Origin of the sequence: Algoriphagus chordae (genome assembly GCF_003254055.1) — a bacterium.
Lineage (GTDB): Bacteria > Bacteroidota > Bacteroidia > Cytophagales > Cyclobacteriaceae > Algoriphagus > Algoriphagus chordae.
This window is the reverse complement of sequence record NZ_QKZT01000012.1, coordinates 57,672-115,342: the sequence shown is the minus strand read 5'-3', so window position 1 is coordinate 115,342 and position 57,671 is coordinate 57,672. Positions and strand designations below refer to the sequence as shown.

The following is a 57,671-nucleotide window of genomic DNA, read 5'->3' as shown; positions in this document are numbered from 1 at the left end:
AACAGAAGATACGCTCAGAAGAAGTAATTCTTCCTTATCTCAGGCTAAAAAGTCTCCCGGAGCATGGATTCCGGGAGACTTTTTTATTTTTGCCTCATGGACTCTATTTTGTTGTTTGATGATCCCGCGATTCGTGGCTCATTGCTCCCCTTTACTTTTACAAGACCTGTGGCGGATCTCCGTGTCGGAATCCTGAAGATTTCTGAAAAATGGGAGAAGTTGACAGGTACTTCAGTTTCTTTTCTTAGCCAAGATTACCTTCAAAAGAAATTTCCCCGCAAATCAGGAAATGCTCTTGCTATAAACGGAGCCTGGCTACCAGATAGCAAAAGTCTTGAGCTTTTGAAGTCCCTTACTGCTAATCAGGCAGTGTTTTTCGGCAAAATACTCATCGCTACTTATATCGGGGAGACTGAGAAAAACCTAAGTGCTGTAAGGGACAAAGAAATCATCCAGATGAGTTCTGAGCCAAGGCTTCTCTTGAAGACCTGGAATATCTTCCAGTTCAATGGGGCAGAAATCAGAAAGGATTTTGATTTAATTACCCAAGGAAGAAAATCTGCTGAAATCAACGATCCTTATACCAAGCTATATTCTCCCGAAAACATTTTCATAGAAGAAGGTGCAGTAATCCGCGCAGCAGTTTTGAATGCTGACGGTGGACCTATCTACATCGGGAAAAACACAGAGATCCAAGAAGGGACATTAGTTCGTGGGCCCTTTGCACTTTGCGAAAGCTCTACGCTAAATATGGGAGCGAAAATAAAAGGCGATACCACTGTGGGTCCACATTGTAAAATAGGTGGAGAGGTGTCCAACTCCGTGATCTTTGGCTTTAGCAATAAAGGCCATGAGGGTTTCTTGGGCAATTCTGTGATTGGCGAATGGTGTAATATGGGCGCTGATACCAATACCAGTAACCTGAAAAACAATTATTCTCAAGTGAAGCTTTGGGATTATACCGTAGGAAATTATGCCAACACAGGCTTGCAGTTTTGTGGCTTGATGCTGGGAGATCACTCCAAATGCGGTATCAACACCATGTTCAACACCGGAACTGTAGTAGGAATTGGCTCCAATGTTTTTGGACCTGGATTTCCTCGTAAATTTATTCCTTCCTTTGCTTGGGGTGGAGAGGAAGGATTCTCTACCTTTTTGTTTCCAAAGTTTCTAGAGACAGCAAAAGCCGTGGTAGCAAGAAGAGGACTGGAATTGAATGCAGAGGATCAAGAGATCTTGCGCACGATTTTCGAAATGTCCAAAAACTATAGAATTTGGGAAACTTCATTCTGATCAATTAATACATGCAATTCGCAGATATACCGGGGCTTCCCGAAACCAAAGAGAACCTGATCAATGCTGTCAAACATAATCATTTGGCGCATGCATTGCTATTTCATGGGCCTGAAGGCTCAGCCAATCTAACTATGGCCTTGGCGCTGTGCACCTATTTGTACTGCGAAAAACCCAGTGATACTGACTCCTGTGGGGTATGCTCCTCATGCCAACGAATGAGTCGATTGCTTATGCCGGATTTGAATTTCGCTATGCCTGCCATTACAACGACCAAAGACGACGAGGAGGATAAGCCGGATCTATTGGCCAACTGGAGGAAATTTGTGATAGAACAACCTTATGGCAACGTTCATGATTTTATCTATTTCAATAATTTTGAAAAGAAGCAATTAAATATATCCAAGGGAGCGGCACGCAGAATCATTCAATCACTGTCCTTGATGTCTTTCGAAGGAGGCTACAAAATAATGATGATTTGGGCACCGGAATTCCTGCATCCAGCTGCGGCAAATGCCCTGCTGAAAATTCTCGAAGAGCCACAGCCCAAAACTCTGTTTATTTTGGTTACTAGCCATGCGGATCAGTTACTGACTACGATTCTTTCCAGAACGCAGAAAGTGACAATTCGTGGCTTCTCTGATGAGGAGGTTAAAAACCATCTGGTTGCCGAAGATCTTTGTATTGAAGCATCTGCGGAGCAAATAGCGATGTTGGCAGATGGAAATCTCCGTGAAGCCTACCGGCTAGTGGATCAGGTAGAAGATCTTCAGGTGAAGAAAATCAGAGAATGGTTTTTGTCTTGTTACAAAGCAGATTTCAAAAGTATTTTTGGCTTGGCAGATGATTTTCACAAATCGGATAAGGAAGCCCAAAAGTCACTGGTGCTGACTGGTTTGAATGTCCTTCGAGAGATACTTCTCAAAAATGCTGGTTTGGATGATCTACTACGTACACATGATGAGGATCGTGATTTTGTAAATAAAATCTCTGGGAATATATTGAAGGAAGAGCATGTGGGTAAGCTGTATGGGGATTTCAACATGGCACATTATCATTTGGAAAGAAATGGGAATGCGAAGTTTATCTTCACTGACCTCTCGATGAATGTGACCAGATTGATGGCTAAAATCAGCTGATATGGAACATAAAATAATCGGTCGAAAAGAAAAGATTTCTTTACCCGATATGGGGCTGAACTTAGTCTGGGCCAAAGTGGATACGGGTGCCTACACCAGTAGCATTCATGCTGAGAATTTGGAAGTAGTAGAAGTGAATGGCAAGCGAGTCTTGCAATTTCAAGCTCTTCTTCCAGGGCACAAATCCTATACTGGCGAGTTTATTAGGGTTGAGCATTTCAGAGAGAAAAAAGTAAAAAACTCCTTCGGACAGGCTGAGCTACGTTATTTGATTGAGACTAGCTTTGAACTTGCTGATGAGACCTACACGGCCGAGTTTACCCTATCGGATCGCTCCAAGATGAAGAATGCGATTCTCCTCGGGCGAAAGATCCTGAAAAATCGTTTTCTTGTGGATGTGTCCAAGGTCAATTTGGCCAGACAATACAGGAAGAAATAAGCAAATACTGATTTATCTTACGAGTCAAGAAATAGACTCAAACTCTAAAAATTTTCTTATGAAGATTGCAATCCTATCCAGGAACCCAAATTTGTATTCTACCAGAAGGCTTTTTGAAGCAATTCAGCAGGCTGGGCACGAAGCACTAATAGTGAATCATAGTGTGTGTGACCTGATTATCGAGCAAGATGGGCCTTCTATTATTTACAAAGGCGAAAAACTTACGGACATAGATGCAATCATCCCGAGAGTTGGGGCATCAGTTACTTTTTACGGCACAGCGGTAGTTCGTCAATTCGAGTTGATGGGGGCATTTTCAGCAGTTCATTCTCAAGCGATAGTTCGGAGCAGAGACAAGCTGAGAAGTTTACAGATCCTTTCCAGTGCTGGATTGGGTATGCCGAAGACTGCCTTTACCAATTTTTCCAAAGGTGGAGAAAAGCATATTATTGAACATGTGGGCGGAGCACCACTGATCATCAAATTGCTTGAAGGAACTCAAGGATTAGGAGTCGTTTTGGCAGAAACTAGAAAAGCCAGTCAGTCAGTGATTGAAGCCTTTCACGGCTTGAAAGCGAGAATAATTGTGCAGGAATTTATTAAGGAAGCCAAAGGGGCAGATATACGTGCATTTATTGTAAACGGCAAAGTAGTTGGAGCGATGAAGCGTCAAGGTGCAGAGGGTGAATTCAGATCCAACCTGCATCGAGGAGGAAGGGCGACAATCATTAAATTGAGCCGAGCGGAGAAGCAAGCGGCATTAAGTGCGGCGAAGGCATTAGGCTTGGATGTGGCTGGAGTGGATATGCTTCAGTCTGCAAGAGGCCCATTGATATTGGAAGTGAACAGCTCACCAGGACTCGAAGGCATAGAGAAAGCAACAGGGATAAATATCGCTGGCGCAATCATTAAATTTATAGAAGAGGGGGTCAATAAGCGCCCCATGAAAATATCAAGTCAATGAGTCAGGTAGTAAAAATAGGTACACGCGGAAGCAAATTAGCGCTTTGGCAGGCCTATCATGTGGAGGAACTTCTGCAAAAAGCAGGCTTGAAAGCTGAGATTGTCATCATCGATACCAAAGGTGATCAGATCCTAGATGTGTCGATTGCCAAGATCGGCAGCAAGGGTGTTTTCACACAGGAATTGGAAGATCAGTTGCTGGACGGGCGAATTGACATCGCTGTTCATAGCGCAAAGGATATGCAGTCCAATTTGCCAGAAGGCTTTGAGATTATTGCCTTTACCGAGCGTGAAAAAGAAAATGATGTGCTGGTCTCTCATGACAAGTCTGTTTCGCTCAAGAAGAACGTCGTTTTAGGAACGTCATCCACACGTCGGGTTTCTACCCTGAAGTATTTTTATCCCCATGTGAAGACAGTGGAGGTTCGCGGGAATCTGCAAACCAGAATCCGCAAAATGGAAGAGGGGCTTTGCGATGCCTTGTTGCTGGCATATGCTGGAGCACATCGCATGGAATACGATCATATGATAGTCGCAGAATTGGATTTGGATGAATTCACTCCTGCTGTAGGGCAAGGTTCTGTCGCGATAGAAGTGGCAGAGAAATTGGATCCTGTATTGAAGACTAAAATAGCTGCAGCTTGTAATCATTTGGAGACTTCCTTGAGGTTGCGTGCTGAGCGAGCATATTTGAGAGTGCTTGAAGGAGGTTGTAGTATCCCTGTTTTTGCGCTAGCAAATCTTGTCGGCGATCAGCTTACACTCAAAGGTGGAATTGTGAGTTTGGATGGGAAAGAGCGGATTTCTATCCTAGTAGAAGGAAATGCAGGTCAGCCAGAAAAGATAGGAGAAGAATTAGCTGATCGAGTTTTTGCCGCAGGCGGAAAAGTAATATTGGATCAAATTAAAAGTACTTTGAATAAATGAGTTATCTAAGAAACCTACTTATTGTCTTCTTGCTAGCGAGTACCGCTGCCTGTGGAGGAGAGAAAGATTACGTAATCACCATAGAGACTAGTCATGGAAATATCGTGGCGGTACTTTTTGACGATACGCCAGAGCACAAATCCAATTTTATCAAATTGGCAGAAGCCGGAAGATTTGATTCTACCGAGTTCCAGCGGGTGATGAAGAATTTTATGATCCAGGGCGGGGACGTCTTCACCAAAGAGAACCTTCCGCCTCAGGAATGGCCAACTTTGCCTGCGGAAATCCGGCCCAAATATTACCACAAAAAAGGTATGATCGCGGCTGCGCGACAACCAGATGGTATCAACCCAGAGCGAAGATCAAATGGATCTCAATTTTACATCACTATCGGAAAGGTCTACGATGAACTTGAACTCACGACTGATATGAAGGAACTTCAGAAATCGCTGATGAAGTATATGGAGTTGGGAAGTCAGGCAGAATTGAAGAATGAATACATCCGTCTTTATAATGAGGAGAAATACGATAGCCTGACAAATCTGATTCTTTCTAAAAGAGATGAGTTGGAAGAATCCCTCAATGTGAATTTGACTAAGGAATTTACCCCTGAGCAAATTGAAGCCTACACCACTGTGGGAGGAGTTCCGCATTTGGACAAGGAGTACACGGTTTTTGGTGAAGTGATCCAAGGCTTAGAAGTAGCAGACGAAATATCAAATGTCCCTACTGGCTACCGAGATAGGCCAAATGAGCCTGTTTATATGACTGTGAAAGTGGATAAAATGTCTCGCAAAAAAATCGAAAAAGAATATGGCTACAGCTACCCCGATGACAAGTAAGAAGAAAATATTTATCACTGGAGCCAATGGTTTGCTTGGACAAAAGCTTGTTTCACAATTGGTGGGAAAAGGTGAATTCCAAGTGATCGCTAGCGGTAAAGGTGAATGCAGATTACCAGGCGAAGGTTTCGAATACGTTTCACTGGAAATCACAGATGCTGCACAGGTAGCCCAAACCTTGGGAGATATCAATCCAGATGTCATTATCCATGGGGCAGCTATGACACATGTGGATCAGTGTGAGCAGAATCAGGAGGCTTGTTACGATGCCAATGTAAATGCCACTGCCTATTTGATCAAAGCTGCCGAGGCTGCAAATGCTCACTTTATATTCGTTTCTACGGACTTTATTTTCTCTGGTGAGGAGGGACCTTTGGATGAAAATGCCATTCCTGCCCCGGTAAATTATTATGGGGAGACCAAGCTGATCGGCGAAGAGATGGTTATGAAGTCAAAAGCAAAGTGGGCAATTGCTCGAACTGTATTAGTATTCGGAATAGCCCATGATATGAGTCGTACGAATATTGTCCTTTGGGTGAAGTCTTCTCTAGAAGCTGGAAAAGAAATCCAAGTAGTGGATGATCAATTCCGTACTCCTACGCTCGCCGAAGACTTGGCGGCAGGTTGTATTTTGATCGCGGAGAAAGAAGCAGAAGGGGTTTTTAATATTTCAGGCCCAGACTTTTTGACCCCCTATGAAATGGCAAACACAACAGCCGACTTCTTTGGTCTGAATAAGGACTTAATCAAAAGAGCTGATTCGAGCACTTTTACTCAGCCAGCAAAAAGACCCTTAAAAACAGGTTTTGTCATTACCAAAGCTCGCGAACAGCTTGGTTTTGAGCCGAAAACTTTCCGAACGGCAATTGGTATTTTGGCAAAACAAATTATCTTAGCCCGCGCTTAAAAGCAGTTTATACACCCTTAATTTAATTTTATAATAGTTTATGGCACTTAAAAACGATACCGAAGAAAGAGGCGAATTTGGTTCTAGTTTGGGATTCATCATGGCCGCAGCGGGATCTGCCGTAGGTCTTGGGAATATTTGGAGATTCCCGTATTTGGTCGGTGAAAATGGAGGAGGAGCCTTCGTATTTGTATATATTATTTGTGTGCTATTTATAGCATTGCCATTACTATTGAATGAAATAGCATTAGGTAGAAAATCAGGTAAAAACCCAATCGGAGCTGTCCGTGAAACAGGTGGAAATGGCTTCTGGCAACTTGCAGGTGTACTTTGCGTCCTGGTTTGCTTCTTTGTTTTTAGCTACTATTCGGTGATTGCAGGTTGGACAGTAGGGTATATTATCACTGAAATCATCAACGTTCCGGTAGATTTTGCGGAGTTTGTTCAGACTCCGCTGTATGTGATTCCTCTTACGTTCATATTTATTCTGGCGACTATCTTGATCGTCTTGGGTGGTGTGTCTGGAGGTATAGAGAAAGCTTCTAAATTTTTGATGCCGGTTTTGTTTATCATCATTATTTTCATTGCAGGAAGAGCAGTAACCTTAGAAGGTGCATCAGCAGGTATTGAATATTATTTGAAGCCTGATTTCAGCAAAATTAATCCAGCTGTAATCCTTCAAGCGCTTGGTCAAGCATTCTTCTCTATGTCTGTAGGCTGGGGTTTGATGATCACTTTTGGATCTTATCTACCAAAGAAATCTAATATTGTACAATCTGCGGGATGGATCGCAGGGATGGATACTTCAGTTGCCTTGTTGGGTGGATTGATGGTGTTTCCAGCCTTATTTGCCTTACTTCCAGGTAAGGATCCTGCTGCAGGACCAGCTTTGGTTTTTGACGTATTGCCAAAGGTATTTGCTGCCATGCCAGGTGGTCATATCGTAGGAGCTCTTTTCTTTATCTTATTGATGGTAGCTGCTTTGACTTCTACGATCTCGATGTTGGAAGTTCCGGTGTCTTATCTGATTGATGACAAAAAGTGGGGTAGAAAAAGAGCTACCTGGACTATTGGTGTTGCTGCGATGGCGCTTTCTGTTCCGTCTGCTTTATCTCAGATTCCAGGTACATTCTTTGCCAATTTGCATATCAACTTCTTTGGAAATAGACTTGAAGGTTTCTTCGGCATAATGGACTTTGTCTTCGGTACCTTCGCCGTGATCGTTATCTGCTTGATGCTTGCCTTATACACTGGTTGGGCTTCTAAGATTTCGGAATATGCAGATGAATTGAAGTTGGGAGCACCAGGTTTCAAGGGTCCTTTCAGATTGGGATGGATGTTCTTTGTGAAGTGGATTTGTCCAATTGTAATTATTTTACTAATACTTAATATGGTAGGTGTATTCGGAACAGCGCAGGCTGCATAATAAGAGGCATTTGCTTATATGGTTGAAAAGGAAGTCTTCGGGCTTCCTTTTTTTAATTTTTCACCACCTTCCCATTTCTAACCACAGAGTCTAGGTAGGTCAGGCGGAGGCTGCAATACTGACTTTTTCTAATTTAGTCGAATGTTCATTTAGTACTGGAGTTTGTCGACTGATCACTGGGACTGAACCCTGATCATTGATCACTTTTCACATCCAACTACTTACCTATATCATGTTATCCTGCTCCTCCTGAAGCTGGATTTAGTCCACTTAGACCTCAGCGTTCTCCCCATCTATATAGAAAAGACCAGCGGAATGCATGCTGATTACTGAGACTGATCACTGGGACTGAACCCTGATCACTGATTACTTTCCATATCCAACTACTTACCTATATCATGTTTTCCTACTTCTCCTGAAGCTGGATTTAGTCCACTTAGACCTCAGCGTTCACCCCATCTATATAGGAAAGGCCAGCAGATCGCGTGCTGATTACTGAGACTGAGACTGGGACTGAACTCTGATCACTGATCACTTTTCACATCAATCCTTCCATCTAATCTTCCTTCTTGGCAAGGGAATTGCTAATTTTTCTTAAAATCCATCGTTACTAAGCTTACTAAACCAATAAATACTATATCATGAAAAAATTAATTCTTTCTCTGGCTTTGTTGGCATTTGCGCTGACAGGCTATTCTCAGGGCTTTTCTTTCGGCCCTAAAGTAGGGCTCAGCCAAACTAAACTTGATCTAAAATCTGAGGACTTCAAGTCTGGTGATGCCAAATTCGGATACCATGTGGGCTTGTTTGCCAGAGTAGGCTTGGGTCCCCTTTATCTTCAGCCTGAGCTCCTGTATGCCCAGACTAAAGGGGAGTTCTCCTTCAATGATGGTGTCTCTGGCGATAAGGAATATAAATCCAACTTCAATAGACTTGATATCCCTGTGATGGTTGGGTTAAAATTCTTTAAGCTCCTTAGAATTCAAGCTGGCCCTATCGCTAGTGTTAACATCGATTCAAAGCTGAAAGATGCTGTAGATACGGTGCAAGATGTGGATTACAAAAAGACGACTATAGGCTATCAGGCTGGTTTGGGCTTGGATATCGGGAATCTGATCGTAGATGCCAAATATGAAAGTTCTCTAGGGAATATATCTGGTAAGATAGGAGGGTTCGAGACTGATCATCGAGTAAATCAGTGGATATTATCGGTAGGATTTAAACTTTTCTAGTCGCTTGAAACCGGAACAAAAATACCGATTGAAAATTATCAATCGGTATTTTTTTTGGCTCATTTGGAGATTAATCGTGTCTTGTAAATCACCGAATAGTCATTTTCGGCTTCAGAGAAATTAAGTGAAAACCAGATTTCATCCTTAGAGATGTATTTGTTTAAGTTGCCCAGGATTTCAGGTTTTTGGATGGGAGAACTGATTTCTGTGCCGTTGAAAATGACCATGCCTCCTTGGTTACTTTCTCCCAATACCTCCCATTGTTTGTCCATATCTCCATCAGCTTTGGCCACTGCTTCCTCATACTCCTCACTCGTCAATCCAGCAAGATAATCCACTATAAACAGGCCATCTTCCATCGCAATGATTTTATTGATCGTGCCAGCATAGAGTTCACTTATTACTATGTTATTATTGACCTCCTTGCCTTTAGGCTCATTTTCAACAAAAGCGGGGAAGGGAATGAACTTGGTAGAACCTAAAGAATTCAGGTCTGAGAGTGGATACGCAAAAATCTTAGGTTCATGTCTATAAGCTATATATAGACTATCCTTTCCGAGAGAAATCGCGGGATAGAAAGAAAAGAATTTATAGGCATTTTCTTCACTACTAAACTTGGAACTGGCAGGAAATGGAACAGCCGCCGTATAGGTCTCAGACTGCAGGTCTAGAATCTCTATATGCTTGGATTTTTTTTGATAATCAATTCCCTGACTGCCAAATTCATCTCTGCCACGTCCAGGTAGATTAAGGTAAAGTTGATCACCTTTGATAAATAAATTATCGGCACCACCAATAATGATTTGTGCCATAGCAGAAAAATCAGGTTCGTATTTTTTCTGCAATTTGCCTTCCAAATCATACTTATAGACGCCACCAGTAGTAGGGATTAGAAACTCATTATTGGTTAGAAACTTGCTTTTTCCGTATCGATTCGCCTGATATTGGTTCGGGCCTTCACCCCTCAGTTTGTACTGATAAAGCTGTTCTCCCTTATCATTTGCTACTATAATAGAGTCCGTGTTTTCGTCTATTAGCAAATTGGATTTCCCATCTGGACTAATGTCCATCAGCGTGAGATTTCCTAGATAATCCACTATTAGGGAATCATATATTTCAAATTCTAGCGCTTGTTCTGAAAGTGGAGTGGATGATGCTGTTTGTTCTTTTTCGCCTGAGCAGGCAAAAATGCTGAGTGTAAAAGGGAGGAGGTATAAGTAGTAGAGGTTTTTCATTTCTGTACCAATTGTAGTTTATAAAAAGTCAAGTAATCCTGCTCTTCGCCCAAGTATTCATCATTTCTAAGCGCGAAAAAGGGCTGGTTAAGACCTTCCATTGCAAAGATCTTATAAACTTTTTTAGGAATTGGAATCTCGTTTGACCATCCTTTTTCTGAGTTATAAACTTTGAGATAAGATTGGTTTAGGTCAATCAATTTTGGAAAGTCCTTAGGGAAGTCAAATTCTTGGGTGCTATAAATCTCTTCTGAGATTCCTTCGGAATAGTGCACTACAAATTGATTCTCCTCTGCAAAAACCCCAAAAACATTGCCTTCCACCAGTTTTTCGTAGTTGTAGTTTTCGTATTTGTCCTTCAATTCAGGAGCTTCGATAAATTTCGTGGGCTTAAGATCTATGGTTTCTATAAAGCTCCCCGAATCAAGCAGGTTAAATCTGTGGATTTTGGGTTCGTTGTTGAAGTAGAGCAATAGATCATTTTCAGATATGGTAAATGAAATTGATGGTCTTTCATAAAACTTGCCAGTACTGAATTTTGAAGTTTCGGGCGTTCTGATTAATGGGCTGCTTTCTCCTGTAGTAGGGTTTAGCTTTTCGAGTAAAAAATATTCTTTTAAATAATTTTCAGTAAAAGGTCCCACATCATCTCTTCCTGTATAGTAGAGAAGTATATTTTCCTGCCAGAATTCCAATGATTTATCATCCATCAACCCTCCCATCGGTGGGGATGTGAAAGGCATTTCGATTTCTCTTTGAATCGTAAGATCCCCGTTTAATTTGTAAAAAGGACCATGGTGGTTACTGATTAAAGGATTGCCTTCGGGATCAATTTTGATAGTGGAAATAAAAGAAATTGAGTTTGGGCCGTCTTTAGGGAAAGTTTGGGTAGTGAGCACTTTCCCGTCATAATCGATTTTGACTATGGTATTGGCAGTGTAGTCATAGATCAAGCCTATTCCTTCACTAAAATCTCCAGTGGATATATTTCCCAAATAATCCACCTGAATAGAGTCTAGAATCTGAAGTTCCCATACGATGGAGTTTAAGGATTGATTTTCCTCGTTGTTTTTCGGTGCAGAGCAGGAAAAAGCTAGCAGGATTGAGCATGAAAATAGTAGATAGTTCTTTTTCATTTTTGTACCAATTGTAGTTTATAAAAAGTAAGATAATCTTGTTCTTCGCCGATGTATTCATCGTTTCGGAGGGCGTAGAAAGGTTTGTCTACTGATTCTATATTGAGTATTAACTTCACTTTTGAAGGGATAATCATTTCATTTGACCAGCCGAACCCATACTGATATATTTTGAGGTAGTCTTTCCTGAATTCTGGATAACGATAGAAATTTTCTTTCTCCTTTAATTCATTATTAACAAATGTGTTACCATCGATCCCTCCATTGTAGGTTATCATAATATGGTTTGGGTCTGAGTAAATCCCATATATTCTCGCCTCATTCATTTGCATGGATTGTGAATAAGTAACTGGTGATTTTTGGCCTGGGATAAGCTTAAAATCCTCTGGTATGAAATCCATACTTCGGATCCACTGAATGCTATCTCCCATCGCGTATATATGTACCTGGGGCTCATTGGTGAAAGTCAGGTACAGACTGTCATTTTCAATGACAAAATTTAAATACGGGCGGTTAAAAAAGTCATCTGTATTGTATTTGGATGTAGGAGGAGTACGGACTACAGCTTTTGAAGTATTGGTTTTGAGGTCATACAATTCTAATAGGGGATAATCTCGGTAGAAATGGTCAATGTATGGGCTGATCCCGTCACGTCCCGGGTACCACAAGAGTATTTTATTATTCCATACTACTATATTTCTTCTATTATATGCTCCACCTCTTGCTTCACCGGGAAATGGCATCTCAAGACTTCCTATCGAATTGAGGTCAGAATCAAATTTATATATATTGTTGAATGAAGAGGATCCATAAATAACCTCATTGTGTCGATGTAAAGTTGATAACCACATCACTGTTCCTGGGCCTTCTTTAGGATAAGTTTTTTTAGCTAAAATATTACCAGTCGAATCAAACTTCACCAAGGTTGTGCTCATGATGTCCTTGATGATTCCTACTCCATCGTTAAAAATGCCTTCTCGAATATCTGCTAGATAGTCCACCTGAATAGAGTCTACGATCTGAAGCTCCCATTCATTGGAGTTTATGGATTGGTTCTCCGGGTTACTTTTCGGTGCTGAGCAGGCAGAGTATAATGTAATTGCAGCAAGCGCTAGTAAAAGTATATATTTCATTTTTGAACTAATCGAAGTTTATAAAAAGTCAAATAATCCTGCTCCTCACCGATGTAGTCATCATCTCTCAAAGCGTAAAAGGGTTTGTCAAGAGATTCTATGTTTAGGATTCTTCCAATTCTGTAGGAGAGATTGATTTCATTGGAAAGTGTGGAGTCAGCATTTATAATTTTTATAATCTGTCTTTGATGGTCCTTGTGAAGAGGAAAGTTTTTAGGCTCTTTTAATTCATATTGTTGGTAGATTTCTTCAGAAATACCTTCTGTATAGAGCACAAAAATCCCCTGTTTGGTAGGAAAAAATTGTTGGATATTAGCATCTCTCATTTTACTAAAAGAAATGTATTCATAGGGTTTGGAGTGCTCACCATTATCTAGAAATTTTGTTGGCTCAAAGTTATATGTATGTAAATATTCATTGTTTTGAGAAAGATCATACACATGAACCAATGGCTCATTGTCTAAAGCTAGATAGAGGTGGTTTTCCAAAATCACAAAATTGAGAAATGGACGTTCGTAATATTTATCTGTGGAATAACGGGAGGATTTTGGTATCCTGATGATCGGCTCGGAGGTCTCAGATTCTGCGTCGATTTTTTCAAGTAAGAAATGGTCTCTAAAAAAATGTGGATCATATGGGTTGGCTCCATCACGGCCAGGGTAATAAGAAATGATTTTCCCATTCCAAACGTCTAAGTTTTTCAATAATCCTCCTCCATCTTTGGCTTCGGTGGGGAATTCAAGTTTAATCTCTTTTTTGAAGCTTAGGTCAGAGTTAATTTCATAGAGCCATCCCATGAAACTTGCAGCCAAAATATCTCCTTCTTGAAGGATCTTGATTTGGGTTGGATACTGAACTTTTCCCGGTCCTTCCTTGGGATAGGATTGTTCGTTAAGAATTTTTCCTGAGTCATCAAATTTGATCAGTTTGTTTTCTTTGAAGTTGAATATAACCCCAACATTATTTTTGAAATCCGCTCCATCCACCGTACCCAAATAATCTACCTGAATAGAATCTACGATTTGCAATTCCCATTCATTGGAAGCCTGAGGAGTGGATAGCTCCTCCGTTTTATTGGGTGAAGCGCAGGAAAAGAAATAGGAGCTTAGTAGGGTGGTTAAAATGTATCTGAATTTCATTTTGAGGCTAGTTTCATTTTATATATTCTTAAAAAATCTTCCTCTACATCAGGATCGGGAAGTTTTTGAAACCATGCATATCCACCTCCACTGGCATAGGTTCTTCCTCCGGTTTTGTCGGGAACTGAGACGTTTCCCAAATAACTTAGGTCAGTCAAGTTATAGATTAAATTGCCTTTCGGGGTCTCTTCCTCAATTTTTTGATAAAGAGCTCTTGCCTCATCTTCTTTGCCCGCTAGCCATAAAGCTTCGGCTTCTTTAGATTGTTGAGGATCCCTGCCAGAATAATAATTCAGTAAAAGCAGATTGTCCAAGATGTGAATATTTCTAATTGACGCAGAGCCACCTCTAATTTCTACATGTCCTTCCTGGAATTCGGCTCGATCTTTTCCTTCCGGTATTATAAATCCGGGGATGTCCAACTGAATCACAGTATCAAGCTTTGCTTCCTCTGGAGAGAGAGTGTACACATAGAGTTGTGGATCTCCGCCGTGTACAAAATAAAGTTTTCCATCTTTGGCTTCGTAGGCAGCACTGTAATCGCTCTCGATATAACCTTTGCCATTTAGAAAGTGACTTCCTGTTTCGAATGGAATCATTTCGGTCATGTATTCTGCTTGAACATCCACCAGTTCCACTGCTCGATAGCTGTCATAGAATTCCTGTTGCCCAGGGAAGGAATTGCGTGGACGGACAGATTTTGGAAGAAGGTATACCTGGTTTCCAAACTTTACTGTTTCGGTGGATTTCCCAATAAAGTTCATCGAGCTTGCGCCACCTAATGACTCAGGATGAGAGATTTTATGTTGCATAGTCCCATCCAAATCATAAATAAACAAGCCATTCATGCCATAGACAGTTATTTGATTTTCACCATAAAATCCTGGGGATTCTAGTTTGAAGCCATAGGCATCTGGAGTGTCCTCTTCTTTGGAAAAAGCGTGGATTATCTCTCCTTGGTCATCAGTTGTAATGATTTCTTTGCTGGGGGAGTCAAAAAACATCAACTTGGACCCTTCTGAATTGACATCTGTAAGCATAGGGTTTCCAAGAATTTCCAAGTCCAGAGAATCTACTAATTGCCATTCGTAAGACAGCGTGGTATCAATGTCTTGTTCAACTTTATCGGAAGATGAGCATGAAAAAAAACTGGCAAATGCCCATAGGGTTAAGAAGTATCTATATTTCATTTCTCAGTTAATTTCACTTTATAAACTCTCAAGAAATCCTCTTCTACTTCATCACTTCGATTTTTCTGCATCCATAAATACCCGCCCCCGGAAGCAAAGGATTCTAGATTAGCATTGCTAGGAAGTGGCAAATTTCCCAGTAGAGCCATGCTTTTTAGGTCAAAAACCAATACGCCTCTTGATACTTGGCTATCCAACTTGAAATACAATTCATCTGCTTCTTCCATTTTGTTGGCTGCATAAAGCTTCGATAGTTCGGCATTGTTTTCAGCAGAGATTCCTCCATAATAATTGACAATAAGCTTATCGCCTAGGATATGTATGTTTTGAATGGAGGAAGTACTCCCGTTGAGCATCACAGTTCCTTCTGCAAACTCTGCTCTAGGTGTGCCTTCTATGCCCGCAAATCCAGGAATAGTAAGCTGAATCACCGTGTCTAAACTCGCTCCTTCGGGGCTCAGGCTGTAGCGGTAGAGGGTAGGCTCCCCTGCCAAACTGACATAAAGCTTGTTGTCTTTTGTTTCCACGGCTGGCCAAAAATCACTTTCGTAATAGCCCATCCCATCCAGAAAGCGACTATTCTGCTCGAAAGGCACGATTTCTATAGAGCTTTCCTGCGCTATATCCACCAGTTCCAAATGCTTATAGGTATCGTAATATTTCTGCTCTCCTGGGTAGGTGTCTCTCGTACGTACAGACCGAGTTACCAAGTAAGTTTGTCCATTCAGTTTGGCTGTTTCTACAGACTTGCCGGGGAAAGCCATAAAACCTCCTCCGCCAAGGGTCTCAGGATGATCGATTTTTTTGATCATATTTCCTTCTTTATCGTAAAGGAAAATCCCTGCCATTCCAACAACAGCGATTTTGTCCTCGTCTACAAAGCCAGGCGCTTCCACCATAAACTCGTAGGAATCCGGAGTGTCCTCAGATTTATTGAACTGACTTTGGATGTTGCCATCACTGTCTGTCAGCACAATGTCTGTCGAGGCAAAATCGTAGAACAGGAATGATTCACCTGATTCACTCACCGATGTAATCAAAGGGTCTCCCAGCATCTGCAAATCCAGGGAGTCTATAATTTCCAGACTGTATTCTACATCTGATGAGATTTCCTGTTTTTTGTTTTCAGAGCAAGAAATGACTGTGATTAGAGAAATGGAAAGGAAAGTCTTAGAGATAGTATTCATGTGATTGTAAGGTAAATAGAGATGCTATTAAGATAATAGGTAAACTTTTTAGACCAAAAAAAACTCAGCCTGCATGACTGAGTTTTATGTTATTTGTTGTTAAAGTTGAGGTCTACTCACTTTAGCTGATGTTTTTTACTTTGCTATCCACAGGCTAGTGCTGAATTATTCAATCGTACTTTTGATATAAGGCCAAATAGTATTGAATACGATCTGATGACCTTCTTCGGTAGGATGTATACCGTCAGGGAGGTTTAATTCTGGGATTCCGCCTACATTTTCCAGTAGAAAAGGAATTAGTAATACGTCTTTTTCTTCTGCCACAGCAGGATACATGGCTGTAAATTCACCTGCATATTCCTGTCCCATATTTGGGGGGATCTGCATACCCGCCAAAATGATTTTAGTGTCAGGAAATTTTGATCTGACTTTATCAATGATTTTCAGCAGGTTGCTTTTTGTTTCGGTGAGTTTGATTCCGCGAAGTCCGTCATTTCCACCAAGCTCGAGGACGAAAACATCCGGTTTGTCCTCCAGAAACCAATCCAATCTGCTCAATCCGCCAGCGGTAGTTTCTCCAGAAAGCCCTCCGTTAATTACTTTGTAATCCATACCAAGACTATCGATTCGCTTTTGCGTCAGCCCAGCAAAACCATCTTCCTGATCGATTCCATAGGCAGCAGTCAAACTATTGCCGAAAAATAGGATGATTTTCTGATCAGATTTCGTCTCTGTAGCTTTTTCGCTGATGGTTTCTGTTTGGGTAGTTTCAGCTTTTTCCTCTGAGCAAGAGGCTACAGCCAGTCCAAGAAACAGAATCGTTGAGAAGAAGAATAATCGACTTAAATTGAATTGCATAGAAATCGGAATTGTGAAATGTAAAACTATATACCCAAATGGATTTTTGGGCAAAAGGTTCAGTAAAGGTTGTGAAAATGGCTGTATTATTCCGTCTTTATCTATGCGGTTTGCTGGTTTGTGGAGGGATTACTATCTTCCACCAACAATCGCGAGGGTTTGCCGTTAAGCAGTTACTAAACCCTTTTCCCACCCAAGTACAACACATGAATATTTTATCGGTATCCAACCTGAGCAAGGTTTATAAAAGTGGCAGCAGAAAACTGACTGTCCTAGACGAGGTTACATTTGACATCAAAGCAGGCGAGATCATCTCCATAGTAGGCCCATCGGGTAGTGGAAAGACCACTTTACTCGGGCTTTGTGCGGGGCTAGATTCTGGCTCCACAGGAAGTGTCATTCTGGATGGAAATTCCCTGGAGAAGCTTTCTGAGGATCAACGTGCAGCAGTTAGAAACCAAAGTGTAGGCTTTATTTTTCAGAATTTTCAACTCCTGCCTACTTTGACAGCATTGGAGAATGTGATGGTTCCTCTGGAGCTGAAGAAGAGAAAAGACGCGCGTCAAAAAGCGCAGGAATTGCTCAATAAGGTAGGTTTGGGTGATCGTGGAACGCATTACCCTACACAGCTTTCTGGCGGAGAACAGCAGCGTGTTTCTATCGCAAGAGCTTTTGCCAATGAGCCCAAAATTCTTTTCGCTGATGAACCAACTGGAAATCTGGATACAGAAACAGGTGAAATGATTGAGAAATTGATTTTTGACTTGAATAAGGAAGAGGGAACTACACTGGTTTTGGTTACGCACGATTTGGAGTTAGCAGCCAAAACCCAGCGCATCATTCATATTAAGGGCGGAAAAATACAGGAGGGTGAAAATGCCTGATTTCGGATGGATTATTAAGATGGCTTTTCGGGATTTCAGAAAGAACATCTCGAGACTTTTACTCTTTGTTTCATCGATCGTGGTGGGCATTGCTGCTTTGGTGGCGATCAGTTCCTTTGGAGAAAACCTCACCGCAGATATTGATAATCAGGCCAAGGAACTCTTAGGTGCTGATTTGGTTCTGGAAAACAGTAAAGAAATAGGTGAGCAGGCGATTGATAGTGCCGCTACGCAAATGGCTTCCGAAGTCAATTTTGCGAGTATGGTAGCATTCCCTGAGACTGGAGCAAGTCGGTTGACTCAAGTTCGTGCTCTGGAAGGTGCATTTCCATTCTATGGTTTTTTCGAAACAATCCCGGTTTCAGGGGATGATGATTTTCGCTCTGGTGGAAAAAAAGCTTTGGTAGAAAAGACATTAATGGCTCAGTTTAACGCTGAGGTGGGTGATCAGATCAAAGTAGGAGAGGTGCTTTTTACTGTAGTTGGGGAATTACAAAGTGTGCCTGGACAGACAGGGATAACTGCATCAGTTGCACCGGCTGTTTATATTCCGATGGATTACTTGGAGGAAACAGGCTTGGTGCAATACGGTAGCCGAGTAAATTACAGCCGGTATTTTCAGTTTGCTGAGGGTACGGATGTGGATGAGCTGATCAAGCCATACGATGAGCAATGGGAAGAGGATCGCGTCGATGCAGACACCGTGGAGGACAGAAAGCGGTCCACTGGACGTTCTTTTGCCAACATGTCAAACTTCCTGAGTTTGGTTGCTTTCATAGCCCTATTACTTGGTTGTGTGGGAGTAGCCAGCGCGGTGAATGTCTTTGTAAAAGAGAAATTGTCTTCAGTGGCAGTATTGCGATGCCTTGGCGTTTCATCCAGAGATGTCTTGCTGATTTATCTTTTTGAAATTATGATCATGGGATTGGTTGGGGCTGTTCTTGGATCCTTTTTGGGAACTTTGCTTCAGTTTGTGTTGCCTGCAGTATTTGCAGATTTTCTTCCGGTGGAAGTTTCCTTCGGGATCTCATGGCTTTCGGTAGGTTTTGGAGTGGTTACCGGGATTTTCGTTTCGATCTTGTTTGCACTTTTGCCTTTATTGAAAGTGAGAAATGTGTCTCCTATGGCAACGCTAAGACCAGAGACGGGAGATTCCACCTTGTTGAAAGATCCTTTGCGTTGGTTGGTGATCTTGGGGATACTCGCATTTATCTGGGGCTTTAGTTACTATTTATTAGGACGTGCTGATTTTGCCTTTGGCTTTACAGGATTTGTGGTTTTTGCCTTTGGGATTCTTTGGGCAGTGGCGCAAGCGATCATCTGGACTGTTAGAAAGTTTCTTCCGATATCCTTTACCTACACCTTAAGACAATCCTTGGCTAATTTGTATAGGCCAAATAACCAGACGGTGTCCTTGATAGCGACTATCGGTTTGGGTACGGCTATGATTTCCACACTCTTTTTCTTGCAAAATCAATTGCTGGAAGAAGCCAAATTTGCGGATAAAGAAGATCAGCCGAATATGCTGATGTTTGATATTCAAACGGCTCAGTTGGCTGATGTCAAAGCTAAAATCGAATCCAGAGATCTGCCTGTCATGCAAGAAGTTCCTATTGTGACTATGCAGCTCAATGAAATCAATGGCATAGATAAGAAGGAGAATGAGGACTTGTCAGACGAGGAGAACTTCTCTCGCAGGCTATATAATCGCGAGTTTCGTGTGACTTATCGGGATACACTTATTTCTTCGGAGACACTTACTGAGGGAGAATTGATCCCTATGGGGGCTAGAGGAGATAGTGTTTTCGTTTCCTTCGAAAAAGGCTTTGGTACAGGCAATGGCCTCAAAATCGGAGATGAGATTGAGTTCAATGTGCAAGGCAGGCCTATTACAGCATATATCGGAAGTTTCCGGGATGTGAAATTCAATCAGGTTTCCACCAATTTCTTGGTGCTTTTTCCAGAAGGTGTTTTGGATCAAGCTCCTAAGTTCCATGTGCTGGTTACCAAAACCACCAATGACCGACAGGCTGCAGATGTGCAAGCTGAGATTGTTCGTGAGTTTCCGAATATTTCCATTATCAACCTGGGCACTATCGTGGCAACGCTGGAAGAGATTCTGGGGAAAATCAGCTTTGTGATCCAGTTTATGGCATTTTTCAGTATAGCTACAGGGATACTGGTGCTGATCAGTTCGCTTATCATCAGCAAGTATCAGCGGATGCGAGAGAGTATCTTGCTTCGTACACTTGGTGCGAGCTCAGCAATTGTCAGCAAGATCAATACTTTGGAATACTTCTTCTTGGGGAGTTTAGCGTCGCTGTCAGGGATTATCTTGTCTTTCGGAGCGACTTGGCTACTGAGTGAGTTTGTGTTTAACCTACCGTTCCGTGGAGCATGGGCAGAGGCTTTGATGCTTTATTTGGTGATCACGGCGCTGACGATAGTGCTGGGATGGCTCAATGGTCGTAAGATCATCAATCAGCCTCCAATGGAGATCTTGAGGGGGACTTGATAGGGGGAGATATGTGTTTTTATGTTAGCATTTGAAATTGAGTATATTTGGTAATGGATCTAAGTAGCTTGATAAAAGATAAGTACACTGATTTTATTAGCTTATGTCAGTCACATAAGGTTGAAAAAATCTATGCATTTGGCTCATCTATTACTGATCACTTTGATCCGAATTCCAGTGATATTGACTTGGTCGTTAAGATTGGTATAGACGATCCTGCAGATAGAGGCGAGGCTTTACTTTCACTCTGGGATAGCTTGGAAGTTCTTTTCAATAGAAAGGTTGACTTATTGACTGATGACTCAATTCGTAATCCTTATCTTAAGTCGAATATTAATCGGACCAAAAAGTTGATTTATGACGGAGAAGGAGAAAAAGTTTTTGTCTGACATATCCAACTCAATTGAGCTAATTGGAGATTTTACAATTGACATAAAGACCTTTGGTGAATACCAAAAGGATTTAAAGACAAAAGGAGCGGTTGAGAGACATTTAGGCATTATTGGAGAAGCCGTTAATAAATTCCTGAAAGAATCAACAGGAAACAGTCTCGAAAAAGCTTCTCAAATAATCAGTTTAAGAAATAGAATAATCCATTCGTATGACAACGTAGATGATGCTATTATTTGGTCTATTATTACCAGGCATTTACATCCACTGAAGGAAGAGGTTAACAAGAAAATGAAGTAATAGAATAACTGTCTGAAATGCAGGTTCGAGGATTGATTTTTGTGAACGCATTTTTGATATCTACAGTGATTATTCAGAAATATTAATAGTCGGAATAAGCAGTGGCCTAATAATGATGTCTGCACTGAGCGATCTCTAACGTCCCATTTTTAACTCGATAAACAAGCCTATGTTCTCGGTCAATTCTTCTAGAACACCAGCCTGATAATTCGTTTTTAAGAGGCTCTGGCTTGCCAATGCCCTCGAATGGAGTACGCTGACATTCTTTTATTAGTTTGTTGATTTTCCTGAAAAGCTTAATGCGTCAATCCAATATTGATAGTCTTCCCATCCTTTCGATAAAAAAATAGTATTCATGGCGAAATGACCTAGAGTTCAATCAGATCCCTTTTAACACCTAATCCCTTATTCGCCTCGTCAATTGCGTGCAACAATCGTTCAGCATTTTTAGGGCTGCTCATTAAGTAGTAGGTTTCCTACATACTTTCAAAGTCAGATTTGGATAGGACTACCACGTCCTCACCGACGTAGTAGTGCTCTTTGATCATTGACCACATCGACTAAATATGACTTCATGTTCTCGCGAAACTTAGAGTAGGTAGTGATTTCCATGGTTTTCAAGCTTTTTGTAAATGCAATAAGTTGTACAGTATGTTGTACAAGTTGTTTGCGTTTTCGGACTTAGAATTTGTGAGAGTGTTTGATTATTTTCAGGTGTCAAATGGTTTTTAAACACTTAAATTGAACTTGATATGCAGGCATACATTGATTATTTGGTGGAAGATATCATGGCGGCACATCGCCCAGAGGATTATTTTTCGAAGTCCCCTAAGAATTCTCAAGAAGAAGATTTGGAAGAGGCACTCAAAGAATCTGAAAAGTTTGTCAGTCAGGAGAAACGCTTTGGATTTGAAGGCTATTGTGGCCTAAAGCGGGAAAGTTTTCCTCCAAAAGATCAACTTTCTGAAGCTCAATTGGCTCAGGTGACAACGGCTTTTGTTGCAATGATGAAATCGTGGAATTTGGAAGTGGCATTCCCAGATGATCTTCCTCAGCTACGCCGGTATGAATTACTTATGGGGATTTTGGTAGGACCTGTCATGATTTTCAAACATGGATATTATTGCTTTGACTTTTGTACTGGGAATCCAGAAGGATGTGAATTGGGGGAATATTGTCCTTGCTTGAAAAGTGAGTTTTATAATCCTTAATTAATGCAACTCGTCTCCTTGCTTATAATTGATAAAACCATGCAATATGAAAGTCAAACTTTCAGATTGCATGGTTTCAGACTGATTTGTATGCAATTTGAAAGTTTTAGGAGGTTTTGATTCCACGATCTTAGCTTTGGTGCCTTAGTTTCCTTGTCGTGTTTTTTTACTTTAGGAAGAAGCTTCTTTGAGAATTCTTAGTCTTCGCTTCTTTACCTGTTAAAGACAAATGGATAATCAATTTTAATCTAATCAGTAAATTTTCACCAGCTTGCCATCTAAAAAAGCTCCAACTTTCGAAGGAGCTTTCGTACCCAGAGCCGGAGTTCCCGATATCCGCTGTGCATCATCGGAATAAACTTCTCCTCCTTTGATTCAGGAATGAGTAAATTTTGACATAAAAAAAAGCTCCTTCTTTTCAGAAAAAGCTTTTCGTACCCAGAGCCGGAGTCGAACCGGCACGCCTTGCGGCATTGGTGTTTGAGACCAACGCGCCTGCCTGCCGGCAAAGGCAGGTCTACCGATTCCGCCATCTGGGCATTTGAATTTCCTATATATTAGGAGAAGTTCCTAAATCAATGATCTAAGGAATTCTTTTCCCGTCCCACTTTTCAAATATTTTTCACGCATTCTAGCCTTTTCTCTGGTTCCAACTTCTTCAAGATAAATTCTGGAAAAAGGAGCATAAGGTTTGGTGGTCTTGTTGAAGCCTTTATTGTGCTGTTCCAGTCTTCGTTCAGGATTGTCTGTAAGGCCTACATAGATGTAGTTGCGATTAATGCTTTTGATAGCGTAGACGAAAAAAGCAGGATTCATATATACATGCGCTAAAACCAAGCCTAATATAAAAAGAAAAAGCCCGCTTTTCAGCGAGCTTTTGTACCCCGAGCCGGATTTCCCGATATCCGCTGTGCGTCATCGGGATAAACTTCTCCTCCTTTGATTCAGGATTGAGTAAATTTTTTCAAAAAAAAAGCTCCAACTTTCGAAGGAGCTTTAGTACCCAGAGCCGGAGTCGAACCGGCACGCCTTGCGGCATTGGTGTTTGAGACCAACGCGTCTACCGATTCCGCCATCTGGGCATTCGGTAAGTCTGGTCTTACACCTGACTTGGCTCCGTCACTTGCGTAACGGGATGCAAATATGAGTAAAGATTCTTTTTTCTACAAACTCATTTTTCTACTTCTTCCAGTTTTTTTGAACTGAAAGCTATAGGCTTCTCTGCAAATAGGGCTTTGGTAAAGGTCCAAACGCTTTTAAAAAGCTCAGAGTCACGGTATTGGTTCAGGTACTCTTCGCTTTCCCAATGGCTGTGAGTCAGGAAAATATTTTTATCATTTTCATCCTGGCACAGTTCCAAGTGATGACATCCAGGTGAATTTCGAATGGATTTCTTGTGGGTATTGAAATTTTCTAAGAAATCATTAACCTTTTCGGGCTGGAAAGTCATGCGGACTATTCGGATCAGCATCAGGAATGGAAGGTGATATAGATGACACTATCGTATTTCAGACCAAGCAAATCTCCTCCGTGACCATGATTAATTCCGATTTCCAGTAAGTCCAAGCTATTGAAGAAAGCAAAGCAATCTCCAGGCTCTACCTGATCATAACCTTTATACAGTTTGCCCAAAGACTCTCTGCCGAATTCTATGGTGAATTTGCCCGGATTCAATTTGTTGAAAACTTCCTTGTTGATATTGGTGATCAGATTACCATAGCGGTCCACGCGTAGCACATGCCCGATGATATTCTCTCTGGTAGCTTTGGGATGGCGGGACATGAGTTTGCGGAAGTTTGTCAGAGGTCCTCCAAAATCATGAATAGCAGCTCCTGAGGCTACTTTTGCGGCAATTGGAGCCAAAATATCTTTGGCGGGGAATGTAGAGTCTTTTAAATGTATATCAGCAAACTGCACCAAGATGCCTGGTTCATGATCTGCCAGCAAGCTTAAAATCCCATTATTTGGCCCGATAAAAATATGTTCCTCCAGCTTTACGCCGATATAGCCATGAGTGATGCTGCCTGTAGTGTTCATGGAAACTAGATGCACGGTACCTTTTGGAAAATCCCGAAAAGTAGAGCGCAGCACAAATGCAGCATGGGCAATATCAAATGTGTCGATATTATGAGAAATATCGATGATGTTCAATTGCGGATTTACGGCAAGCATTTTAGCTTTTACTGCCGGTACGTAGTAATCTTTGTCCCCAAAATCTGAAAGGAATGTCACCAATGCCATAGAAGCAAGTCAATTAAAATTTTTGTACTTTTGTTTAGGAGGGCTGCGAACAAAAATAGAAATTTTATTCGTTTACCTTCAATGAAAATCTAATCAGAAGAAATAGTTTGGTCGAAAAAGTAATCACCTTAGAAAATGTCCCCTTGGCTGAGTTTTTAGGCGAAGCCAATGAGAATATCCGGCAAATTGCCGCTGCCTTTCCCCAAAGTAAAATTATTTCCCGAGGTAATGAAATCAGAATTCAAGGTGGAGCACCTGAAATTCTGAGGATAAACGATGTTCTGAATCTTTTATTGGAGCATGTGGATCGATTTGGTCATATCACACCAGAGAACGTCAAAGATTATCTTGAGGTCGAAGGAGTGCCATTCGAAGAAGCCAATCGGGATCAAGTAATTGTCTTTGGCAACAAAGGATTAGTCATCAAGCCTAAGTCCGCTAATCAGAGAAAGCTCGTTGAATCTGCCATGAACAATGATTTGGTCTTTGCTTTAGGACCCGCCGGTACCGGTAAAACCTATATAGCCGTCGCCTTGGCAGTGCGTGCTTTAAAAAATAGAGAAGTCAAGCGCATCATAATCACCAGACCAGCTGTAGAAGCTGGAGAAAATCTTGGCTTTTTGCCAGGCGATCTGCAGGAAAAGCTGGATCCATACCTGAGGCCGATTTACGATGCACTTCAGGATATGGTGCCACCAGAAAAGCTAAAATATTATCAGGAAACCCGTGTAATAGAAATAGCTCCTTTAGCCTATATGCGAGGAAGAACGCTACACGATGCCTTTGTGCTGCTGGATGAAGCGCAGAACACGACTAATGAGCAGATCAAGATGTTCTTGACTCGAATGGGGCCAAACTCTAAGGTGATTATCACCGGTGATCAAACTCAGGTGGATTTACCTGTGAGACAAAAAAGTGGATTGTCCGAGGCGCTGAAGATTCTCACTGGTGTGAAAGGAATTGGGGTGGTGAAACTTAGCGGGAAAGATGTAATCAGGCATAAACTGGTAAAGTCTATCATCGAAGCTTACGAAAAAGACCAGTATCAAAAAGAACAACAAAGGGATGAGTCTGCAAGTAGAAAAAATAACTCGTGATGATCAATTGAAGTCTGCTTTCTGGATAAGAGAGCAGGTGTTTGTACTAGAGCAGAAGGTGGATCCGAAGTCAGAGTACGATGAGTTTGAGAGTCAGTCAGTACATTTCTTGGCTTGTTTGGACGATAAACCGGCGGGAGCGGCACGTTGGAGACTAACTCCGAAAGGCGTGAAATTAGAGCGTTTTGCCGTGTTGGAGGAAGCCCGAGGGAAGGGTGTAGGTCAAGCTTTGGTCGTAGAAGTACTGAAGGATATTAAGTCTAATGCTAAGGCAAATGGAAAAGTGATATACCTGCATTCCCAATTATCAGCAGTACCGCTTTATTTAAAGTTTGGATTTGAAAAAGTAGGAGATATATTTGAAGAGTGTAATATCATGCACTACAAAATGCAATTGGCTTAAGTATTGCGACATATTTGTCAACTAATTATATACAGATGAAAAAATCAATTTTTACCCTTACGTTACTTCTAGCCTTAGTAGGTACTGGATATGCACAAGATGTGATCTCGAGCAGTAGCGGGTCAACTCCACATCAAGGAGGTTTCTCCAATGAAATTCATGTCAATTTCGTCACTTTGATCTGGTTCGGATCCCTTGAAGTGGGATATGAGCGATATTTAGGCGATGATTATTCATTAGAATTCAAAGGTCTAATCAATGATAGATTTGGATTTAATAATGAAAAGAATGGGAAAAAGTATAAGACTAACTCATTGCAAGCATCTATGAATTTTTACTTTGGGGATGGTTCCAAAGGCAGATTCTACGTATTCCCTTTAGCTAAAATTAGATTTGGAGACTTCGAAGAGCCAGGTGATAATAGCGATATAGTGACTACTGATATGACAGCTTTCATATTAGGAGCTGGGGCAGGCTATAAGTGGGAATTGTCCAAAAACTTTGCTTTTGGTCCATTTGCCAGTGTTTCTAGAAACTTCTCTGAAGATGTTTCAGATCGTTTCAGCTCAGTTGAGTTGAATGCAGGATTTAACCTAGGCTATAGATTCTAGTACTCATATAAGCCTAATACATGACAGAGAGCCCTATTTTGGGCTCTTTTTTTTTGATGTAAAAAGCAGTATTTAGCCACTTTGATTTACAGGTGTTGTCTTCTTTAAAATCACCTGCAGGGTACAAAACCTGCATTTTATAATAAAATCAAGTAAATTAAGTCTATAATTTTTTGAAGATGAGATTTGCTGACTTTCCATTTTTACGGTATTTGCCATTTATTTTGATGGGCATTTTTTGTGGTCAGTCTAGCTGGTCTCCTGACTTGCTGACTCTCGCAATAATTCTTGCTGTCATTTGGCTGTGCTATTTGCTTTTGATTTCAAGTCACAGAAAACAAAAGTCTCCGATTCCGCCGAATTCACTTGCGTATTTAGCCTTGTTTGTATTTGGTGCGCTACTGGTTCAGAATAAGGAGCGTCATAGAGATTTCAGGACAGATTTGCTGCATGCTGATAATTATCTGGCAGAAGTGACGATGTACGATCAGCAGAAGCCGAATTCTTTCGAAAACTTATTGGAGGTGAAATCTGCCCTGATCGAGGGAGTCTGGTCTGATGCGTATGGTAAAGTCTTAGTTTACCATCAAAGTGCACAAGCACTCAAGCCAGGTGAAGTAGTATTGGTGAAGAAGAAGCCGGAGACAATAGCTAGTCCGCTTAATCCCTATGAATTCGACTATATGCAGTATTTGGAGAGGCAGGGTATTCAATATCGCCAGTTTCTAGGTAAGGATTTTCAGGTGATTGATTCAGAGGGAGGAAGCCGTTTTGATTACTTTTTGGTACACCTGAGGCATAGAATAGCTGAGATGATCAAATCAAAAATCCCTAACGAAAAGTCTGCTCAAATTGCTTTAGCCTTGCTGTTGGGTCAAAAGAAAGCCCTCGATCCGAGCATCCGAGAAGCCTATGCTCAGGCTGGAGTAATGCATATTTTGGCAGTTTCTGGTCTACATGTAGGGATCATCTATGCTTTTTTTATCCTGATCTTGAAGCCACTCAAGTTGAAAAAAGAGAAAGCGCGACTTTACCTTTTGTTCGTGATTTTAGTAATATGGCTATATGCTCTTTTGACTGGCCTTGCTCCATCCGTAGTTCGGGCGGCCACGATGTTCTCTTTGCTCACGCTTGGTCAGATGCGAGAGAGGCGTCCCTCGATCTATAACATTTTGGCTTTTTCAGCGATCCTGATGATTACCATAAATCCAGACCTGATATACGAAGTGGGTTTTCAACTATCCTATTTGGCAGTATTAGGGATAGTGATGATCCAGCCACTGATTTTGAATTGCTGGTTGCCGAGGTATAAAATTCTAGAATATATCTGGCAATTGACTTCTGTGAGTATAGCCGCTCAGCTGGTTACTTTTCCCTTGTCCTTGTATTATTTCCATATCTTCCCAACATACTTTTTACTGGGGAATTTATTGATTATTCCTTTGGCATTTTTGATTATGCAAGTAGGTGTTCCTCTGATGATTTTAGGATGGATTCCTATTGTTAGTGATGCTTTAGGTTGGGTTTTGAGTTGGTTGATTTGGCTTCAAAACTGGATAGCTGAGGCTATACAATTGATCCCTGGTGGCAAGCTGGATCGGTTGACCATGGATTTCTCTGGGATGATTTTCGTCTGGGGAATGCTTCTGATCGCTGCTTCTTGGGAATTTGGCTCCAAAAGAAAGCTGAGCTGGTTGGCCTTGAGTCTCGTATTTTGCTGGGCTGGATTTCAGCTTTATAAAGAATACCAGATTCCTTCCAAAGAACTAATTGTATATCAGGGGAAGAAATCTCAACTCTTTGACTTTTCAAGTTCAGGGGTATTGTACTCTTGGAACTTGGGTCTTGAGCCTGGGGAGATCAGTTATTCCATATATCCCAATCGTCTTCAAAATCATTGGTCACAATTTCCCGAATCTCTTACGGGTCTTCAGCATGATTCTGGAGAATTAGAGTTTGTGGGTGCTGATTTTGCTTTTAATCCAGCGAATAAGAAACTGAAGTTTTCTGCTAGTCCAAAATCAATTCATTATTGGTCTGAAAGCGACTGGGTTGAGTTACCAGTAATCGATTCTATAGCCATTGATTCTATAGCATACCGAATACTTTTCTGACTTTGATTTTGCAAAGCCTGCTATTGAAACTAACTTGATCCCAAACCCAAATTGCAAACTAATGAGCGCAGTACTCACCGAGATCAGAGATAGAATAGGATTCATCACATTAAATAGACCTGAAAAGCGTAATGCTCTCAGCCCAGAGTTGATTGCGGGGCTTCAGGAGGCTTTTGAGGAGATGAATTCCAGCGATAAGGTGAAGGTAATCGTGCTCAAATCCACCGGAAAGGCTTTTTGTGCAGGGGCTGATTTGGCCTATTTGCAACAGCTTCAGGATTTTTCGTATGAGGAGAATCTGGAAGATAGTCGCAAACTGATGGCACTTTTCGATTTGATTTATTGCCTACCAAAAGTAGTGATTGCTGAGGTTCAAGGTCATGCCTTAGCCGGAGGATGTGGCTTGGCGACAGTATGTGATTTTGCTTTCGCGGTTCCAGATGCGCTATTCGGCTATACAGAAGTTAGAATAGGTTTTGTACCAGCCTTGGTTTCAGTCTTTTTGATGGAGCAAATAGGCGCTGCCAAAACCCAGGAATTATTGCTTTCTGGAGAGTTTATTTCTTCTGCCAAAGCGGCTGAGTTGGGTTTGATTACTGGAGTAGAACCTTCAGAATTCCTCGAGAAATCTGTTCTTGATTTTGCCTCGAAACTTATTACTCAAAACTCTGCTTTTTCCATGGGTAAAACCAAAGCACTTTTGCGTGAGCTAAGTCAAGAACATAGAAATATATCTCTACAGCTGGCAGCAGAAGCGAATGCAACTGCCAGAGCACATGCAGATTGCAAAAAAGGAATTGCTGCTTTCCTAAGTAAAACTACGCCAGATTGGTAAATGCTAACTAGAGCTACTGAGATCCTTCATCAGGTATTTGGACATGCGGATTTTCGGCCTGTTCAGAAAGAAATTATCGAGTCAGTTCTGGCTGGAAAGGATACCCTTGCGCTTTTGCCAACAGGTGGAGGTAAATCACTTTGCTATCAGATTCCAGCACTGACTCAGGAGGGGATATGTCTAGTGGTGAGCCCTCTGATCGCCTTGATGAAAGATCAGGTGGATGCTTTGAAGGCGAAAGGGATCAAAGCAGCTGCGATTTATTCTGGGATGAGTTATCGAGAGATCGACCGCACACTTGACAATTGTATCTATGGAGATTACAAGTTCTTGTACGTGTCTCCAGAGCGTTTGAAAGCTGAGCTTTTTGTTGAGCGATTTCGACAGATGAAGATCAATCTGATCGCTGTGGATGAAGCGCATTGCATTTCTCAATGGGGTTATGATTTTCGGCCACCATATTTGGAGATTGCGCTGATACGACCTTATCACCCAGAAGTCCCTGTATTGGCGCTAACGGCTTCGGCTACTCCTCAGGTCTGTGCAGATATTTTGGAGAAGTTGGAGATGAAAAAGCCAGCGGAATTCCATCAGAGTTTTGCTAGAAAAAATCTCAGTTACTCGGTTCGACTTGTAGAAAATAAACTTGAAAAGGGGCTGGAAATACTGAGTAGAATCGACGGGACTGCAATTTGGTATGTAAGAAATCGGCAAGGCACGCATCAAATCGCTAAAGCGCTAAGCCAAATGGGAATTTCGGCTTCGGCCTATCACGCCGGTTTGTCTATGCTGGATCGAGCCCAGCGTCAAGACGCCTGGATGAAAAATGAGGTTCGTGTGATGGTGAGTACCAATGCCTTTGGGATGGGAATTGACAAGCCAGATGTGCGTGTGGTGATTCATCATGATTTGCCGGAAAATGTGGAGAACTATTATCAGGAAGCTGGTCGTGCAGGAAGAGACGGAGAGAAAGCTTACGGTGTATTATTAGCGAATAAACAAGATTTTGAAACGCTTTTAAAACGTGCGGAATTGGTTTATCCTCCCTTGGATTTTGTGAGGCGGGTGTATCAATGTTTGGCAAATTACTACCGCATCGCCGTTGGGAGTAATATGCTAAGCAGCTTTGATTTTGAATGGAATGAGTTTGCAAACACCTACGATTTGGGTGTGCTGGAGACTTTTTATGCACTCAAACTGCTGGAGGAAGAAGGCTTTATAGGGCTGAGCGAAAGTTATTATACTCCATCCAAAATTCATTTTACAGTAGATCCTTCCAGACTGTATGAGGTTCAGATCGCTTATGCAAAGCTGGACCCAGTGGTGAAAATCATCATGAGAACCTATGGTGGAAATGTCTTTTCGGAGTACATCAAGATCCAAGAAGCAAAGCTTGCCAAGTCGCTGAATATTTACGAAAATGAAGTGATCAAAGCACTCAAGCATCTGGAGCAATTGGAAGTGATGGTCTATGATCAGCGCAAAGATAAGCCGCAGATCACCTTTTTGACACCACGATATGATGCTGGCAAATTACCCTTAAACTTTAAGCGTATAGAACTTCGCAGAGCATTGACGCTCGAAAAAGCTGAAAGTATGGTGAAGTATGGGCAGCAAGCTGAGCTATGTCGCACGCAGTTTATTCAGGAATATTTTGGGGAAAAGACGGATGAGCTATGTGGCGTTTGCGATGTATGTAACACGCAGCGCAAAGCAAATCATCCAGAAATAGCTGAGGATAAGCTTACAAATAAAATCATGGAAACATTAACGAAGAACGAGGCCTTGACAGAGAAGCAGATTTTCGAAAGTATTCGGCTACCATCTTCTGAGAAAAACCTTCGAGTTTTGCGGATTTTGCAAGATCAGGGATATATTACATTACTGGCATCCGGTAGCTACGCAATTTCAGCCCATGAGTAATTTTCTAGACGATTTATTCAATAAAGTATTCAAGTCTTCGGAAAAGACGCCGATGTCGCACAAGGAAAATATTGTGCTCAAAGAGCAGGAAATAGCCGAAGCAACTGCCTGGATGAATTCTGCAGAAGGGAAAGAGCTATTTTCTCGGATCTCCAAATCTTATCATTTCAAAACGGTACAGATCGAAGAGCGCCCGCAGATTCATGTGTTGGATTCGAAGTATGCCAGAGGCTTTGCGATCACCTATGACGATCCACTGGATGAAAAAACATTTTCCCTGCTTTTCTTGGCTTTTGCGCAGCGAGTTCTAGCTTTGGGATATCAGCAAGTGAGTTTGGATAGGAAAATGGAAGAAATAAACGAGCAGGTGAAAGTCAGCGATAAGTTTTTTTTCAAGCCACCTGTTAAAGCTCTTGCAAAGAATGAACTGATTCCTCAGCTATATGGCAGGATTGCTATTGAGAAAATCAGTATAGATAACCAGCCCAATTACCTCAAGGTACTAGCGACGTTTTACTCGGATAGGCTATACCAAGATCCAGAACCTTTCGATCAATTTCTTGATCACTTATTTGAAGCAACCAACGATGGACAGAATTAACTTAAGAGAGCAACTAGGGAGATACAGAACACCATACGAGGAGGAGGCTAGCTTTATTCAGAGCTTTTTGGATTTGACAGAAGATCCTCTGGCATACAAAAGAGAGCGTTTGGCAGGGCATTTCACAGCTTCGGCATGGATAGTGAATCGAAAGCGCACACATACCTTACTTACGCTTCATCGCAAACTTGGCAGATGGCTTCAGCTTGGCGGACATGCGGATGGTAATGAGGATTTGATCAAAGTAGCGATGCAGGAAGCAACAGAGGAAAGTGGCTTGGAGAGCTTGGAATTTGTGGACAAGACTATTTTTGACTTGGACAAGCATATTATTCCTGAGCGCCCACATGTGCCTGAACACTTTCATTTTGACGTTCGATACATTTTGGAGGCTGATCTCTATGAGCCGCTGATCAAAAGTGACGAGAGCATTTCTTTGGCTTGGGTAGCCTTTGATTCAGTTCAGGATGTGATAGGATATAATCCTTCCATTCTGCGGATGCTAGAGAAAACCAGTAAATCAGAAATTCTTCTTTGATGCAAAAGATTGACCCTGCTCAGCTAAAGCCTGAGATGACTTTTTGCATTCCCATTCAAGTCAAGTATTCGGACATAGATGGCTATTTGCATGTGAATAATGGGATTTATTTCAATTATTTCGAGCATGCAAGAGGGGAGTTCTTGTTGAAAAAATGTGATTGGGACATCATGGAGTTTGGTGCCGTGGTGGCTAGGGTAGAAATGGATTACATCCGCCCCATTCATTTGGAAGATGAGGTGAATGCCTGGCTTAGATGCAGCAGAATAGGAAATAGCTCCTTCGATCTGGAGCAGTACTTAGTAGGCAAAACGAAGGAGGGAGAACAGACTGTGTATGCGAAATGCAAGTGCACGGTGGTGTCTGTGGATATTCAGACAAAGAAGCCAAGTTCACTTCCAGAAAACTATCGGGCAAAACTTCAGCCCAAATCCTGATAACAAAGACGCAATCCTTATCTTTGCGCAAAATTTAAGCTGTGAAAAAACTTTGGATAATTACCTTGCTGATGGCAGGATTGATGGCATGTAGCCCAAGTGAAGATGAATTGGTGCAAGAGGGAATAAATCAAATGGATGCCCAAAACTGGAAGGGGGCCATTACGCTTTTTGATAGAGCACTAGTGCTCAATCCCCAAAATGGAACGGCATTAAACGCTAAGGGAGCAGCGCTATTTCAAGAAGAAAAATTTGAAGAGGCAGTGCCTATTTTTACCGCTGCTATCGCGGCAGATTCGGCTAGCTACAAAGCCTGGTTTAATCGTGGCAACGCCAATTTGAAACTGGAGCAATTTAAAAGTGCTGTTTCTGACTATAATATGGCAAGTAGGCTAGATCCAGCGCAAACTGATATTTACTACAACCGTGGACTGGCTTTGCTAGGAATGGAAGAATACGAAGATGCTTTGCTTGACTTTGATAAGGCATTACAAGTAGAACCAAACCAAGCACTCGTTCATTTCAATCGTGGAAAAGCGCTCTTGGGAAATAATGATCCCGGCAATGCGATGAAAGCATTAACTGATGCAATCAACTTGGATGGGAAAAATGGAGCCGCTTATTACTTGCTTGGCGTGACAAGAATGTCAGCCTTGGGCGAGTCTGAAAAAGAAGAAGGCTGTGCGGATCTGAAGATGGCGCTACAGCTTGGATACACAGAAGCCAAAACTTGGATAGACGATTTCTGCGAGTAAAATGGCAGTGATAGGGCCGGACATATCGCAAGCAAAAAAAGTTCTGGATGCAGGGGAATTGGTTGCTATTCCTACCGAAACCGTTTATGGTTTGGCAGGAAATGCGCTGAATCCTGTGGCCGTAGCTTCGATTTTTGAAACTAAAAACCGCCCAAGTTTTGATCCCTTGATAGTTCATGTTCCTTCGCTAGCAGAAGTAGAGAACTATGTGACTGACATTCCTGCAGCGCTCCGCAAGCTTGCAGAGCACTTTTGGCCCGGGCCACTTACTTTGCTGCTCCCTCGGGCTACCAACATCCCTGATATTGTTACTTCTGGCTTAGATCGCGTGGCAGTACGTGTTCCAGATCATCCACTCACATTAGCATTACTCGCTCAGTTAGATTTTCCTTTGGCAGCTCCGAGCGCCAATCCCTTTGGATACATCAGTCCCACTTCTCCGCAGCATGTCAATGCTCAATTGGGAGAGAAGATCTCTTACATTCTGGACGGAGGGAAATGTAAAGTAGGCTTGGAAAGTACCATCGTAGGAATGGAGGAGGATGAAATCGTGATTTATCGATTGGGAGGTTTAGATATTACAGAGATCGAGAGTATTGTAGGGAAAGTGTCTGTGAAAAGTCATAGTTCTTCTAATCCTCAAGCTCCAGGTTTATTGGAAAGCCATTACGCGCCTACCAAGCCTTTTTTACTAGGAGATTTGAATGAGATGATTGCTGAAAATAAAAGTCGAGGCATTGACTTTGCTGTGCTTTCTCTGGATAAATTATTTCCAGCTATTTCATCTGAAAGACAAATTGCCTTAAGTCCAAGTGCTGATTTGAAAGAAGCGGCTACTCATCTTTTTGCTGCGATGCGGACTTTGGATGAATCAAATGCGAAGGTGATTTTGGTAGAACTTATGCCTGAAGCAGGACTCGGGAAAGCCATAAATGACCGTTTGAAGCGTGCTGCAACCAAAGGCTAAAACTGCTTTCCAATACCTCTTAATAAATTGATCCTAGACGAAAGTCGATTTTTGCCGTAATCTTTGATAAATTCACACTTGATTTTTATCTATTTAATTAATCAAAAGCTATTAACCTTACTATGAACTCTAGAATCAAAAACGTAGATAACCTCAGTTTTGAAGGTAAAAAAGCACTCGTGAGAGTGGATTTTAATGTCCCTTTGGACAGTGATTTGAAGGTGTCGGACGATACCAGAATCCAGGCTGCTTTGCCAACTATCAATAAGATATTGACCGATGGTGGATCAGTGATCTTAATGTCTCACTTGGGTCGTCCTAAGTCTGGACCTGAAGATAAATTTTCTCTTAAGAATATTGTAGTGGCATTAGAGAAGGCACTGGGCAGACCAGTGAAATTTGCTCCTGACTGCATAGGACGAGAGGCTGAAATGCTTTCTGAAGGCCTAAAGCCAGGTGAAGTGTTACTTTTGGAGAATCTTAGATTCCACAAAGAAGAAGAAAAAGGTGATGTTGATTTTGCTAAGAAACTGTCCAAGCTTGGTGATATCTATGTGAATGATGCCTTCGGTACTGCACATAGAGCGCATGCTTCTACAGCTGTGATTGCACAGTTTTTCAACGATAAGGTTTGTGGTTACTTGATGCTTTCTGAATTGAAAAATGCAGATAAAGTCTTGGGTAATCCTGAAAGACCATATACAGCGATTATGGGCGGTGCCAAAATCGCAGATAAGATTTTGATCATCGAGCAGTTGCTCAACAAAGTAGATAACCTGATTATCGGTGGAGGTATGTCTTATACTTTTGCAAAAGCACAAGGCGGAACAATCGGAGATTCATTGCTTGAGGCAGATAAAATGGATTTTGTACTTGAACTTATGGAAACGGCTAAGGCGAAAGGTGTAAACCTGATACTACCGGTAGATACCGTGATTTCCAAAGCATTTGCAAATGATGCTGAGCAAGGAATGGCAAACAAAGGTGAGATTCCTGATGGTTGGATGGGCTTGGATATAGGGCCAAAAACTCGTGAGATTTTCGCTGAGGTAATCGCAAATTCGAAAACTATTCTTTGGAATGGCCCAATGGGAGTGTTCGAAATGGATTCTTTCGACAAAGGAACTAAGGCTGTCGCGGAAGCGGTGGTAGCTGCGACTAAAGCTGGTGCCTATTCATTGATCGGTGGAGGTGACTCTGCTGCTGCGGTTAATAAGTTTGGCTTTGGAGAAGATGTGTCCTTCGTGTCTACTGGCGGTGGTGCATTACTGGAGCATATGGAAGGCAAAGTGCTTCCAGGCGTTGCTGCCTTGGAGCCTTAAATATTTCAGACCTTTGGGGTTTCCAAAACCCCAAAGGTCTTTTTTTTGATTTTTTTTAACCGAAAAGTGAGCCTAGCCCCCAAGGAAGTTGTCAGGGTTGTAGAGAGCATAGCTTCTAAGCTATTCAGTACTGAATAGTCTAAATTTTTCCACAGGAATTCAAGCTCTAAGAATCAAAACCTTTGAGGTATCATCCCGAACATCGGCAAATTTCGAGATGTACCTCAATGGTTAATAAAGAATGATGAATGCCTAATAATGAATTTCGAAGTGTGTTTGAGAAGTTAGAATTCAACCTCTACTAACACAGGGAAGTGATCCGAAGGATACTTTTTGCCATAGTTGTCCGTCAGGATTCCATGACGAATTACTTTAATATCTCCCTTTACAAATACATGATCTATGATGCCGTCTGGCATTCTTTCCCAGTCAAAACCTGTGAAAGTACCAGCCGGGCCGTAAGATGGGATCTGAGAGATCAGTCTGGCATCTTGCCAATCAGGATTGCTAGTGATGGTCGTGTATGCACCATTTTCAGGAGTGACATTGAAGTCGCCCATAAGTAGTGCTGGAGCATCTTCTTTGTTGATCTTTGACACCTGAGCCATGACTAGTTTGCTGCTTTCTTCACGCGCTTGCTGGCCAATATGATCATAATGGATGTTGAATACATAGAAAGTTTTGCCTGATTCATCCTTGAATTTACCCCAGGTACAAACCCTGTTTAGCGCAGCATCCCAACCCTTACTTGGTTTCTCGGGAGTAGGAGAAAGCCAGAAAGTACCTTGATCCAATATCTCAAATTTCTCAGGGTCATAAAGAATCGCGGCATATTCACCTTTTTCGGTTCCGTCATCTCGTCCAACACCAATGAATTTATATCCCAATGTGGTGCTTAGGTCCATCAGCTGATTGTGTAAAGCTTCCTGGGCGCCAAATAGCTCGACTTGGTGAAACTCGATCAGGCTTGCCACATGTGGAAGACGATCTGGCCAGAGGTTGCCGACGTCATTTTGATTGGCGTATCGGATGTTGAAGGTTGCGAAATTGTGTGTTTGTGCTATCGAAAGAGTACTTTTTCCCAGTAAGAGAGTAAGCAAAAACACAGATGTTTTTAAAATACTTTTGAGGCTTGAATTCATGATTTCAGAACTTATTCTTGAAAAATGGTTTATCTAATTGAATTTGAGCTTTAATTTTAGGAATACCAAGATGAAGCGTAAAGACTTTGAAATTCAAATTTCAGCATTATCATCGTACATCAGGCATCAAACAGTCCACAACTCTATCACATGAAAACTTTTTATCCCAAAGATCTTACAACACAGGAATTTCACGGACTGCTTCAAGGAGCAGTAGCCCCACGACCGATTGCTTTTGCTAGCACCATCGACAAAGCCGGAAATGTAAACCTGAGTCCTTTCAGTTTTTTTAATCTTTTCAGTACCAATCCAGCGATACTGATTTTCTCGCCTTCGAGAAGAGTGCGGGACAATACCACCAAGCATACGCTTCAAAATGTACTGGAAGTGCCAGAAGTAGTGATCCATGTGGTTCATTTTGGGATGGTGGAGCAGATGTCTCTGGCGAGTTCTGAGTATGCAAAGGGAGTAAATGAATTTGACAAAGCGGGTTTTACCCAGGTGCAATCAAATGAAGTAAAACCTCCAAGAATCAAGGAGGCGCATGTTGCCTTCGAATGCAAAGTGAATGAGGTGAAGTCACTGGGCGATAGTGGCGGAGCTGGGAATTTGGTGATTTGTGAGGTGTTGGTAGCGCATGTGAATGAGGCTATTTTGGATGAGATGGGCCTGATTGACCCTAGGAAATTGGATGCCGTCGCTAGATTGGGTGGCAATTGGTATAGCCGTGCCAGTGGAGCATCACTCTTTCAGATTCCTAAACCTCTGCGTACGCTTGGGCTAGGGATAGATCAAATGCCATTGGAAGTGAAAAATAGCGCAATTCTAAGTGGAAATAATCTGGGGAGACTGGGTAATGTAGAGAGCTTTCCAAGTGAAGCTGAGATTGCTGCCTTTGGGCAAAGTGCAGAAATACAAGAAATGCGAGTACGATTTCAGCATGATCAGGATTCATTGATTGACCATTTGCATTTATTGGCTAAGGAGGCACTTGACGAAGATGATGTGGATAGGGCTTGGCTGATCCTTTTACAGGATAATGGCTTGTGAAAATTTATATATTAATAAATTAGTACAAACTATTCTGAGAAAAGGGCTATTGCTAAGCCAGTACCCATAACTTTGATAAGACTTCCCTAGAAATGATTTTTATTAGAAAAACCTTATTCATAGCTTCTTTGATATGCTGTTCATTCTTGGCAAATGCCCAAAATGAAGGCAAATCCGGTGACTCTACTAAGGTGGAAAAGAAGATCGATTTCAGTGTCATGCCCTTTCTGAGTTACAACAGGAATCTTGAGATGATGATTGGGGCAATTCCCATGATGATGTACAAGTTTAACAAGGAAGACAAGATTTCTCCCAAGTCCTTGTCGGGCTTATCTGCAGTTTACACGACCAATGGGTCCTACTTTATTGCTTTTTTCAATAGGTTATATTTCAAAGAAGACTCCTGGCGTGCTAATTTTTTTGCCATGAATGGAGATCATAATTCCCAATTCTATATGGATGACGTTTATGAGCCGGGTTTTTATGATTATGGGACCAAGTCGACCATAGTAAGTGCTGGGATACAACGAAAGATTTTCAAGGGACTTTATGCTGGTGTAGCCTATACCTATGCTCATTATGATACGGACTATGAGGATGATGTGCAGCCGTCATCAACAGTTCAAACAAATGGGGTGCAATTGAATGCGCTATACGATACCCGTGATGCAGTTTACTATCCCATGAAAGGAAATAAAGCGAGAGTACGCTGGATCAGTTATCCGGAATGGTTTGGGAACGATGAAACTGCGAACAAAATTTTGTCGGAATACAACAAATATCTTCCTATGCGCAATGAGACAGATGTGCTAGCGCTGCGTTTTTCCGGGAAATTTGGCTTGGGAGATATAGCCTTTCAGCAGCAAGTGACGATTGGTGGTACTGATATTCGGGGATACTCAGAAGGAAAATACAGAGGTGATGGATTGATGGCCATACAAGGAGAATACCGCTATAATTTCGGAGAAAAAATGGGAGTGGTTGGTTTTGCTGGATTGGCCACTATTTATGGTTCTGATACTGAAAGTTTCAATTGGGGACTTTATCCTGGAGTTGGAGCAGGATATCGATACAAAGCTTTCAAAACAGTCAAATTCAACATTGGCTTAGATGCCGCTGTAGGCAAAGATGACTGGGGGATTTACTTCAGAATCGGAGAGGCTTTTTAGAGGATTGGTTCTCAGTCGTAGTTTACCGATTGGCGGAAATCTTCAGACCTGCTTGCAGCAGGCAGGCTTGTGCCTTTTGAAAGGCTATTCTTCAGAAGAGTTGAACCAAGGTGATATTCAGACTTCTCTGTGCTAAAAGAACAAAAAAAAAAGCGGCCTGAGCCGCTTTCCTTATTTTATGATGATTTCCTGTGGCATTCTAACCTGAACACCCTCGTAAGATTTTAGTTTTTCTACTTCCTTATATAGCGTGTAGTTTGTCCCTAATTGACTTTGAAGGATTTTGATTTGAACATTATTTCCTAGGTCCTCCATGATCGTTTCGAACCAAGGTTTTTTGGTAGGATAATAGACTACTCGGTAATCATCCTCAGCACCTATTCTCGCAGCAGCGATTTCGATGGTGGTGTTCAAGCCTCCTAGTACATCTACCAATCCTCTTTCTTTAGCTTGGTTGCCCGTCCATACTCTACCAGAAGCAACTTCTTTTACAGCTTCTGGTGACATTCCTCTGCCTTCAGCTACTCTGGACACAAACGTCTCATAGCCGTCTTCAACTGATCCTTGGATGATGCTTCTTTCTACATCGGTCATCGGTCTGGTTGGATTCATAAAATCAGAAAGCTCACCAGTTTTCACCACATCTGTAGTAATACCTAGTTTATCATTTAGCAGTTCCTGTGCGTTGAACATCATGCCGAAAATACCGATTGAGCCCGTAATCGTGTTTGGTTGTGCCACGATAGTATCTGCTGGTGCAGAAATGTAATATCCGCCTGAAGCTGCTACTTCGCCCATGGATACATAAACTGGCTTCACCTTCTTAGCTTCTGCCATTTCTCTCCAGATCACTTCAGAAGCTATCACAGAGCCTCCAGGGGAATTTACACGAAGGATGATCGCTTTGATATTGTCATCTTTTCGTGCTTTGCGAATTTCTTTGGCAAACTTATCTGAACTTATCACGCCATCTGCCTTTCCACCTACAATCTCCCCTTCTGCGATGATTACGGCTATTCTATTAGAGGATGTGATGTTTTTGGATTTAGCTGTTTTGTTCAGGTCGGTGACATTGATCGTCTTAATGTCATCATCCTCGTCCACTCCCAGTTTGTCTTTGAGTTTAGAAAGAACTTGGTCAAAATACAGGAGATCTGTAGCCAAACCATAGCTTACAGCATCCTGAGGCTTGCGAACTAGCATGAGATCATTGATTTTCTTCAAGCTATCGAAGGCAATTCCTCTTGATTCGGAGACAGCATGCAGTGCAAACTGATTCATATCGTTCAAGAATGACTGTGTTTGCAATCTAGCTGCAGGACTACTTTTCTCTAGGATAAAGGGCTCCACAGCAGACTTAAACTCTCCAACGCGGAAAATCTCTGGTTTCACACCCACTTTTTCGAAAAGACCTTTGAAGAAAATACCTTCAGAAGAAAAACCGTTGAAGTCGATTCCACCCAAAGGATTCAGGTAGATCTCATCTGCTACAGAAGCTACATAATAGCCACCTTCGGTGTAGGCTTCATCGTATGCGACGATGAACTTTCCAGAAGTTTTGAAATCCACGAGGGCTTCACGAAGCTCCAGCAAGCTCGCCTGACCAGCCATTACTAGGCCAGTATTGAGGTAAATACCCTTGATGTTGTCATTGGTTTTTGCTTCCCCAATGGCTTTTTTGAGATTGATAAGGCCTGCATTGAACTCCTGACCAAATGGATTTCCAAAAATAGAAAGGTCCAAATCGTCCTCAGAAGTTCGCTCCACGATAGTTCTACCGTTGAGGTTGAGGTGCAAAATTGAATTTTCACTCACAGATACTTCTTCAGAGCCACTGGATGAGGCTACGATGCCTATCAAGCCAAACATAAGTAGCACACTCAGTATGCTGAAAACAAAAAGACCGACGATCACCGCCAGTACATTTCCTAAGAATTTCATAAGCTAAATTATTTGAAGCCCCAAAATAACCTAATTTGAGGCATGATTACAAAAGCAATAATAAGCTGAAAATGTTTGAGAAAGCAGTTTTAATCGTTGGAGGAAATAAGGGAGATAGAAATGCGCTGCTCAAGTCAGCGCTGGAGGCTCTTTCTAGACTTGGAGAATTGACGCTCAAGTCGGGTATTTACGAGACCGAAGCGTGGGGAGGAGTGGCTAAAGGGCCTTTTTTGAATCAGCTGCTAGAAATCAAAACTAGTTGCTCGCCTAGCGAACTTCTAGCTTGTACCCAGCAAATCGAAACAGATTTGGGTAGAAAGAGAGCCGAACACTGGGGGGATCGGACCATGGATATTGATATTATTTATTTTGGAGAACGTGTAATTGTTACTCCCGAACTTAAGATTCCTCATCCATTTATTGGAGAAAGGAGATTTGTATTGGCGCCGCTAGCTGAGATTCTGCCTGAGTTTATTCATCCGATTTCGGGGAAAAGTAGTCTGCAGATGCTGGAAGAATGTGAGGATGAGTCTGAAGTGAGGGTGGTGTTTTAGTAGTGAAGATTGTAAGTGGTTAGTTGTAAGGGTTGTAAGTAGTAAGGGTTGTTAGTGGTTAGTTGTAAGTTGTAAGAAGTGAAAGGTGAAAGGTAACAGGTGGTAAGTCAATTTATGTTCTGCTGCTTTTCCAGAAGAAGCCGCAGCAATTCTTGAATTAATGTAAATTCCGATTTTGGTTAAAATGACTATCCGAGATTACCCCATTCTTGATTAGACCTGCGGTGGTCGAGCTTGCCGAGACCATTCTGGCTAAGATGGTGTATTGGCAATAACCTGGATAATCGTTTTTCCCAGCCCTAAGGAGCTAGGCAACCTTATGTTCTGCTGCTTCTCCAGAAGCCGCAGCAATTCTTGAATTATTGAAAATTCCGATTTTAGTTAAAATGAATATCCGAAATTACCCGACTCTTGATTAGGGCTGATGTGGTCGAGCTTGCCGAGACCATTCTGGCTAATATGGTGTATTGGTAATAACCTGGATAATGTATTACTCAGTCCAACGAGCTAGGCAACCTTATATAGGGCTTTCAACCCTTTGCCTTAAAAAGAGATATTGAATAATAGCTGTGGCTTCCGTGCATCTAAATAGATAGTGGGACTTTTTGGCCATAGTTGTGAAAAATGCTTTTAAAAGAAACCCGCCTTATGAGCGGGTTTCGTATTTTATAATCCTGACACTTCAGCTTCAGGATGGATTTTTTTGACCAAACCTTGGAGGACTTTTCCAGGGCCACATTCTACAAATTCCGTAGCGCCGTCAGCCACCATGTTTTGGACCGATTGTGTCCATTTCACGGGAGCGGTGAGCTGAGCAATTAGATTTGCTTTGATCTCAGCTACCTCACTAACCGCCGTGGTGCTTACGTTTTGGTAAACAGGACAGCTAGGGGTGTGAAAGGTCGTAGCTTCTATAGCTGTTTGTAATTTCTCACGTGCAGGTTCCATCAGCGGAGAATGAAATGCTCCACCCACTGGAAGAGGTAAAGCGCGTTTTGCACCAGCTTCTTTCATTTTTTCGCAGGCAATTTCGATTCCTTTGTTCGAACCGGAAATCACCAACTGACCTGGGCAATTATAATTAGCTGGCACGACTACCTCATCCGAAATACTTGCGCAGATTTCTTCTACCTTTTCATCTGCCAATCCTAAGATAGCTGCCATGGTAGAAGGATTGATTTCACAGGCTTCTTGCATGGCCAATGCTCTTTGATAGACTAGTTTTAGTCCATCTTCGAAAGCAAGAGTGCCATTGGCAACCAATGCAGAAAGTTCTCCCAAAGAGTGACCTGCTACCATATCAGGAGCGAAGTCTGGAGTTGTTTTCGCCAAAATCACGGAATGAAGAAATACAGCGGGTTGCGTTACATTGGTTTGCTTCAATTCTTCTGCAGTCCCTTCAAACATGATGTCTGTAATGCGGAAACCCAAGATTTCGTTAGCTCGCTCAAATAATTCCTTCGCTTGAGGATTTTCTTCATAAAGTGCTTTTCCCATTCCTGGGAATTGGGCGCCTTGGCCCGGAAAAACAAATGCCTTCATTAACTAGTGTTTTTTGTTCGTTGCAAATATAGGTCTTTTCCTAATTCAGCTTAACCTGTTGAAATCAGGAATGGAGCTTAATCCCTGTTTGGATAAGGATTTCTTCGGAAAGGAATTTTGATTTTTCAGCAGCTGTGGGAAGCCTGCAGGTACTTTTCTTTCCAAACCAGCGGTAGCGATTACTTCCTATCCAATTGTAAATAGGATCACGAAGGATTTTTGGAATGAAAATCAGTGGATAAAGCAGAGGCCAAAGTCCAGAAAGTTGTCTGGCTATTTTCAGTGCTGCTGTGCTTTTGTAATGAATTTTCCCTTTTTCCAAAAGGACAAGGGAGTCGAGGTAATCCTCTCTTACATCATATTGAGAAAGTATTTCTTTGCTAAGATCCTCTTGTAATGCTCCCACTAAGAAATGATCCTTAGTATCTCTTTGGATCACAAAATCAATGGAAGCATTACAGAGGTTGCAAACCCCATCAAAGAATATGATGGATTTGGCTTGCGTCATCTAAGCAGTTGAATCGTTCCTTTGAGGCTCTGACTCTGATCTGCAGGATCGAGCACATCAAACATTACAGTCCCTGAATAAAAATAGGTGCCTGCAGGCAGCTCATTGCCATTTTTATCTTTTCCATCCCATCGTATGAAAATATCATTTTCAAGATTGTCGAGGCTATTGTAAGAGAATACTTCTACTCCCCAGCGATTTACGATAAAGATATTAACGCCTTCCACAAATCTAGGGCACTGTGAGAATGGATTGTCAAAGGCCATGAAGGTCTCATTTAGCCCATCACTATTTGGAGTGAAGGCATTTGGAAGACTGTAGTTAGGGCAATTTTCCACACATACGACATTACTCGGCTCAGATTCGTTGCCAGATCTATCCACGGCAGTGATGTAATAGCAGCCTCGGTAAGTAGTCAGATTGCGGATGGTGGTAGAAAGATTCAGAGCAGAAACTTCAGCAATCATCTCAAACTGGCTATCCTCACCATCGGAAGTATAGTATATTTTATAGCTACTCAACTCGTCATCACATTCACCTGATACATCTGGAACCCAACTTAGCTTGTGTTCATAGCTAGTATTGTTACAAGGAAGATCAGCGAGGTATGTAGCACATTCTGGGCCTTCGAAAGTCAAGACAGGAGGACATGGGAATCGGTCATCATCAGGCTTCGCGCAAATGATTTGAGATTTATTTTCCAGCGGATATACTAGTCCGGCTACATTGTAAGAGCCTTTTGTAATCACGTAATAGCAGTATTCAAGTTCCTTCTCTAGGGGAACACCATTGAAACTACCATCATCCAAATATTTGAATCCACTAGTAGTCACGTCGACTTCGGCTATTTTCACAAAAGTAGTCTCGTCTGCAGCGGCAGCATCGGTCCTGTTTCTATAAACTTCATGTTTGTATTGGCTGACAGAATTGTTCCAAGGAACGGTGAACTCCCAGTTCAGTTCAATCGCTTCATTGACAATGGTAGGATCTGCCCAAACCGAAGAAGCTTTAGAAGAGGTGTCAATTTTTGTGTTTCTGTCTAGCAAGACTACTTCATAATTATACACTACATCTTCTGTGTTCAAACCGGTGTCAGTAAATAATGTATCTGAGGTGACTCCCAATGATATTAGGTTCTCACTTCCTGTGAAGCCTATACTTCGCAGTAGTTCATAACTATATGGACCTGGATAGAGTGTTTTGTCAATGTCATAAGGAGGAGTCCATTTCACGAAAATCTCTCCTGTAGTTGGGTCAGTTTCTTCTACACTCACATTAGTGATAATAGGTACGTCTACGTCGATGGTGACGCATATTTCTTCAGAGACGATGCTTTCTCCAAGTCTAGGTTCAGGATAGGCTGCCACTAATCTGTAGCAATAGGTATTGCCAGGGGCTAAGCCATCGCCTCCATTCGTGTCTAGGAAATCCAGTGTTTGCATATTGGTAGTCCCTACCAATTCATAGCCAGCTCGGATCCCTGTCTCACAGCTATCTGGCAAATATGGGTCAGAGTTGATCCTTCTCCATACCTGCATTTCAGAAGCAGAGTTGGTGCAGACATAAGGGTCCCATTTCAACTCTACAGTCCTGCCAGGCATTTGTTCTATCTCATCAAAGGCTGGTGGAGGTCCCACGACTTTGATTCGCCAGGTTTTAATATCAACTAAGGATGGCCCCGAACTCGGTTCATCTGTGATTCGTACGCGAACCTCATATTCTCTAGCTCTAACATGGTTGCAGACTGTTTGCCACTCGAAATTGACGATCCCTGGCGTTGGCTGAAATTCACTTTCAGGAGTATAAGTAGCTGGGGATGTTGTTATTTCTACAGGTTCTCCGAATACTTCAATTTTAACAGGGTCTCCATCAGGATCTTCTCCCTGAATGATATCTTGGATTAGTGTACCTGCTTCCACACAGAGATCATCTGGTAAAATCAGCTCAGGTCTTCGATTGTTAGAATTTTCGATAATGATCTGCATATCCCGGACCACATAGCCAATGAGCACCCATTCCCCATCCAGTTTTCGATATTCATTGATTCGAAAAGCTACGTTGAACTGCCCCGCTGTCCCAGGGGCATCCCATATCAAATCTCCATAGACTGGATCCAAAGTCATATAAGCAGGAGTGCTACCATCTTCTTGGTTGAAACTGAATTCTGGAGAAGCAGGGCTTCTGTAGTTATTAACAGGTCTTTGGTAAGCTTGCTTAGGGATGTCCATTACATAAGCCAAGCTATCTCCATCAGGATCATAAGCGCCAGGATTGTGAATGTATCGTACGTTTACTGCACCATTATCTACAGGCGGGATAGTCAGTACTGGAGAGTTGTTCACCCCGATAAATGGATCGATGGTAATGGTTGTTTCCACATAAAAAGGAGTATCCACCGAATTGTCCATGTTCAGAGTTTTGTCATTCCTGTTGAATTCTTGAAACCTAATGGTGTAAGTACCTGGGCCTTGAAAAACATGTGAAATCACAAAGGTGTTTTTCTCAATTTGATTTCCTAGGTCTTCGACTACTTTGAAATCACTATCTGTCTGAAGTTCTGATTCTCGTCCATCGCCGAAGTTGATGATCCCAGGGCCAAAAATCACACTTGATCGAGTATCAGTATAGCCAACCACAGTGATTTTGTACTCCAAAGATTGTGGAGAAACCCGCTCAGCGATAATTTCACCTGCTCTAATGTGTGTTGCCCAAGCTTCAGAAATTCCAGCAACTAGGAAGATTAAAAAAAGTCCAAGGGTGATTTTCAGCTTCATATTGGTCAAGTTCATTTATAAGGAGAAATAGAATGTACGAATTTATCCTGCTTTAAGATTTTCGATTACATCCTTTTCCTATACGAAATAAAGGGAAGTAAGGAGAAAATCTCCGCAAAATCAAACATTAAATCTGTATAAAGGCATAAAGTACTAGTAGAACTGTCTAATGCGGGTTTTTATTTAGAACCGATTAAAATAAGGCATCTGTTTTTGAATGGATTGTTTGCTAGTTGTTCGGCATGTAAATTTGGCAGTAATAATCAAAGATTTCGTTCTAATCTAATCGCAAAAATTGTATGAGCTGGGTTACAAAAACCTTGAGTAGCACAATAGGCAGGAAACTGATCATGGCATTGACCGGACTTTTCCTGATTCTATTTTTGACAGGTCACGTTGCAGGAAACTTGCAGTTGTTAAAGAGTGATGGTGGTGAGGCATTTAATATTTATGCCAAATTCATGACCACCAATCCAGCAGTAAAGTTGCTTTCTTACTTGACCTATATCTCGATAATTGGTCACGTGATCTTTTCTATTTGGCTTTCCAAAACAAATAGAGCTGCACGTCCTGTAGGATATGGAGTTTCTACTCCTCCTTCCACCACGATTTCATCTAGAAATATGGGTATTCTAGGCACAATCATCTTAATTTTCATCGTAGTACATATGCAGAGCTTCTGGTATCAGATGCACTGGGGAGATATTCCATTTGTGACATATGATGGGGTTGAGTACAAGGATTTGTACAGCATTGTAGTTTTTGCTTTCCAGAATGTATGGATGGTAATCGGATACGTAGTAGCGATGGCTTTCTTGGCATTTCACCTTTCTCATGGATTTGCCAGCGCATTCCAGACCTTAGGTTTGAATCACGCGAAATACTCGCCAGCAATTGCGCTGATCGGAAAAATCTACTGCATAGTAGTTCCGATCCTATTTGCCAGCATGCCAGTTTATATCTATTTCACACAGAGCTAATCAATAGTCCCCTATGATACTAGATTCAAAATCCCCAATCGGACCTTTAGCCGAAAAGTGGACTAAACATAAGTTTAACAGTAAGCTGGTAAACCCAGCAAACAAAAGAAAATACGAGGTAATCGTGGTAGGTACCGGTCTTGCCGGAGCCTCTGCTGCTGCTTCTTTGGCAGAATTGGGCTATAAAGTGAAAGCTTTTTGCTTCCAGGATAGCCCTCGTCGTGCGCACTCTATCGCTGCACAAGGCGGGATCAACGCTGCCAAAAACTACCAAAATGACGGTGACTCGGTTTACAGACTTTTCTACGATACCATCAAAGGTGGAGATTATCGTTCCCGTGAATCCAATGTCTATCGTCTTGCAGAGGTTTCTGTAAATATCATTGACCAGTGTGTGGCGCAAGGTGTTCCTTTCGCCAGAGAATATGGCGGATTGCTTGCCAACCGTTCTTTCGGTGGAGCGCAGGTGTCCAGGACTTTCTACGCAAGAGGCCAAACGGGGCAGCAGTTGCTTTTGGGCGCTTATTCAGCCTTGAGTCGTCAGGTAGCGAATGGTAAAGTGAAACTTTATCCACGAACTGAAATGATGGACGTCGTGACTATCGATGGACATGCAAGAGGTATTGTGACTAGAAACTTGATCACTGGTAAGATTGAAACTCACGCTGCTCACGCGGTGCTATTGTGTACGGGTGGTTATGGAAACGTATTTTTCCTTTCTACCAATGCGATGGGATCAAATGTGACCGCAGCTTGGAGAGCTCATAAAAAAGGTGCTTACTTCGCCAATCCTTGCTACACACAGATTCACCCTACTTGTATCCCGGTATCCGGAGATCATCAGTCCAAGTTGACTTTGATGTCTGAATCCCTGAGAAATGACGGTCGTGTGTGGGTGCCAAAGACTGTAGAGCTGGCGCAAAAGCTTCGCAAAGGAGAAATCAAGCCTAGAGATATCAAGGATGAGGACAGAGATTATTACTTGGAGCGGAAATATCCTTCCTTCGGTAACTTGGTCCCTCGTGATGTGGCTTCCAGAAATGCCAAGGACGTTTGTGATGAAGGTCGTGGTGTAAATGAAACTGGCCAGGCTGTTTTCCTTGACTTCCGCGATGCGATCAATCGTGACAGCGAGGATGCTATCCGCGCGAGATATGGCAACTTGTTTGACATGTATCAGCAGATCACCGGTGAGAATCCTTACCAGACTCCAATGAAGATTTATCCAGCAGTTCACTATACTATGGGTGGACTTTGGGTTGATTATAACTTATCTACTACCGTTCCTGGCCTTTATTCCTTAGGAGAGGCGAACTTCTCAGATCACGGAGCAAACAGATTGGGAGCTTCCGCTTTGATGCAAGGTCTGGCAGATGGGTACTTCGTAGTTCCTTACACTATCGGCGATTATTTGGCACAAATAGGCCCAGCACCTGTGGATACCAATCATCCTGAATTTGCGAAAGCAGAAAAAGGCGTGAAAGATGCCATCCAAAAGCTATTGTCAATCAACGGTACCAAAACTGTAGATCACTTCCATAAGGCATTGGGACATATCATGTGGGAATACTGTGGTATGGCCAGAAATGCAGAAGGTTTGACCAAAGCTAAAGGCATGATTCAGGAGCTTAGAAAAGAATTCTGGAGAGATGTGAAAGTGCTTGGTGCAAACGAAGAACTGAACCAGACACTGGAGAAAGCAAGTCGAGTAGCTGATTTCTTAGAACTTGGCGAATTGATGGTAGACGATGCATTGAACAGATCTGAGTCTTGCGGTGGTCACTTCAGACTGGAGTCTCAAACTCCGGATGGAGAAGCATTGAGAGATGATGAGAACTTCGCCTATGCGGCTGCCTGGGAGTTTATGGCAGAGAATTCTCCTGAAACTCTCCACAAAGAGCCACTCGTGTTTGAAAACGTGAAGTTGACTCAGAGATCCTACAAATAAATTCAAGACTTTAATTCATAACTATATAGTATGAAACTGACATTAAAAATATGGAGACAGAAAAACGCCAGCGATAAAGGCGCATTTGTCACCTATCCTATAGATGGAATTTCCACTGACATGTCATTCCTAGAAATGATGGATGTCTTGAATGAGGAACTTGCTATCAAAGGAGAAGATCCTGTGCACTTCGACCACGATTGCCGTGAAGGTATCTGTGGTATGTGCTCACTTTATATCAATGGTCATCCACACGGACCTCAGCAGACGACTACCTGTCAGCTTCACATGCGTTCGTTCTCCGATGGGGAAACGATTACGATCGAGCCATGGAGAGCTGCGGCTTTTCCAGTGGTAAAAGACCTAGTTGTAGATCGTGGTTCATTTGACAGAATCATCCAAGCGGGCGGATACGTGAATGTGAATACAGGTGGCGTGCCGGATGCAAATGAGATTCCTATTCCAAAGAGAGTTGCTGATGAAGCCTTTGATTCTGCGACTTGTATTGGTTGTGGAGCTTGTGTGGCAGCCTGTAAGAATGCTTCTGCGATGCTTTTCACCTCTGCCAAAATCTCGCAGCTGGCAATGCTTCCACAGGGACAGGTGGAAAGAATGTCCAGAGCAGAGAAGATGGTCGCTCAGATGGATGATGAAGGTTTCGGAGCTTGTACCAACACAGGTGCCTGCGAGGCAGAATGTCCTAAGGGAATCAGCCTAACGAATATCGCTCGAATGAACAGAGAGTATTTTTCTGCTTCTGTGAAGAGCGAGAATGTCTAATTGAAGGATCAGATACAAATAGAACAGAGAAAGCCGGCGAGAGTCGGCTTTTTTGGTTTTGGTGTCATTTGGTAATGTTTTCTATTTCGTATATCTGCTGTATAGAAATATATGCGCAACTGCTGAGTTGCTGAAGAAGCTGCCGTTGTTCTTTGGAATGGGAATAAATGAGTGGGTTATCAGACAGGTTTTTATTTAAATTGAAGCAGAACTAGCTGAACGGACTTGACTTGTGTGCTAAAGAGTAATAATTAGCTTATTTTGGGGATAGAAATGATAGGTTAAGCACGAAGGTTTGATTAATCGTGGTGCCATTAGGATATATGAAAAATACACGAAACTAGTTGCGTATAGCGACTCGTTGTGCTTCATAAAGGAATAATGAAAATTGAAATTAAAAAATATGACCATTCGAAAGAATATCATAAGCTTCTGGAAATAATAAAATCAGAAGGTGAAGAATGGAAGGATTATTTTGATTCAAAATATCAAGAGGTCTTAAAGCAATCAATCACTTATGTGGCTTATGTTGATAATGAACTATGTGGGTACTCAAGGTCAATAAATGATTATGGTTTATATATATGGGTAATTGACTTGTTGGTAGACAAAAGGTTTAGAGGTAATTCAATTGGAAAAAAATTAATGGAATGCCTTCTAACGGACTACCCAGGTCAGGATGTTTTTGTAATGTCTGATGTTGATAAGTATTATAAAAAACTTGGATACAGAAAAGAAGGCTCAATATTTAAAATTGAACAATGAAAATACGAAAGCACAACACTATGTAAAAATGCATTAAAACGCATTTTACATTAACCGTTGGCTTGCACTAAAAAAATGACACATCGATATCAAATTATACTCGTCTCTCTTTTACTGATTGTCAATATCGGTTGCAGCGACAAGAACTTGAAGAAAATTGAAGGTCAAATAGACGCTGAAGGAGCAGGGGAAATTAGACTTGGCAAAACTTATTCAGAAGTGCTGAGTAAAATTGACGAAACGGTATACGAAGTCTCGCCTAATGACAAAAATGGATTTCAAATCAAGAAGGATAGAAAAACCATAATCAGTTTTTGGTCTAAAAACCAAGATTCTACGATTGGTTTTGTAAAAGTTTTATCGGACAATTATCAAACTGCAAAAGGTCTGAAAGTTGGAGATTCGATGGATAAAGTGAGAACTATATATCCTGAATTGAAATTATTATTTGATGAAATGGACGGTGAATACTATTTCGCACCAGAAGACTTACAAGTTTATAACAAAGACAAACCTGAAATCCTGTGTTTATTTTATGTGGACTCTAAAGAAAAAAATATCGACTTCGAGATGAACGAAAAGACCGACAGATTTGAAAGTTCTATGGACATTGAAGGAATAATTAAACATGTCCTAATCTATAAATGGAAATAAAAAACGCATGCCAACAATCGCTAAGAAAACATGGGGCGACACGTACTGAAAGCTAGCACTAATCTTCGTAGTTTAGTCCGTCACGGGTAGACAGTCAAGAACTCTGAAAGCCCCACGTTTCTTAGCGGAGCCGTTAGTAGCAATAACAACAAATCATGAAAAAGCTAAAACCGTTTTCAGTATTTTTACTTGTACTTCTTTTTTCCTCATGTCAACAAGAAGAACGAATTCGTAATTCAGCTTTTCCTTGGTATGGTGCAAGTCTCGCAAATGATAAGTTCGTAAGTCTAGACCAGATTAATGAAGAGAATTTTAATAAATTGGAAGTTGCGTGGAGATGGACTTCTGTAGATGAATCCATTATTGAACAGGATAGCACACTCTGGACCTGGACAAATGAATCTACGCCTATAATGATTGATGGAATTCTTTACACCAGTACCTCATTGAGCCAGGTTGCTGCCATTGATGCCAAAACGGGTCAAACGATTTGGTCATATAACCCCGAATCGTACCTGAAAGGCTCTCCACCAAACCATGGATTTGTTCATAGAGGTGTCGCTTTTTATGAAGATGGAAATAATAGCAGAGTATTTATTGGTACTGGTGATGCTTATCTCATTGCACTTAATGCAAAATCCGGCGAGCTTGTAAGCGAATTTGGAAATAATGGGAAAATTGATCTTACCAAGGGATTGAGAAGACCGATTGACAGACTAGCCTATGGCGTTTCGAGCCCTCCGATTATTTGTCGCAATACTTTAATTATAGGATCATCAATTGTTGATTATCCACTTCATGAATCGATGCCGCCAGGTGATATTCGAGGATTTGATATAAATACTGGTGAGCAAAAGTGGATATTTGAGTCCATTCCACAAGAAAATGATCCGGGTGTTGAGACATGGGAAAATGAATCCTGGAAGACTATCGGCAATACAAATGTTTGGACAATAATGAGTGCTGACGAAGAATTAGGATATGTATTTTTGCCTTTTGGAACTCCCAGTAATGATTACTATGGAGGTAATAGACATGGAGATAATTTGTATGCCGAAAGTTTAGTTGCACTAGATGCAGCAACAGGCGAAAAGGTTTGGCATTTTCAAACAACCCATCATGGCATATGGGATTATGACCTACCAGCGGCCCCTATTCTTATGGATTTGCTGATTGATGGTAAAAACACGAAGGCTGTGGCACAGCTTACAAAACAAGGATTTTGTTTTGTTTTTAATAGGGAGACAGGAGTCCCCATTTGGCCAATCGAAGAAAGAGCTGTCCCTGCCTCTACCGTGCCAGGTGAAAAAACATCACCAACTCAACCATTCCCAACAAAGCCCAAACCTTTTGATCAACAAGGACTCTCAGAAGAAGATTTGATTGATTTTACTCCAGAATTAAGAAAAGCTGCCCTTGACTACGTCAACCAATATGATTACGGACCGTTATTTACTCCACCTTCACTTAAAGGCACTTTACAATTTCCTGGAATTGCAGGCGGTGCAAACTGGGCTGGTGGTGTTTTCAACCCAAATAATAACCATTTATATGTTCCTTCAGTTACGCTGCCATTTTTAGTAAAGCTGCAGAAAGCGGAGGGTGCTTTGGAATTTAACAAGTACTACAAGCTACCTCCATCGGTTCCGTCTCTTGACGGCCTGCCGCTGACAAAACCACCATACGGACGAATAACTGCCATCGATATGAATAGTGGAGAGCATTCTTGGATGTCCCCAGTAGGCTCAGGGCCGATTAATGATACTAGGCTAAAAGAATTAAACCTGCCTCAATTAGGTTGGCCATTCAGAATGCAGGTTCTTGGAACCCAAACTTTACTATTGATAGCCCAAGACGGGGGAGAGGCATCTCGGGCCTATGCATCGCGAGGCTATAACATCGCTATAAGTAGTATTGATATTGAACCTTCACTTCGTGCTTTTAACTATGATAATGGCGAGCAAATAGCTGAAATTCCAATCCCCTCAAATGCAAGAGGGGCTATGATCTCATATTTGCTGGATGGAAAACAATACATTGTAATTCCGATCGGGGGAGCCTCAAAACCAGCAGAATTAATTGCTTTGGCACTGCCAGACTGAATATAAAATAAAAGCTGAGAACACAGGCTATGGAGTCCATACTCCTAACGTCGCACGACGCATAGCCAAACCGGTATGATCAAGTTTATGCTGGAATGGGTTTTGGTAAATCTCCCTGTCAATTAAGCGCTATTTTTGGGTTTTTAGTCCAATTAATTCTTATTATGGGTACTCGAAAAGACAGTTAGGTTTTTGAGATTCTTAGTCTCAAGGCTATCTGGATAGTTTACAAAGGAGTCCATTTGCAGGCTTTTAACGATTACCATAATTAATTAACTTATGAGAGAATATTTAATTGTTTTACTACTGTTTCTAGGATCGGCTCTGATTACACAGGCGCAAGTGCAAACTTGTGATTGTGAAGCTGACTTAACTTTTTTAAACGAAAAAGTACAAAAGCTCCCTTCCTATAAGAAGAATAAGTCAGCCTATGAGGCGACTTTCAATACTGTGCAGAAATCTGTTACATCCCAAATGCCGTATTATGACTGTTTAGAGCTTATTAATCGTGTGCTATTGCCCTTAAATGATTGGCATATGGGAGCTTTGGAAAAAGCAATGGATAGCACAACTGTCTCCTATGTAACTTACCCTACTTATCAAGGTGATCTTGACCAGTTGCTAGGTAATCTTCAGGATAAGTCTCTGAACGAGGTAGAGGGTATCTATCCAATGAATGATGACTTTTCAATAGCTGTTGTGTACGATGAACAGGCTAAGGCGTATCTTGGAGTTGTTTTGAAAAGTAATTTGGAGCAGTGGAGTAGGGGAGATATTATTTACAAATTCATACCCATTTCAGATAATTTCTATAAGGTTATTGGTGCACAGTTTCCTTCTAAAAGGTTAATCAGTTATCACGAGAGGATAAATGAGGGAGTGATTCTAAGAGCTGGTATAAAGAAAGATACTGCGTCAACTTATTTTATAAAAAACCCTTATCCTGATGAGGTATTTCTCTTCAAGGAGCTTTCGGCTGACACGGATTATATAAAAGTAGGCAGTTTTGATTCTTTCTATCCGCTGTTATCAGAGGCTGAAGATTTTTATAGATCATTAGAAGGTAAACTGACCAAGTCACATCTCATAGTAGATTTACGAGACAATGGAGGCGGTGGAGACAGGAATTCTGATATTTTATTGAAGCAGCTTAAGAAATACCTGAAAGACCACAAAATATATGTGATCACTAATGCTAGTACGGGTAGCAATGCAGAGCAATTCACTGCGAAATTAAAGGAGTTTGATAATGTCCTTACCTATGGAGATAAGACAAGAGGTGCACTTTCTTATGAAATAAAACCAAATGATTACCATACACTTCCATCTTCTGGATTTTTAGTTATCCTGCCATCCAAAGCCCATAGTCAATTTCTCAAATACGAAACAAAGGGAGTTACACCTGATTACCTGTTAGATTACAAGAAAAGTTGGATATCAGAGATTCAAAAACAGATAGAAGAAGAAAACTAGGTTTGTATAAGATATAATGCTTGTGCCAGACTTGCTTTCACTTCTCGTTATTGAACTATTCCAATCCATCATTGTACTCAATGACCAAATCAGTCCTTTAAACCCAATAAAATTTTGAATACGAGCCTTTATGCTTAACTTTGAAAAATTATATTTTAAGAAGGTTTTGTTACAAATAGAAAATAGGTATGAGTTATTTAGATCTGGGGATCTTTGTCGCCTACATGCTGGCTATGCTGGGAGTAGGGTATTTTTACATGAGAAAGAATTCAGGTCAGGAGGATTACTATGTGGGGGGGCGGAATATCGGTCACTGGCATATCGGTCTTTCGGTAGTAGCGACTGATGTAGGAGGAGGTTTCTCTATTGGTCTAGGAGGATTAGGTTTTGTGATGGGGATGTCGGGTTCCTGGATGCTTTTTACAGGATTATTGGGGGCTTGGCTAGCCGCAGTTGTTTTGATTCCTCGAGTAAAGTCCGACCCAGCTTTTGCTAAGTTTTTTACCTTTCCGCAGATCATCGGGCATCTGTACAATTCCACCACAGCCAAAGTCGCAGCAGTCATCTGCTTCCTAGGATACTTAGGATTTACTTCCTCACAATTATTGGCAGGTGCAAAGCTCGCTTCTGGGACTTTTGAGGAGCTTGACCTTTCCTATGCACTTCTGATCATGGGAGCTGTAGCGGTGATTTATACCGTGATGGGTGGATTGAAAGCTGTGATTTATACAGACACTATTCAGTGGATCGTGTTGATGGCTGGATTGATGTTTATCGGGATTCCGATTTCATATAATTATGTAGGTGGTTGGAATGGCATTCAGAGCACTTTGCCGCAGGAGTTTTTCTCCTTTTCCAATCTCAGCTGGCAGGATCTCGCCAACTGGGGCATTACTATAATTCCTATTTGGTTTGTGGGTATGACCTTGTATCAGCGAATTTTTGCAGCTCGAGATGTGAAGTCTGCCAAGAAGGCCTGGTTTATCGCGGGGCTATTTGAATGGCCCATCATGGCACTTTTAGGAGTTTCTTTGGGTTTACTATCAAGAGTGGCGGTAGAGCAGGGAGCATTAGAGGGTTTTACTACTGCAATGGATCCTGAAATGGGGTTACCTGTTTTGCTAAGTCAGATCTTACCTGCGGGTATTTTGGGTTTGATGATGTCAGCTTATTTCTCAGCAGTTCTTTCTACGGCAGATTCCTGCCTGATGGCGGCTTCTGGGAATTTGACCACGGATATTTTAGGGAAATATTACACTTCTAAGTCTCTTAAAGAAGAGATGAAAATCTCCCAGATATTGACCTTGGGGATTGGGATTGTGGCAATTATAATTGCCTGGCAGATGACGGAAGTTTTGAGTTTGATGCTATATTCCTATGCCTTTATGGTTTCTGGGTTATTTGTGCCAGTGATAGCAGGTTTGTTCTTTGGGCAGACCAGCGCCACAGCGGCTACTTCATCTATGATCGCGGGCGGGAGTTTGACTGCCGGATTGATAATCTCAGAGGTCTCCCTTCCACTGGGCTTAGATGCCAATTTATTCGGGCTTACGCTCTCTTTGCTGACCTTTTTGTCAGTGATTTATTATGAAAAAAATTACAGTTCAAAGTTAAAATCTATATGATCAAACTAGAAACTCTATCTACTATTGACAACGCGACTTATTTGCAAAAGAATGAGATTGCGGATTTCCTTTTCTTTCACCTTGGCGAGTATGGCGACCCGAAGGATGATATTATGAAGTGCCTCGATTATGCACTTGATCAAAGCCTTCATGCAGGAGGTTTTGTCGTGATGGCTCGTGAGAAAGGTAAACTTCTTGGTGCATTAATTATGAACAAAACCGGTATGTCTGGGTATATACCAGAAAATATCTTGGTGTATATTGCTGTAGATGCCGAGCAAAGAGGTAAGGGAATAGGTGGGAAAATTATGGAAATGGCAATCAAAATGGCCAATGGATCTATTGCACTGCATGTAGAGCCAGAGAATCCTGCTAAGAAACTTTATGAAAGAATCGGCTTTACCAATAAATACCTTGAAATGAGGTTGACTAAATAAAATGGCTTATATCACACTAAATAGCACAAAACTGAAG

At 41.7% G+C, this 57,671-nt stretch carries 56 protein-coding genes and 2 tRNA genes (2 of these 58 cut by a window edge); 40 read left to right on the top strand and 18 right to left on the bottom strand.

What is annotated here, in order from left to right; genetic code table 11:
- The 10 genes from LV85_RS14030 to LV85_RS13985 all read left to right on the top strand — a co-directional run.
- Positions 1-27 carry the end of a type B 50S ribosomal protein L31 gene (locus LV85_RS14030; RefSeq protein ID WP_111320488.1) on the top strand. It extends 222 nt beyond the left edge of the window, so 27 of the gene's 249 nt are visible here — the last part of the coding sequence; its start codon lies off the left edge, out of view; the stop codon is at positions 25-27.
- A 69-nt stretch (positions 28-96) separates the two neighbouring features.
- The gene (locus tag LV85_RS14025; protein ID WP_111320486.1) at positions 97-1,293 is read left to right on the top strand and encodes a GlmU family protein; all 1,197 of its coding nucleotides are present in this window, start codon (positions 97-99) and stop codon (positions 1,291-1,293) included.
- A gap of 11 nt (positions 1,294-1,304) precedes the next feature.
- Positions 1,305-2,432: a DNA polymerase III subunit gene (locus LV85_RS14020; protein WP_111320484.1), complete on the top strand. Its 1,128-nt coding sequence runs from the start codon at positions 1,305-1,307 to the stop codon at positions 2,430-2,432.
- A gap of 1 nt (position 2,433) precedes the next feature.
- Entirely contained in the window at positions 2,434-2,871 is a 438-nt protein-coding gene (locus LV85_RS14015) for an ATP-dependent zinc protease family protein (protein ID WP_111320482.1), read from the top strand.
- 58 nt (positions 2,872-2,929) lie between these two features.
- Complete coding sequence (gene rimK / locus LV85_RS14010) at positions 2,930-3,835, top strand: 30S ribosomal protein S6--L-glutamate ligase (protein WP_111320480.1); 906 nt, start codon at positions 2,930-2,932, stop codon at positions 3,833-3,835.
- Entirely contained in the window at positions 3,832-4,761 is a 930-nt protein-coding gene (hemC, locus tag LV85_RS14005) for a hydroxymethylbilane synthase (RefSeq protein ID WP_111320478.1), read from the top strand. The genes rimK and hemC overlap by 4 nt, the downstream gene beginning before the upstream one ends.
- The gene (locus LV85_RS14000) at positions 4,758-5,603 is read left to right on the top strand and encodes a peptidylprolyl isomerase (RefSeq protein ID WP_111320476.1); all 846 of its coding nucleotides are present in this window, start codon (positions 4,758-4,760) and stop codon (positions 5,601-5,603) included. Before hemC ends, LV85_RS14000 begins: the two co-directional genes overlap by 4 nt.
- Positions 5,575-6,510 (top strand): SDR family oxidoreductase, encoded by a 936-nt coding sequence (locus LV85_RS13995; RefSeq protein ID WP_111320474.1) that lies wholly within the window; start codon positions 5,575-5,577, stop codon positions 6,508-6,510. Before LV85_RS14000 ends, LV85_RS13995 begins: the two co-directional genes overlap by 29 nt.
- A 40-nt stretch (positions 6,511-6,550) precedes the next feature.
- A complete protein-coding gene (locus LV85_RS13990; protein WP_111320472.1) occupies positions 6,551-7,936 on the top strand; it encodes a sodium-dependent transporter in 1,386 nt (461 codons plus the stop codon).
- Positions 7,937-8,577: 641 nt separating this feature from the next.
- Positions 8,578-9,168: a porin family protein gene (locus tag LV85_RS13985; RefSeq protein ID WP_111320470.1), complete on the top strand. Its 591-nt coding sequence runs from the start codon at positions 8,578-8,580 to the stop codon at positions 9,166-9,168.
- A gap of 59 nt (positions 9,169-9,227) precedes the next feature.
- Here LV85_RS13985 and LV85_RS13980 read toward each other — a convergent pair whose 3' ends face one another.
- The 7 genes from LV85_RS13980 to LV85_RS13950 all read right to left on the bottom strand — a co-directional run bounded on the left by LV85_RS13980 (position 9,228) and on the right by LV85_RS13950 (position 17,046).
- A complete protein-coding gene (locus LV85_RS13980; protein WP_111320468.1) occupies positions 9,228-10,403 on the bottom strand; it encodes a hypothetical protein in 1,176 nt (391 codons plus the stop codon).
- Entirely contained in the window at positions 10,400-11,539 is a 1,140-nt protein-coding gene (locus LV85_RS13975) for a hypothetical protein (RefSeq protein WP_111320466.1), read from the bottom strand. The genes LV85_RS13980 and LV85_RS13975 overlap by 4 nt, the downstream gene beginning before the upstream one ends.
- On the bottom strand, positions 11,536-12,672 hold the full coding sequence (locus LV85_RS13970) for a hypothetical protein (RefSeq protein WP_111320464.1): 1,137 nt from the start codon (positions 12,670-12,672) through the stop codon (positions 11,536-11,538). Before LV85_RS13970 ends, LV85_RS13975 begins: the two co-directional genes overlap by 4 nt.
- On the bottom strand, positions 12,669-13,811 hold the full coding sequence (locus tag LV85_RS13965) for a hypothetical protein (RefSeq protein WP_111320462.1): 1,143 nt from the start codon (positions 13,809-13,811) through the stop codon (positions 12,669-12,671). Before LV85_RS13965 ends, LV85_RS13970 begins: the two co-directional genes overlap by 4 nt.
- Entirely contained in the window at positions 13,808-15,001 is a 1,194-nt protein-coding gene (locus LV85_RS13960) for a hypothetical protein (protein ID WP_111320460.1), read from the bottom strand. The genes LV85_RS13965 and LV85_RS13960 overlap by 4 nt, the downstream gene beginning before the upstream one ends.
- Entirely contained in the window at positions 14,998-16,188 is a 1,191-nt protein-coding gene (locus tag LV85_RS13955) for a hypothetical protein (protein ID WP_111320458.1), read from the bottom strand. The genes LV85_RS13960 and LV85_RS13955 overlap by 4 nt, the downstream gene beginning before the upstream one ends.
- Positions 16,189-16,353: 165 nt before the next feature.
- Positions 16,354-17,046 carry an arylesterase gene (locus LV85_RS13950; protein ID WP_111320456.1) on the bottom strand — a complete coding sequence of 231 codons (693 nt, stop codon included), beginning with the start codon at positions 17,044-17,046 and terminating at the stop codon, positions 16,354-16,356.
- Between the two features lie 206 nt (positions 17,047-17,252).
- Here LV85_RS13950 and LV85_RS13945 point away from each other — a divergent pair, with 206 nt between their 5' ends.
- The 4 genes from LV85_RS13945 to LV85_RS13930 are packed head-to-tail and all read left to right on the top strand — an operon-like array spanning position 17,253 to position 21,135.
- The gene (locus LV85_RS13945) at positions 17,253-17,930 is read left to right on the top strand and encodes an ABC transporter ATP-binding protein (RefSeq protein WP_111320454.1); all 678 of its coding nucleotides are present in this window, start codon (positions 17,253-17,255) and stop codon (positions 17,928-17,930) included.
- Positions 17,923-20,445: an ABC transporter permease gene (locus LV85_RS13940; RefSeq protein ID WP_111320452.1), complete on the top strand. Its 2,523-nt coding sequence runs from the start codon at positions 17,923-17,925 to the stop codon at positions 20,443-20,445. Before LV85_RS13945 ends, LV85_RS13940 begins: the two co-directional genes overlap by 8 nt.
- Positions 20,446-20,498: 53 nt before the next feature.
- Positions 20,499-20,834 (top strand): nucleotidyltransferase family protein, encoded by a 336-nt coding sequence (locus tag LV85_RS13935; RefSeq protein WP_111320450.1) that lies wholly within the window; start codon positions 20,499-20,501, stop codon positions 20,832-20,834.
- Positions 20,803-21,135, top strand: coding sequence for a HepT-like ribonuclease domain-containing protein (locus LV85_RS13930; RefSeq protein ID WP_111320448.1), 333 nt, complete (start codon positions 20,803-20,805; stop codon positions 21,133-21,135). Before LV85_RS13935 ends, LV85_RS13930 begins: the two co-directional genes overlap by 32 nt.
- Positions 21,136-21,241: 106 nt before the next feature.
- Here LV85_RS13930 and LV85_RS22530 read toward each other — a convergent pair whose 3' ends face one another.
- Positions 21,242-21,373 carry a Txe/YoeB family addiction module toxin gene (locus LV85_RS22530; RefSeq protein ID WP_317046446.1) on the bottom strand — a complete coding sequence of 44 codons (132 nt, stop codon included), beginning with the start codon at positions 21,371-21,373 and terminating at the stop codon, positions 21,242-21,244.
- Positions 21,374-21,887: 514 nt separating this feature from the next.
- On the opposite strand from LV85_RS22530, the gene LV85_RS13920 reads away from it, so the two are divergent.
- Positions 21,888-22,346, top strand: coding sequence for a hypothetical protein (locus tag LV85_RS13920; RefSeq protein ID WP_111320446.1), 459 nt, complete (start codon positions 21,888-21,890; stop codon positions 22,344-22,346).
- A gap of 435 nt (positions 22,347-22,781) precedes the next feature.
- Here the strand turns inward: LV85_RS13920 and LV85_RS22075 are convergent.
- The 5 genes from LV85_RS22075 to LV85_RS13900 form a co-directional block, all read right to left on the bottom strand.
- Positions 22,782-22,885 (bottom strand) — tRNA-Leu (locus LV85_RS22075).
- 31 nt (positions 22,886-22,916) lie between these two features.
- Positions 22,917-23,162, bottom strand: coding sequence for a GIY-YIG nuclease family protein (locus LV85_RS13915; RefSeq protein ID WP_111320444.1), 246 nt, complete (start codon positions 23,160-23,162; stop codon positions 22,917-22,919).
- 184 nt (positions 23,163-23,346) lie between these two features.
- Positions 23,347-23,428, bottom strand: a tRNA-Leu gene (locus LV85_RS13910).
- An 89-nt stretch (positions 23,429-23,517) separates the two neighbouring features.
- The gene (locus LV85_RS13905; RefSeq protein ID WP_111320442.1) at positions 23,518-23,817 is read right to left on the bottom strand and encodes a putative quinol monooxygenase; all 300 of its coding nucleotides are present in this window, start codon (positions 23,815-23,817) and stop codon (positions 23,518-23,520) included.
- Positions 23,817-24,587, bottom strand: coding sequence for an SAM hydrolase/SAM-dependent halogenase family protein (locus tag LV85_RS13900; RefSeq protein ID WP_111320440.1), 771 nt, complete (start codon positions 24,585-24,587; stop codon positions 23,817-23,819). Before LV85_RS13900 ends, LV85_RS13905 begins: the two co-directional genes overlap by 1 nt.
- Before the next feature lie 107 nt (positions 24,588-24,694).
- On the opposite strand from LV85_RS13900, the gene LV85_RS13895 reads away from it, so the two are divergent.
- From LV85_RS13895 to LV85_RS13840, 12 genes are all read left to right on the top strand, one after another.
- Positions 24,695-25,684 carry a PhoH family protein gene (locus LV85_RS13895; protein WP_111320438.1) on the top strand — a complete coding sequence of 330 codons (990 nt, stop codon included), beginning with the start codon at positions 24,695-24,697 and terminating at the stop codon, positions 25,682-25,684.
- Complete coding sequence (locus LV85_RS13890; RefSeq protein WP_111320436.1) at positions 25,653-26,087, top strand: GNAT family N-acetyltransferase; 435 nt, start codon at positions 25,653-25,655, stop codon at positions 26,085-26,087. The genes LV85_RS13895 and LV85_RS13890 overlap by 32 nt, the downstream gene beginning before the upstream one ends.
- Before the next feature lie 35 nt (positions 26,088-26,122).
- On the top strand, positions 26,123-26,698 hold the full coding sequence (locus tag LV85_RS13885) for a DUF3575 domain-containing protein (RefSeq protein WP_111320434.1): 576 nt from the start codon (positions 26,123-26,125) through the stop codon (positions 26,696-26,698).
- A gap of 179 nt (positions 26,699-26,877) precedes the next feature.
- Complete coding sequence (locus LV85_RS13880; RefSeq protein ID WP_111320432.1) at positions 26,878-28,812, top strand: ComEC/Rec2 family competence protein; 1,935 nt, start codon at positions 26,878-26,880, stop codon at positions 28,810-28,812.
- A gap of 61 nt (positions 28,813-28,873) precedes the next feature.
- On the top strand, positions 28,874-29,647 hold the full coding sequence (locus LV85_RS13875; protein WP_111320430.1) for an enoyl-CoA hydratase/isomerase family protein: 774 nt from the start codon (positions 28,874-28,876) through the stop codon (positions 29,645-29,647).
- Positions 29,648-31,570 carry a RecQ family ATP-dependent DNA helicase gene (locus LV85_RS13870; RefSeq protein ID WP_111320428.1) on the top strand — a complete coding sequence of 641 codons (1,923 nt, stop codon included), beginning with the start codon at positions 29,648-29,650 and terminating at the stop codon, positions 31,568-31,570.
- On the top strand, positions 31,563-32,171 hold the full coding sequence (locus LV85_RS13865) for a hypothetical protein (RefSeq protein ID WP_111320426.1): 609 nt from the start codon (positions 31,563-31,565) through the stop codon (positions 32,169-32,171). The genes LV85_RS13870 and LV85_RS13865 overlap by 8 nt, the downstream gene beginning before the upstream one ends.
- Entirely contained in the window at positions 32,158-32,709 is a 552-nt protein-coding gene (locus LV85_RS13860; RefSeq protein WP_111320424.1) for an NUDIX hydrolase, read from the top strand. The genes LV85_RS13865 and LV85_RS13860 overlap by 14 nt, the downstream gene beginning before the upstream one ends.
- The gene (locus LV85_RS13855; RefSeq protein ID WP_111320422.1) at positions 32,709-33,146 is read left to right on the top strand and encodes an acyl-CoA thioesterase; all 438 of its coding nucleotides are present in this window, start codon (positions 32,709-32,711) and stop codon (positions 33,144-33,146) included. The genes LV85_RS13860 and LV85_RS13855 overlap by 1 nt, the downstream gene beginning before the upstream one ends.
- Before the next feature lie 41 nt (positions 33,147-33,187).
- Positions 33,188-33,901 carry a tetratricopeptide repeat protein gene (locus tag LV85_RS13850; RefSeq protein ID WP_394336124.1) on the top strand — a complete coding sequence of 238 codons (714 nt, stop codon included), beginning with the start codon at positions 33,188-33,190 and terminating at the stop codon, positions 33,899-33,901.
- Position 33,902: 1 nt separating this feature from the next.
- Complete coding sequence (locus LV85_RS13845) at positions 33,903-34,868, top strand: L-threonylcarbamoyladenylate synthase (protein WP_111320420.1); 966 nt, start codon at positions 33,903-33,905, stop codon at positions 34,866-34,868.
- A gap of 122 nt (positions 34,869-34,990) precedes the next feature.
- Positions 34,991-36,190 (top strand): phosphoglycerate kinase, encoded by a 1,200-nt coding sequence (locus LV85_RS13840; RefSeq protein WP_111320418.1) that lies wholly within the window; start codon positions 34,991-34,993, stop codon positions 36,188-36,190.
- A gap of 284 nt (positions 36,191-36,474) precedes the next feature.
- Here LV85_RS13840 and LV85_RS13835 read toward each other — a convergent pair whose 3' ends face one another.
- The gene (locus LV85_RS13835; protein ID WP_111320416.1) at positions 36,475-37,332 is read right to left on the bottom strand and encodes an endonuclease/exonuclease/phosphatase family protein; all 858 of its coding nucleotides are present in this window, start codon (positions 37,330-37,332) and stop codon (positions 36,475-36,477) included.
- 150 nt (positions 37,333-37,482) lie between these two features.
- On the opposite strand from LV85_RS13835, the gene LV85_RS13830 reads away from it, so the two are divergent.
- Both LV85_RS13830 and LV85_RS13825 read left to right on the top strand, forming a co-directional pair.
- The gene (locus LV85_RS13830; protein WP_111320414.1) at positions 37,483-38,382 is read left to right on the top strand and encodes a flavin reductase family protein; all 900 of its coding nucleotides are present in this window, start codon (positions 37,483-37,485) and stop codon (positions 38,380-38,382) included.
- A 92-nt stretch (positions 38,383-38,474) separates the two neighbouring features.
- The gene (locus tag LV85_RS13825; protein ID WP_111320412.1) at positions 38,475-39,551 is read left to right on the top strand and encodes a BamA/TamA family outer membrane protein; all 1,077 of its coding nucleotides are present in this window, start codon (positions 38,475-38,477) and stop codon (positions 39,549-39,551) included.
- A gap of 171 nt (positions 39,552-39,722) precedes the next feature.
- Here the strand turns inward: LV85_RS13825 and sppA are convergent, their stop codons facing one another.
- The gene (gene sppA / locus LV85_RS13820) at positions 39,723-41,492 is read right to left on the bottom strand and encodes a signal peptide peptidase SppA (RefSeq protein ID WP_111320410.1); all 1,770 of its coding nucleotides are present in this window, start codon (positions 41,490-41,492) and stop codon (positions 39,723-39,725) included.
- 71 nt (positions 41,493-41,563) lie between these two features.
- Between sppA and folK the strand changes: the two genes are divergently transcribed.
- The gene (gene folK / locus LV85_RS13815; protein WP_111320408.1) at positions 41,564-42,046 is read left to right on the top strand and encodes a 2-amino-4-hydroxy-6-hydroxymethyldihydropteridine diphosphokinase; all 483 of its coding nucleotides are present in this window, start codon (positions 41,564-41,566) and stop codon (positions 42,044-42,046) included.
- Between the two features lie 666 nt (positions 42,047-42,712).
- Here folK and fabD read toward each other — a convergent pair.
- From fabD to LV85_RS13800, 3 genes are all read right to left on the bottom strand, one after another.
- Positions 42,713-43,588: an ACP S-malonyltransferase gene (gene fabD, locus LV85_RS13810; RefSeq protein WP_111320406.1), complete on the bottom strand. Its 876-nt coding sequence runs from the start codon at positions 43,586-43,588 to the stop codon at positions 42,713-42,715.
- A gap of 64 nt (positions 43,589-43,652) precedes the next feature.
- Entirely contained in the window at positions 43,653-44,096 is a 444-nt protein-coding gene (locus tag LV85_RS13805; RefSeq protein WP_111320404.1) for a thiol-disulfide oxidoreductase DCC family protein, read from the bottom strand.
- Positions 44,093-46,870, bottom strand: a complete 2,778-nt coding sequence (locus tag LV85_RS13800) for a T9SS type B sorting domain-containing protein (protein WP_111320576.1) — start codon at positions 46,868-46,870, stop codon at positions 44,093-44,095. The genes LV85_RS13805 and LV85_RS13800 overlap by 4 nt, the downstream gene beginning before the upstream one ends.
- Positions 46,871-47,169: 299 nt before the next feature.
- On the opposite strand from LV85_RS13800, the gene LV85_RS13795 reads away from it, so the two are divergent.
- The 10 genes from LV85_RS13795 to LV85_RS13750 all read left to right on the top strand — a co-directional run.
- The gene (locus LV85_RS13795) at positions 47,170-47,850 is read left to right on the top strand and encodes a succinate dehydrogenase cytochrome b subunit (RefSeq protein WP_111320402.1); all 681 of its coding nucleotides are present in this window, start codon (positions 47,170-47,172) and stop codon (positions 47,848-47,850) included.
- A gap of 13 nt (positions 47,851-47,863) precedes the next feature.
- Entirely contained in the window at positions 47,864-49,798 is a 1,935-nt protein-coding gene (locus LV85_RS13790; protein ID WP_111320400.1) for a fumarate reductase/succinate dehydrogenase flavoprotein subunit, read from the top strand.
- A gap of 30 nt (positions 49,799-49,828) precedes the next feature.
- A complete protein-coding gene (locus tag LV85_RS13785) occupies positions 49,829-50,578 on the top strand; it encodes a succinate dehydrogenase/fumarate reductase iron-sulfur subunit (protein WP_111320398.1) in 750 nt (249 codons plus the stop codon).
- Between the two features lie 381 nt (positions 50,579-50,959).
- Complete coding sequence (locus LV85_RS13780; protein ID WP_111320396.1) at positions 50,960-51,343, top strand: GNAT family N-acetyltransferase; 384 nt, start codon at positions 50,960-50,962, stop codon at positions 51,341-51,343.
- A gap of 75 nt (positions 51,344-51,418) precedes the next feature.
- Positions 51,419-51,997 carry a hypothetical protein gene (locus LV85_RS13775; RefSeq protein WP_111320394.1) on the top strand — a complete coding sequence of 193 codons (579 nt, stop codon included), beginning with the start codon at positions 51,419-51,421 and terminating at the stop codon, positions 51,995-51,997.
- A 155-nt stretch (positions 51,998-52,152) separates the two neighbouring features.
- Positions 52,153-54,099, top strand: coding sequence for a pyrroloquinoline quinone-dependent dehydrogenase (locus LV85_RS13770; protein WP_111320392.1), 1,947 nt, complete (start codon positions 52,153-52,155; stop codon positions 54,097-54,099).
- Positions 54,100-54,378: 279 nt separating this feature from the next.
- Positions 54,379-55,572, top strand: coding sequence for a S41 family peptidase (locus tag LV85_RS13765; protein WP_111320390.1), 1,194 nt, complete (start codon positions 54,379-54,381; stop codon positions 55,570-55,572).
- A gap of 188 nt (positions 55,573-55,760) precedes the next feature.
- A complete protein-coding gene (locus tag LV85_RS13760; RefSeq protein ID WP_111320388.1) occupies positions 55,761-57,197 on the top strand; it encodes a sodium:solute symporter family protein in 1,437 nt (478 codons plus the stop codon).
- Complete coding sequence (locus tag LV85_RS13755) at positions 57,194-57,634, top strand: GNAT family N-acetyltransferase (RefSeq protein WP_111320386.1); 441 nt, start codon at positions 57,194-57,196, stop codon at positions 57,632-57,634. The genes LV85_RS13760 and LV85_RS13755 overlap by 4 nt, the downstream gene beginning before the upstream one ends.
- Before the next feature lies 1 nt (position 57,635).
- Positions 57,636-57,671, top strand: the 5' end (the start) of a protein-coding gene (locus LV85_RS13750) for an alanine racemase (RefSeq protein WP_111320384.1). 1,047 nt of this gene lie beyond the right edge of the window; the window shows 36 of its 1,083 coding nt (coding positions 1-36); it begins with the start codon at positions 57,636-57,638; the stop codon falls past the right edge of the window.

Excerpts from the sequence above, each read along its gene's own strand:
- LV85_RS14025 (WP_111320486.1), top strand. The coding sequence starts at position 97 with ATGGACTCTATTTTGTTGTTTGATGATCCCGCGATTCGTGGCTCATTG.
- LV85_RS14020 (WP_111320484.1), top strand. The coding sequence starts at position 1,305 with ATGCAATTCGCAGATATACCGGGGCTTCCCGAAACCAAAGAGAACCTG.
- LV85_RS14015 (WP_111320482.1), top strand. The coding sequence starts at position 2,434 with ATGGAACATAAAATAATCGGTCGAAAAGAAAAGATTTCTTTACCCGAT.
- rimK (WP_111320480.1), top strand. The coding sequence starts at position 2,930 with ATGAAGATTGCAATCCTATCCAGGAACCCAAATTTGTATTCTACCAGA.
- hemC (WP_111320478.1), top strand. The coding sequence starts at position 3,832 with ATGAGTCAGGTAGTAAAAATAGGTACACGCGGAAGCAAATTAGCGCTT.
- LV85_RS14000 (WP_111320476.1), top strand. The coding sequence starts at position 4,758 with ATGAGTTATCTAAGAAACCTACTTATTGTCTTCTTGCTAGCGAGTACC.
- LV85_RS13995 (WP_111320474.1), top strand. The coding sequence starts at position 5,575 with ATGGCTACAGCTACCCCGATGACAAGTAAGAAGAAAATATTTATCACT.
- LV85_RS13990 (WP_111320472.1), top strand. The coding sequence starts at position 6,551 with ATGGCACTTAAAAACGATACCGAAGAAAGAGGCGAATTTGGTTCTAGT.
- LV85_RS13985 (WP_111320470.1), top strand. The coding sequence starts at position 8,578 with ATGAAAAAATTAATTCTTTCTCTGGCTTTGTTGGCATTTGCGCTGACA.
- LV85_RS13980 (WP_111320468.1), bottom strand. The coding sequence starts at position 10,403 with ATGAAAAACCTCTACTACTTATACCTCCTCCCTTTTACACTCAGCATT.
- LV85_RS13975 (WP_111320466.1), bottom strand. The coding sequence starts at position 11,539 with ATGAAAAAGAACTATCTACTATTTTCATGCTCAATCCTGCTAGCTTTT.
- LV85_RS13970 (WP_111320464.1), bottom strand. The coding sequence starts at position 12,672 with ATGAAATATATACTTTTACTAGCGCTTGCTGCAATTACATTATACTCT.
- LV85_RS13965 (WP_111320462.1), bottom strand. The coding sequence starts at position 13,811 with ATGAAATTCAGATACATTTTAACCACCCTACTAAGCTCCTATTTCTTT.
- LV85_RS13960 (WP_111320460.1), bottom strand. The coding sequence starts at position 15,001 with ATGAAATATAGATACTTCTTAACCCTATGGGCATTTGCCAGTTTTTTT.
- LV85_RS13955 (WP_111320458.1), bottom strand. The coding sequence starts at position 16,188 with ATGAATACTATCTCTAAGACTTTCCTTTCCATTTCTCTAATCACAGTC.
- LV85_RS13950 (WP_111320456.1), bottom strand. The coding sequence starts at position 17,046 with ATGCAATTCAATTTAAGTCGATTATTCTTCTTCTCAACGATTCTGTTT.
- LV85_RS13945 (WP_111320454.1), top strand. The coding sequence starts at position 17,253 with ATGAATATTTTATCGGTATCCAACCTGAGCAAGGTTTATAAAAGTGGC.
- LV85_RS13940 (WP_111320452.1), top strand. The coding sequence starts at position 17,923 with ATGCCTGATTTCGGATGGATTATTAAGATGGCTTTTCGGGATTTCAGA.
- LV85_RS13935 (WP_111320450.1), top strand. The coding sequence starts at position 20,499 with ATGGATCTAAGTAGCTTGATAAAAGATAAGTACACTGATTTTATTAGC.
- LV85_RS13930 (WP_111320448.1), top strand. The coding sequence starts at position 20,803 with ATGACGGAGAAGGAGAAAAAGTTTTTGTCTGACATATCCAACTCAATT.
- LV85_RS13920 (WP_111320446.1), top strand. The coding sequence starts at position 21,888 with ATGCAGGCATACATTGATTATTTGGTGGAAGATATCATGGCGGCACAT.
- LV85_RS13915 (WP_111320444.1), bottom strand. The coding sequence starts at position 23,162 with ATGAATCCTGCTTTTTTCGTCTACGCTATCAAAAGCATTAATCGCAAC.
- LV85_RS13905 (WP_111320442.1), bottom strand. The coding sequence starts at position 23,817 with ATGCTGATCCGAATAGTCCGCATGACTTTCCAGCCCGAAAAGGTTAAT.
- LV85_RS13900 (WP_111320440.1), bottom strand. The coding sequence starts at position 24,587 with ATGGCATTGGTGACATTCCTTTCAGATTTTGGGGACAAAGATTACTAC.
- LV85_RS13890 (WP_111320436.1), top strand. The coding sequence starts at position 25,653 with ATGAGTCTGCAAGTAGAAAAAATAACTCGTGATGATCAATTGAAGTCT.
- LV85_RS13885 (WP_111320434.1), top strand. The coding sequence starts at position 26,123 with ATGAAAAAATCAATTTTTACCCTTACGTTACTTCTAGCCTTAGTAGGT.
- LV85_RS13880 (WP_111320432.1), top strand. The coding sequence starts at position 26,878 with ATGAGATTTGCTGACTTTCCATTTTTACGGTATTTGCCATTTATTTTG.
- LV85_RS13875 (WP_111320430.1), top strand. The coding sequence starts at position 28,874 with ATGAGCGCAGTACTCACCGAGATCAGAGATAGAATAGGATTCATCACA.
- LV85_RS13870 (WP_111320428.1), top strand. The coding sequence starts at position 29,648 with ATGCTAACTAGAGCTACTGAGATCCTTCATCAGGTATTTGGACATGCG.
- LV85_RS13865 (WP_111320426.1), top strand. The coding sequence starts at position 31,563 with ATGAGTAATTTTCTAGACGATTTATTCAATAAAGTATTCAAGTCTTCG.
- LV85_RS13860 (WP_111320424.1), top strand. The coding sequence starts at position 32,158 with ATGGACAGAATTAACTTAAGAGAGCAACTAGGGAGATACAGAACACCA.
- LV85_RS13855 (WP_111320422.1), top strand. The coding sequence starts at position 32,709 with ATGCAAAAGATTGACCCTGCTCAGCTAAAGCCTGAGATGACTTTTTGC.
- LV85_RS13845 (WP_111320420.1), top strand. The coding sequence starts at position 33,903 with ATGGCAGTGATAGGGCCGGACATATCGCAAGCAAAAAAAGTTCTGGAT.
- LV85_RS13840 (WP_111320418.1), top strand. The coding sequence starts at position 34,991 with ATGAACTCTAGAATCAAAAACGTAGATAACCTCAGTTTTGAAGGTAAA.
- LV85_RS13835 (WP_111320416.1), bottom strand. The coding sequence starts at position 37,332 with ATGAATTCAAGCCTCAAAAGTATTTTAAAAACATCTGTGTTTTTGCTT.
- LV85_RS13830 (WP_111320414.1), top strand. The coding sequence starts at position 37,483 with ATGAAAACTTTTTATCCCAAAGATCTTACAACACAGGAATTTCACGGA.
- LV85_RS13825 (WP_111320412.1), top strand. The coding sequence starts at position 38,475 with ATGATTTTTATTAGAAAAACCTTATTCATAGCTTCTTTGATATGCTGT.
- sppA (WP_111320410.1), bottom strand. The coding sequence starts at position 41,492 with ATGAAATTCTTAGGAAATGTACTGGCGGTGATCGTCGGTCTTTTTGTT.
- folK (WP_111320408.1), top strand. The coding sequence starts at position 41,564 with ATGTTTGAGAAAGCAGTTTTAATCGTTGGAGGAAATAAGGGAGATAGA.
- fabD (WP_111320406.1), bottom strand. The coding sequence starts at position 43,588 with ATGAAGGCATTTGTTTTTCCGGGCCAAGGCGCCCAATTCCCAGGAATG.
- LV85_RS13805 (WP_111320404.1), bottom strand. The coding sequence starts at position 44,096 with ATGACGCAAGCCAAATCCATCATATTCTTTGATGGGGTTTGCAACCTC.
- LV85_RS13800 (WP_111320576.1), bottom strand. The coding sequence starts at position 46,870 with ATGAAGCTGAAAATCACCCTTGGACTTTTTTTAATCTTCCTAGTTGCT.
- LV85_RS13795 (WP_111320402.1), top strand. The coding sequence starts at position 47,170 with ATGAGCTGGGTTACAAAAACCTTGAGTAGCACAATAGGCAGGAAACTG.
- LV85_RS13790 (WP_111320400.1), top strand. The coding sequence starts at position 47,864 with ATGATACTAGATTCAAAATCCCCAATCGGACCTTTAGCCGAAAAGTGG.
- LV85_RS13785 (WP_111320398.1), top strand. The coding sequence starts at position 49,829 with ATGAAACTGACATTAAAAATATGGAGACAGAAAAACGCCAGCGATAAA.
- LV85_RS13780 (WP_111320396.1), top strand. The coding sequence starts at position 50,960 with ATGAAAATTGAAATTAAAAAATATGACCATTCGAAAGAATATCATAAG.
- LV85_RS13775 (WP_111320394.1), top strand. The coding sequence starts at position 51,419 with ATGACACATCGATATCAAATTATACTCGTCTCTCTTTTACTGATTGTC.
- LV85_RS13770 (WP_111320392.1), top strand. The coding sequence starts at position 52,153 with ATGAAAAAGCTAAAACCGTTTTCAGTATTTTTACTTGTACTTCTTTTT.
- LV85_RS13765 (WP_111320390.1), top strand. The coding sequence starts at position 54,379 with ATGAGAGAATATTTAATTGTTTTACTACTGTTTCTAGGATCGGCTCTG.
- LV85_RS13760 (WP_111320388.1), top strand. The coding sequence starts at position 55,761 with ATGAGTTATTTAGATCTGGGGATCTTTGTCGCCTACATGCTGGCTATG.
- LV85_RS13755 (WP_111320386.1), top strand. The coding sequence starts at position 57,194 with ATGATCAAACTAGAAACTCTATCTACTATTGACAACGCGACTTATTTG.